Raw genomic sequence first — 56,736 nt, 5'->3', positions numbered from 1 at the left:
TGGCGCTTCATGCCGCGCCGCATCATCCGGCGGCCGGATGCCCTGCCGTTGCGCTGGGCACCCCATATTGACGGCCAATCGCCGAGCCTGCGCATGACCGGCAGCTGGGACGAGGCTGAACACCGGCTGAGCGCATCGACGGCCTGAGGCAGGGCGTTGAGGAGATGAATCTGGCGATATTATCATGCGTAGCGGTCCCGGCAGGAACGTCCATTGCTGCCCGGACTTTAGGACGTGGTGCGATCCGATGGAGGAATGCCATGTCTGAAAAACCCAGTCCCTTTTCAAGATTTTCCGGCGGGGTCCCGCAGCTGACCGGCAAGCACGCGACCTTTGTGATTGCTGGCCGGTATCCTGCTCTGGGCCGTCACCGGTCCCCTCTTCGGTTTTTCCGAAACCTGGCAGCTGGCCGTCAACACCGGAACGACGATCATCACCTTCCTCATGGTTTTCGTGCTGCTGAACTCCCAGAACCGTGACGGCAGGGCAGTTCAGGCCAAGCTCGACGAACTGATCCTGACCAGCGATTCATGGGCATCGACACCTTGACGAGACAGAACTCAAACGTCTGACCGAGCTTCTGCGGGAAGCCGCCGAAAGCGAGCCGGATCACGCCTTGGCCGGAAAGGTCGATGACATCATCCACGATCGGCGCACCAAGCTGAAGAAGAAGGTGTGATCACCGGGTTTTCAAATCCATATCGCACACATTGGGCCACAAATGGACCCGAAAGCGTGCTATGCTTTGATATGGGAGGAGAGACCGATGAGCCGCGCATTCACCAAGGAAATTGATGACGCGCCGCTGCCGCCCGTTCCTGAACGGCCCATCAGCACCGCCCGAAACCTGGTCACACCCAATGGCGCCCGGCAGATCGAGCAGATGGTTGCAGCGCTTACCCAGCAGACTGCGGCGACCAGCGACAGCGACGTGCTCGCCGCTCTCAAGCGTGATCTGCGCTATTGGGAAGCGCGCCGCGCCAGCATGGAGATTATGGACCCCGTCGCGGAACCAGAATCTGTCAGGTTCGGAACGCATGTTTCCATCAGGCGCGGCGGCAGCGTCAAGGATATCCGCATTGTCGGCGAGGACGAGGCTGATCCGTCAGCCGGGGCAATCGCATGGACATCGCCGCTTGCCCGCGCACTGGACGGTGCGGCGCCTGGCGACACGGTCGAGTTCGAAGTGGCGGGCCGCGAAGAGGACATCGTGGTGCTGTCCATCGACGGAACGGGTTTAATCCCGGCTCGGCCAGCCTAGCAAAAAACCATCATTTCATTGATCTCATCGGCAAATCACGGCAAGACGGTGCAGACAATGATATGAGGACATGATTTGGAGACCACGCTTTACCTGCCGATCAAAGGCTTTCTCGAAGCCGCCGGCTATAGCGTCAAAGGTGAAATAGCAGGCTGCGATCTGGTGGGCTTAAGCCCCGACGAGCCACCGGTCATGGTCATCTGTGAACTCAAGCTCAGCTTCAATCTCGAACTGATCCTTCAGGCCGTCGACCGGGCTGCGGCGAGCGATGAAGTTTGGATTGCGGCCCGCGTCTCGGCCAAGGGAAAGGGCCGCGAAAGCGATCGCCGCTACCGCAATCTCTGCCGGCGGCTCGGTTTCGGCATGCTGAGTGTCTCAGACAACGGCACCGTCGATGTCATCGTCAGCCCGGAGGCGTTGATGCCGCGCAAAAACCCGCGCAAGCGGTCACGCCTGGTCAACGAACACAAGAAGCGCAAGGGCGACCCGGCCATCGGCGGCAGCACACGCTCACCAATCATGACCGCATACCGCCAGCAAGCGCTGGCCTGCGCTGCGGCGCTTCAAGCCGGACCTTTGCGGCCAAGGGATCTGAAGACGATCACGCCGTCAGCTGCCAGCATCCTGCGCGGCAATGTCTACGGCTGGTTCGAGCGCATCGACCGCGGCATCTATGGTCTGACGGCCACCGGCGCCGAAGCGCTGATCCGATGGCCCGCCGCCACGAATTGCGAAGACGCTGTCGCCGCAGCCCTGTAATTTCAGGCAGCAGCGCGGGAAACTATACGCAGCATGGAAACGATTGCCTGGTCCAGCTCAGCATCGACCGGCAAGGTCTGCGATGACAGCTTGACGACGACGGTTGACGTTGCCGGATCGACCCAGATCCATTGGCCGTGAATGCCGATGGCGGCAAGCTCGCCCTCGCCGGTCTCGTACCAGTAGTTGCGATAGCTGCCCGATGGAAACAGGCTCGTCTGGTCACCATTCTTCCACGCATCACGGTTGCCACCGGTCCACAGATCGTCAATGAACTTCTCTGCGATCAGGCCGGCGCCTCTTGTCCTCACGAGCTCGCCGGTCAAGGCAAGGTCGCGCGCCGTCGCCGACATGCCGCCCGCAGCGCGCGCCGTGCCGATGCGATCGACGGTGATCATCGCATCGGAGCGGGCGCCCATCGGTTGCCAGAGGTGATCACTCAGCAGGCTTGGCAGCCGCCCGCCGCCGGCGCGCTCAAGCACGATACCGGCAAGATCGGTATTGGGGGAGCGATAGGCGTGTTTTTCGCCGTGTTTCCAGTCGCCTTTTCCGATGCTGCAGATGAAGCTTTTCAAATCCGGTGCGGGACTGTCCGGCCTGTCGGGATTCCAGCCGGTCGCCCGGCGGTAGCAATCGAAGCCGCCTGATGTGTCGAGATAGTCCTCGACGAAATCGACGCTGATCTCCATGTCGAACAGTTGCTGCACGGTCGCATCCGCATAGGCGGAACCGGCGGCCTCCGGCACATAATCGATCACCGGCTTGTCGAAGGAGAGCAAGCCCTTGCCCGCCAGATTTCCGGCAAGCAAAGCCGTCAGGGATTTCGACACGGAAAAGATGATATGCGGCCGGGCGGGGTTGGAATGCTCCGCCGACCATTCGGCAACGACGCGCCCACTGCGCATCACCAACAGTTCGTCTGTCTCGCTTGCCGTCAGAAACTCCTTCAGCGATTGGACCGTGCCATCGATGCCGGGCACCTGCAGGTCTTCGAGACCACCGAGATCGCGGAATGGTGCTTCGCCCTGGCCTTTGGCCTTGATGACGGCTGAGGGAACGACCTCGCTGACATTCTGAAAAGACCATTGCGAGAAAGGGGCCGTCCGCCAATTGGCGAGCGTAACGTCCGAGCGCTTGAAATCCGTCATGTTCTTTCTCCTCCATCCGCTGTCGCCAGCACGCCGTAAAGTTCCGGCCGGCGATCGCGGAACATACCCCAGGCGGCGCGGTCGTCGGCAAGCTGCTGACGGTCGAAACTGGCAACCAGCACGTCTTCTTCGGTACGTCCGGCGCTGGCGACGAGCTGCCCGTCGGGACCGGCGATGAAGGACGACCCGTAATAGGATTGTGATTGGCCGCCAATAGTTTCAGAGCCGATACGGTTCGCTGCCGCGACCGGCATCATGTTGGCGGCGGCATGGCCGCGCATCACCATGCGCCAGTGTTCCATCGTATCCAGTTGGGGGCGGGCCGGTTCCGAGCCGATGGCGGTCGGGTAAAGGACCATTTCGGCGCCCATCAGCGCCATGGCGCGGGCGGCCTCTGGAAACCACTGGTCCCAGCAGATGCCGACGCCGATCGCGCCGAAGCGGGTCGGCCAGACCTTGAAGCCGGTGTCACCGGGGCGGAAATAGAATTTTTCGCTATACCCCGGACCATCTGGAATATGGGATTTCCGGTACACGCCGAGGACTTCTCCTGTGGCATCGATCATCGCCAGGCTGTTGTAGAAGGCCTGGTTCTTTTTCTCGAAGAAGGAAACCGGCAGGACGATACCGAGTTCCCTGGCGAGATCCTGCATCGGTGCGATGACCGGATGATCGGCACGGGCATACGCTCTTGCAAAATGGACGGGGTCCTGCGTCTGGCAGAAGTACAGGCTCTCGAACAACTCCTGCACCAGCACGATATTGGCGCCCTCGCCTGCGGCCTGCCGGATCAGCCGGGAAGCCGTGGCGAGATTTTCAGTGAGATCGTCCGTGCAGGCGAACTGGACGACGCCCAAGGTCATGACGGAGACGGAAGCCACGGTCAGTTGCCCTCGAAACCGGTCAACACGCTGACGGCGTTGACACCGATTTCGGCGACGGCATAGCCGCCTTCCATGACAAACAAAGTGGGGAGGTTCAGCCGGGCGATACGCTCGCCGATCTTCGGGAAATCCTCGGTTTTCAGCTTGAATTTGCTAATCGGGTCCTTTTCGAACGTATCGACGCCGAGCGAAATCACCACCACATCCGGATTGTAGGCTACCAGCTTGCCGCAGGCGTCTTCCAGGGCCTGGCACCAACGTTCCCAATCCGTGCCGAAGCGCATCGGGTAATTGAGATTGTAGCCCTCGCCCTCGCCGGCACCGCGTTCGTCGGCGTGGCCGAGGAAATAGGGATACTCCTGCATCGGATCGGCATGCAGGTTGATCACCTGCACATCGGCGCGGGAAAAGAAGATTTCCTGCGTGCCGTTGCCATGGTGATAGTCGACATCGAGGATCGAGACTCGCTTGGCGCCATTGTCGCGGAACCATTGTGCCGCCACCGCGGCGTTGTTGATGTAGCAATAGCCGCCCATGAATCCGGCGCCGGCATGATGGCCAGGCGGGCGGCAAAGCGCAAAGGCCGAGCGTTCACCATCCTGGACGAGGGCAGCGGCTGTCAGCGCCACATCATGCGAGGATTTGATCGCGTCCCAGGACCCTTCAACAATGCCACAGCCGGCGTCGAAGGAATAATATCCGAGAAGCCCGTCGATAAATTCCGGCGGCACGTCACCGCGCAGCCCGCGCGTCGGCCAGGTGAACGGCAGCGCCGTTCCAGCGCGTCCCTCGGCCGTCCAGCGGTCCCAGATCGTCGGCAGGAAATCGAGATAGTCCTTGCGATGAATGCGCGCCGCCGTCGTCAGGTCATGCTCTTGCGGTGGCAGGATCGGCCCGAGCCCGACTGTCTTGATCCGTCCCGAGACATACTCGGCGCGCGAGGGCAGTTCGAAACCGGGAACGATGGTGCCTGCGACCAGTTCAAGTTGGTTGGCATGACCGAGATGACGGGGCGAGAAGACGGTTTTCATGGGAACATCCAGCGGCGGGAAACAAAAATGCACCCCGCCGGAACCGGCGGGGTGCAATTGGCGAAGACTACTTCTGAAGCTCGGTCCAGATCTTGGTGTAGAGCTCCTGAACTTCCGGCGGGCAGGTCTGCGAGGGAACGCCGAGCGAAGCAAAGTCGGCCGGGATGTTGATTTCAGGCGCGTCCTTCATGTCGGCGGGCATAAACTCGCTCGAGCCGGCAATGCCGTTGGCGTAGCGGTGGAAACCGGAATTCATGCCGGCATTGGCGGGATCCATCACGAAGTTCTGGAAAAGCTTGGCATTCTCGACATTCTTCGCATCCTTCAAAACAGCAAGATTGTCGCTCCAGTTGACGTAGCCTTCTTTCGGATAACCGAATTTGATGGCGGGGTTGGCCAGGCGTTGACGGAACGCAGAGCCGTTCCAATCGCTCGAAGCAGAAAAATCGCCCGATCCCATTTTCTGGATGGTACCGTATTCCATGGCCACCCAGTTCGGCTTGGCCTTGACCAGCGTATCACGCACCTTCTTGAGGATGGTAAGGTCGCCGGTGCATTTCTTGCCGCCATTGTAGAGAACGGCAGCGTCGATAACGTCGGTCATTTCCGGAACAACGTTGACCTTGCCCTTCAGCTCATCCGGTGTGTCGAAGATGATGCCCCAGGTGTTGATGTCACCCTTGTAAACGTCCGTGTTGACAACAGTACCAACGACGCCCATCGCCCATGGGACGGTATATTTGCGGCCGGGGTCGAACTCGGGATTCTGCCATTCCTTGGCAACGTGGCTGAAGTTTTCCATCTTGCCCGGCTCAGTCTCGAGGAAGAGGCCTTCCGAGATCCAGATGGGAATGTAGTTCTGCGATGGCACGACCATGTCGAAGCCCGAACCGCCCTGGCGGACCTTGGCAAGCGCGGTGTCGTTGGAATCATAGTCGGTGATCGTCACCTTGACCTTGTACTGATCCTCGAACTTCTTGATCATTTCGGGGCTGGTATAATTGCCCCAGTTATAGATGTTGAGCTCGCCTTCCGCCCTGGCAAGGCCGGTTGAGGCGAGAAGCGCGGCCGTGACGGCCAAGATCCCTGTCATCCGTTTCATGATGCTGTTCCCTTTTCTTTTGTTAGACACGTTTTCTGTTGACGATGAAGAAGACGGTGACGACACAGACCGACAAGAGCAGGAACAGCGTCGAGATCGCGTTCATTTCTGGCGTGATGGAGCGGCGGATCTGGCCGAGCATATAGGTCGGCAAGGTATCCTGGCCGGCCGACTTGACGAACTCGGTGATGACAACATCGTCGAGCGAAATCACGAAGGCCAGCATGAAACCGGCAAGAATGCCCGGCCAAAGCAGCGGCAAGGTGACGTAACGGAAGGCATTCCATGGCGTCGCATAGAGATCGGCAGCCGCCTTCTCCAGCGTCAGATCCATATTCTCCAGCCGCGCCCGGATCGGCAGATAGGCAAACGGGATGCAGAACGCCGTATGGGCAGCGATGAGGTAGCCAAGGCCGGAATAACCGGTCCAGATCTTGATGCGGGCAAAGAAGATCAGAAGAGCGACGGCCGTGACGATTTCGGGGATCATCAAGGGCTGGTTGATAAAGGCATATTTCAGCGTCAGGCCGCGATAGGGCTCCGTCCGGGTGGTCGCCAGCGCCGCCATGGTGGCTGCAATGGTGGCAACGACAGCGGCAAACGAGGCGATCTGCAGCGAGCGGATGGAAGCGTCGATCACCTGCTGGTTTTGAAAGGCTTTGGTGAACCAGCGCAGCGAAATCCCGTTGAAGGACGCAAGGGATTCGCCCGCATTGAACGAATAGAAGACCAGCACCGCGATTGGCAGATAAAGCGCGAAGAAACAGGCCATCGCAATGGCGGTAAAACCGCGCTGACGCCGGATGGAGAATGTCCTAGCCATGCCGGCTCCCTTGAGATCCCGCATTGCGGACATAGACGAGCAGCGCCGCCATGACGATCAGCATCAGCGTGATCGACAGCGCCGAGCCGAGCGGCCAGTTCCGGCCCTGTCCGAATTGCAGCTCGATCAGATTGCCGAGCATCATGTTCTTGCCGCCACCGAGAATGCTTGGCGTTACATAGGCGCCGAGCGCTGGAATGAAGACGAGGATCGAGCCGGCAATGACGCCGGGCTTGACCAGCGGAAAGATGATTTTTCGCAGCACCCTGAAGGGCGTGGCATAGAGATCATAGGCCGCCTCCACCAGCCGGAAATCCAGCTTTTCCATGCTGGCATAGAGCGGCAGCACCATCAGCGGCAGATAGACATAGACCATGCCCGTCAGGATCGCGCCGTCAGTGAAGAGCATCTGGACGGGCTTCGAAATCAGACCGAACTTCAACATCAAACCATTGATCAGGCCTTCGTTGCGGATGATTTCGAGGATCGCGAACGTGCGGATGAGAAGATTGGTCCAGAAGGGAATGGTAATCAGGAACAGCCAGAGTTCCCGGGTTTTTTCCGGCCGGGTGGCAATGAAATAGGCCGTCGGAAAACCGACCAGCAACGTCAGAACCGTCGTTGCCAACGACAGCATGACAGAGCGCATAAAGATCGACACATGCGCATCGGCAAGCGAGACGGTGCCGTCGAAAATATCCTTCTCCATTACGACGCCGATCCAGCCCTCAAGCGAAGGCAGCCATTGCACGTCGCCATAGGGGCCGGGTATCAGGAAGGAATAGACGAGAACGATCAGCAGCGGGCCGGTCGATGCGAGAAGGATGATCAGGAGGGCGGGAAGCGAGAGCAGCCACCGTTCCCGGATATCCCTGCTCTTTTCCGCTCCGATCGTCCCCGGCATGTCCGTCATCTCAGTTCCTCAACACCCGGGCGGCATTGGCTTCGAGCGCGATGCCAACCGTGTCGCCCTGGTTGAACGGTGCGCTCTGCAGCGGTTTGTTCTGCTCTCGCAGGGTAAACAGCGTCTCGCCGTCGGAAAGGCGGACGTGATAGTGCGTATCCGTGCCGAAATAGACGACGTTTTCGAGCATGCCGGTCATCTGGCTGACGATCGACTGGTCCGGCGCGCAGAGCGTTGCATGTTCCGGCCTCAGAACCACCGTCACCTCGCCTTCGGCATGGAAATCCTGTGGTACCGTTGCCGAGATGCGGCCGGCGACCGGCGTATCGACATCAGCGATGCCGTCTGTCACCGAACTGATCCGGCCTTTCAGGAAATTGGTCTCGCCGATGAAATCGGCGACGAAACGATCCGCCGGAGCGTCATAGATCTCTCTTGGGTTGCCGACCTGCAGGATCTTGCCCGACGACATCACGGCGATGCGGTCCGACATGGTCAGCGCTTCTTCCTGGTCATGGGTGACGAAGATAAAGGTGATGCCGGTTTCCGCCTGCAGTCGCTTCAACTCGATCTGCATGTCCTTGCGCAGCTTGTAGTCGAGCGCCGACAGCGGCTCATCGAGCAGCAGAACCTTCGGCTGGGGGGCAAGGGCACGGGCGAGCGCAACACGCTGCTGCTGGCCACCGGAAATCTGGCTCGTACGGCGACCGGCAAGCGCTTCCATGCGCACAAGCTTCAGCATGGCATCGACGCGGTCCTTGATCTCCTGCTTCGGCTTGCCGAGCATGGTGAGACCAAAGCCGATATTTTCCGCCACCGTCATATGTGGAAACAGCGCGTAGCTCTGGAAAACGGTATTGATCGGCCGCTTGAAGGGCGGCATGGCGGCGATATTCTCGCCGCTCAAAATGATCTCGCCAGAGGTTGGATATTCGAACCCGGCGATTAGCCGCAACAAGGTGGTCTTGCCGCATCCGGATGGCCCCAGAAGCGTAAAGAACTCGTTCTGCTGGATCGATACCGATGTGTTGTCGACGGCGGCGAACGCAAACTCGCCAAAGCCGAATATCTTAGAAACATGGCGGATTTCGACCGCGTTCAATTCCGCCATTTACGGCACACTACCCGTTGCATGAAGCTGCTGTTCCCGCCTTTTCGGCTTTGCGCTAGGTGACCACAGCGGCCTCGCGTTGACAACACGATTCTGTTTGATGAGGAAGAAATCTTTATCAGGAGGAAAAACTTATGCGGCCGCCGCAGATGGTTATGACCGGCCTGATTGTATGGAGCGTGTCGGTCGCAACCGTTTCGACATCGCCGCTGAGGACAACGATATCTGCAAGGTAACCCGTCTTGATCCTGCCCTTGCGGTCCTCCTTGAACTCCGCATAGGCACCCTCGACGCAATAGGCCTTGAGCGCCTCCATCAGCGAAAAGGACTGGTCCGGATCGCTCGGTGACCAGCGCTGGCGGATGATGGCGGCCTCGATGCCGATCAGCGGATCGATCGGCGAAACCGGCCAATCGGAAGCAAAGCAGACATGCGAACCTGCATCCTTCAGCGTTCTCCAGGCATAGCTAACGGGCCAGCGATTGCGGCCGATGCGCGATACCGTTGGTTCCAGAGGCAGGCCTGCGCAGCCCGGCGGATGCGGCGGCTGCATCGAGGCGATGACACCAAGGCTGGCGAAGCGGTTGATATCATCGGGATGCACGACCTCGATATGCTCGATCCGGTGGCGGCTGTCGCGCGCGCCGTTTTCCCGTCTGGCTGCCTCGTACCCATCCAGCACCGCGCGCACCGCACCGTCGCCAATCGCGTGAACTGCGATCTGCAGCCCGCGCCGGTCGGCTTCCACCGCAACGGCGCGGAAGGTCTCGGGGGTAAACAGGCCCTCGCCGCAATCACCGGGTTTGTCGGCATAGGGCTCGACCATCACGGCCGTCCAGCTGTCCAGCACGCCGTCGTAGAAAACCTTGACGATACCGGAAGACAGCCAGTCGCTGTCAAAACGGCGGGCCAGATCGGAAGCCTTTTCAAGCATGTCGAGTGACATGAAGTTCTTGAAGTGGAAGGGAATGATGACACGGCACGGCAGGCCACCATCCTCCTTCTCGATCGCCGCAAGCAATTCCAGCTGATAGAGGTTGCCATCCATATTCTGGACTGTGGTAATGCCATGCCGCGCGCAATAATCCAGTCCGCGCCGCATCACGGCGATATCCTGCGCCCATTCCGCTTCGTTCGGATAGGGATCCGGTTCTCCGCCTGTGGACAGGCCCAGCCGGTATCGGTCGAAACCACCGGCGGCCTGCAGTGGACTGAAAGCCTCCATCTCGCGCAATTCCCCGGTTGCCAGGTCATCGCCGCCCATCATCACCTCGTTGCCCGGGCCAAGTTCGGCACCGTGAAGCATGTCAACCAGTTCAAGCGCTGCCGTATTTGCCCAGGCGGTATGATGATCCGGCGCGAACAGGACAAGAGGCTGATGGGACAGGATTGTATCGAGGTGATGGCGGGTTAGCCGTTCGCTGTCGCCCAGCAGCGTGTAGTCGGCGCCTTGTGCGAACAGGACCTTTTCTGTCGCACGCGTCGCCGCATAAGCCCTGACGGCTTCCGTCAGGGCCGCAATCCCCTTCACCCCAGATAACTGCAGATGATCGAGTTCGGCAGCCCCGGAAAACAGATGCATGTGGTTTTCCGAGAACCCCGGAAGCACAGTGCCTCCAGCCGCATCGATCACTTTTGTGTCCTTGCCGCGAAACGGATCGACTTCGGCTTCGGTGCCGACCGCCACGATCCGGCCGTCTGCAAGCGCAACCGCTTCGGCGCCGGGATTGTCGTCATCCAATGTCAGAATACGCGCGTTGAGGATGATGATATCGGCCGTCTGCGTCATGATGCTACTCGCTGCTTGCCATGAATATGGCGTAAGCTAAGCCAATCCGCGGGCGCAATTCAACAGGGACTGGCCCTTTTCCTACCATCCTTGCGAAAGGACCCGCTCAAGCATATCGGCAAAGAAATCAGCACTTTCCCGCGACAGGCAAAGCGGCGGCTTGATCTTCAGGACGTTCAGATAATCGCCGGTCGGCTGCATGATGACGCCGAGCTGGAGAAGCCGGTCACAGATCGCCGCCGTTTCGCCTGTTGCCGGCATCAGCGTCTCGCGGTCACGGACGAATTCCAGCCCAAGATAAAGGCCCATACCATGCACGGCGCCCACAAGAGGAAAACGCTGGGCCAGAGCTTCAAGGCGCCGCTTCAGGTGATCGCCGACGACACGGGCGTTCTCCTGCAGCTTCTCGTCGCGCATGATATCGAGCACCGCCATGCCGACCACGGAACTGACCGGACTGCCGCCGGCGGATGAGAAGAAATAGCCTTCCTTCTCCAGCGCATCGGCAATCGGCTTTGTGGTGATGACGGCGCCGAGCGGGTGGCCGTTGCCCATGCCCTTGGCGATGGTGATGATATCGGGGACCACGCCCTGCTCGTCGAACCCCCAGAAGTGATGTCCGAGACGGCCATATCCAACCTGCACCTCATCGGCAATGCAGACGCCGCCGCGCGCTCGTACCAGAGCGTAGATGTCCTTGAGGTAACCCGGCGGCAGCGGAATGCCGCCGGCATTGCCATAGACGCATTCGCAGATGAAGCCGGCCAGTCCCTTGCCGTCGCAGTCCAGTTTTTCAAGCGTCGGCATGACGGCGTCAACATAGGCGGCGGTCGAGCCGGCCCCGCGAAACGGGCCGCGATAGGTGTTGGGCGACATCACCGGATGCACCCAGTCCGGCCGTGTGGTCAACGCCTGCGGATTATCGGCAATCGAGGTGGAGACCGCGTCGCTGGCTATCGACCAGCCATGATAGCCTTCCAGCAGGCATAGCATGTTGCGTGCACCGGTGGCTGCCCAGGCCAGCCGGAGAGCCAGGTCATTGGCTTCCGAGCCGCTATTGACCAGGAAAACCGTATCCAGGCCTTCCGGCGCAAGAGCTGCCAGCCGTTCGGAAAAATCAGCGACGGAGGCATAGTGGAACCGGGAGTTGGTGTTCAGCCGCTGCCACTGCCGGTGAACGGCATCGGCAAGGCGCGGATGACCGTGGCCAAGGATGGTAACGTTGTTGACCATGTCGAGATAGGCGCGCCCTTCAACATTGACCATATGCTCGCGCAAGCCGCGCTCGATCTGCGGCGGCGTTTCGTAATAGTTCTTTTGCGGCTTGGCGAAATGGTTCTGGCGGCGAGCGAGAAGCATTGCACTTAGCGGCACTGGTGCATCGCAGTCGAAGCCAAGGAGCTTTGCCGGTGATGGACAAAGAACTTTCCATGCGGCAGCGTGATTGGGCAAGACAAAGAGTGGCGGCACCATGTCCTTGTCGCGGCAGAGCTGCACGCGCAGCACGCCGTTGTCACCGGTTTTGGCGGCAACGACACCAAGCGGTTGACCGGGATGGATGAAGTCATCCGGACCCGGCAAGGCATCGAGGCCGGACAGATGCAGCGCGGCATCCCGCCCCAGCAGTATCAAGCCGCCATCAGTGATTTTCAGAATGCCGCCAAAAGGCGCGGACACGGTGCTGCCCACTGGTAGAAGCAGATCGACATGAAGAGCGCATGTTTCCGCAGGCTGTGGTGAAAGCAATACTGTCCGGGTCAGCCGGTATTCGCCGTACCGCGTCGAGACGGCATTGTTTTCGCCCGATGCCGCCAAAAGCAGCCGGTCGTCGAGGCCGGGCTGCGGCCATGCAATGCCATCGAACAGGTCACTTTGCGTGTCCAGGGCGATCACCGTGATCCCGGACAGGTCGACTTCCGGTAGCAGCTGCTCCCCGGTGATGGTAGCACCCTGATCGCCCGGTTGGCCGACGGACTGAAGGATGGCGATTTCCATCACGGCAGACGGCACCGAAATCGCGACGTCAAAAATCAACCGTTCGAGATCGATATTACCGCTGACATAGCTGTTGTCAGGATCGAGCGCGAGTTGCTGCTCGCTGCTTGCCACAAGCACGGCGGCACGCGCCACGATTAGCGGCCAGAGCGCGCGCAGTTCCGCCTCGTTGAGCGGGAAAACAGTGTGGAACGCCTTGATCGCAGGCACTATAATGAAGGGATCGCCATCGCCATGATGCAGCAGCGAGGCGCAGGTGACGGCGAGATCGGCGACCAGCCAGCCATGGATGACATCGCCGAAATCGATCACGCCATCAGGCATGAGCTGGCCGCTGTCATTCGGCAAGCTGACGACATTGTCGTCGGTGATGTCATGATGGATCGCCTGTTGCCGGAGTTGCGGCTTCAGTCCGTCGAGCTGGCGCATGGCTGCATCCATCGCCTGGCTGATGCGCTGCTTGCGATCCGTATTCTTCACCGCCGACAGGAGATGGCTGACGACCGGTTCGGCGTTTCGCAGATCCCACTGCAGGTCCCGAGACAGTCCGGGATGCGTAAAATCAGCAAGTGCCAGCGCCAGCCGGCCGCCCAGAGTGCCGAGTGCCGCGACTGTCACCGCCGGCAGATGTCTGCGCCGCGTCAGCGGCTGGCCCTCGATATAATCGAGCAGGCGGATCTGGTAATTCTCGCCGCGCACCATGACGAACAGGATGTCGGCGCCATTGCCGGCGGTGACCACTTTCGGCACGCGGGGCAAAGCGGCCTTGCCGGCAATATGGCGCAATGCGGCGTTTTGCGCTTCGAGCTCGACAGTCGCATAGTTGGCGCGGCAAATCTTCAGGACGAAACGGCCGCTTGCCGCGTCGATGCGATAATTGCGGTCCTGCTGGCTGCCGAGTTCGGTGATCGGGCCTGATAGACCATAGTGAGCGACAAAAAGGCCCATGGCATCGTCGGCATTCACATCAGGCCGCGACAACGCCGCCCGCTGTAAAAAAGCATGTTCCAATCTCTCGCCCCCCGGAATCAGATTTCGGGTAGATTGGCACAACCATGTATGAACGCGAATGACAAATTGGAGCGCGCTGTCCCGGAAGTTTCAAGGAGGCGCTGGCGCACCATCCTTCGTCCATGGCGCCAAACGCAGAAACGCCCGCTGCAAGACAACGGGCGTTTCAGGAAACTTCGCTGGAGGCGGTAATTTAAGCGATTAGCGAGCGACCGAGGCGCGGGCGATGCTCTGGATGTCAGCGCGGTCAATGCCGAGGTCGCGCAGTTCGCGAGAGGTCATACGGCCAAGTTCGGTGACCGTCTGACGGTACTTGCGCCAATTGTTGAAAGAGCGTGCTACGTTCATGATGATCCCCTTTCTAGGGCTTTCCGGCCCGGCAGCCATTCGGCGGCGCCGTTGTCGTTGTGATGAGCTGTTTATAGGCCTCCCGATTATGGAGTAACAGCGCCAATACTTCAGGCCACCCATGCATCAGCTGCATGGTCAACTTCCAAGGCAGCAATCCCCGCTGTCAGACGGTGGATTTACCCTTGGATCGCGGCGCCGTTCGTTACCCGGCGCCATCGCATCGTGCAACGCCACGATCCTTTCCACTTCGTGGAACTTTACCATCCCCCTCGCGTTTCCGGGGAGAGGTAGATAGGAGTTACTAATATGCTTGCAAAGTTTTCTTATCTCGCATTTGGCTTTGTTCTCGGCACCGCGCTCTTGCTGACTGTTACAATGGTCAACAACAATAGCATGGTGCTATCGAAAACGAGCCGTCTGAACGGTCCGGCTACGCCTGGATATACCGTCGCGCCCGCAGATTTTGCCATGGAACGCTTTGGGTAGGCACGCAGCAGGGCGTTTTTCTTGGGGCTGATCGCGCTCATAACGTGATCGTGAGAGTAAATCCCTTGTTGATGATTCAGACTGCACTCATCCGCCGAGGGCTCTACAACAGAGCCCGTTGCACCGACAGAAAAAGCTCTTTCAGCTCCGGCTCGCGAACACGCCGGGCCGCCTCGACGCATGACACCCATTCGCTGAGCCGTTGTCCTTTCTCCCGAAAGACGTCGCAACTCTCTTTAACATCAAGCAGATGGACCTGAACGCAGCAAGGCGCACGATGTCCATTGTCGAACACCTTCAGATAGGTGAAATATCCGAACGGCCTTTTCTTCGCCTTTCCGCGCACGCCGGCCTCCTCAAAAGCCTCTATCGCAGCGACCTCATGCGGCTTTTTGCCGGCCATCGGCCAGCCCTTGGGAATGATCCAGCGGCCGCTATCGCGGCTCGTCACCAACAGCACCTCGAAGAGGCCACCATCGGCGCGGATGCGATAACAAAGGGCTGCGAACTGCACGCACATTCGCTCCTTCAACAACATGCCGGTAAAAGGCGCCAGTTCGGATAGAAAAGTCGATGGTTTTTTCGACGATTTTTTCACAGCGCCGCCCATGAGGCTCAACCGCCCCTAATCGACGTTCGCCAAACCAGATCGGCATGCAGGCGCACCGTATGGTTCTCGAATTCGGCCTCTGATACCAGCCACGACACGGCCTCGCGTGCAATCGTGTCCACAGGCTGCGCAAATGTGGTCAGCCCGTAGGATGACCAGCACGCCTGTTCGATATCGTCGAAACCGGCCACACAAATCTGATCTGGAACAGACATCGAAAACTGATGCCGGGCGGCATCCATGAAGCCGCAGGCAAGCAGATCGGTGGCGCAGAACACCGCGTCGGGGCGCTCCTTGCGGGTCAAAAGTTGTTGGGCAACGACGCGGCCGCTTTCATACCCGGTATGGCCGAACCGTTCGACGATCACATCCAGACCCAGCCCCTTGGCGGCAGCAACGAAGCCGCGCTCGCGTGCCATCAGGCTCGGGGTGCCGGCCTGGGAATTGGCAAAGGCAAGCTTACGGCAGCCGGCCCGCACGAACGCCGTGGCAATACGCGCCGCCGCCTCCGCGTCATCCAGGTTGATCTTGAGTGGCCCTTCCCGGTCGTCATCCCTGTTGATCAGCACCAGCCGCTGACCGTTCCTCAGACAGAGATCGGTGATCGACTTGTCCGGCAGGCCGGACAGGATGACCGAGGCATCGGCCCGGTAGCGGATCGCCTGCCGGAGCGCGAGATCGACACTGCCATCCGACCGGTCGGTGTTGATCAGCATCGCGACCTTGCCGGAATTCTGCAACTGTTGCGTCAGCGCACGCAGCAGCGCGGAGCGATAGGGCGTTCCGATTTCTGAGACGATCAGGCAGACGATGCCACTTTCGTTGCGCATGAGGCCACGGGCCAGATGATTGACGTGGTAGCCGAGCGCCTCGGCGGCGTCGAGCACCTTCTGGCGCGTTTTCGGCGATACGCTGGCACCTGACGTGAATGTACGGGAAACCGCAGAGCGCGAAACGCCCGCTTTTTCCGCCACTTCCTGAGCACTGACGAATAGTTTTTGCGACACCGCTGCACTCCACCCTAGATGGATAATCTGCACAATTTTGCAATTGCGTGCAAGTATTAGATTAGCCGAAATGTGACAGTTTTGTGAAGATTCCGTTTGACAGACGTTTTCATCTCATGCAGCATTTGCACACGCTTGCAAAAGCTGATGGCGTGGAGGCGCCGCTTCAACAGGAGGAAAATCCATGGGTTCACGATATATTGCCGCCGCTGCGTTCGCCGCGGGAACGTCACTTTCGGCCTTTTCGGCCCACGCTGCCGGCGATCTCAACCTGATCTGCTCGGCCGATGTGGTCATCTGCGAGCAGATGAAGGGCGACTTCGAGAAGGCGCACGGCGACATCAAGGTCAACATGGTGCGCCTGTCATCGGGCGAGACCTATGCCAAGATACGCGCCGAGGCGCGCAACCCGAAGACCGACATCTGGTGGGCAGGAACCGGCGATCCGCATCTGCAGGCGGCATCTGAAAACCTGACGCTTGAATACAAGTCACCGATGCTCGACCAGTTGCAGGATTGGGCAAAGAAGCAGGCGGAAAGCTCCGGCTACAAGACGGTCGGCGTTTACGCCGGCGCTCTCGGCTGGGGCTACAATATCGAGATTTTCAAGACCAAGGGCTTCAAGGAACCGAAGTGCTGGGCGGACCTTCTCGACCCGGCGTTCAAGGGCGAAATCCAGATCGCCAACCCGAACTCGTCCGGCACCGCCTATACGGCGCTCGCCTCATTGGTCCAGATCATGGGTGAAGACCAGGCCTATGACTATCTAAAGAAGCTCAACGCCAATATTTCGCAATACACCAAGTCCGGCTCTGCCCCGGTCAAGGCGGCTGCACGCGGCGAAACGGCGATCGGCATCGTCTTCATGCATGACGCCGTTGCCCAGACGGCCGAAGGTTTCCCGGTCAAGTCGGTCGCGCCATGCGAAGGTACCGGATACGAGATCGGCTCGATGTCGATCATCAAGGGCGCAAAGAACCTCGACAACGCCAAGACCTGGTACGACTGGGCGCTGAAGCCGGACGTGCAGTCGCGCATGAAGGATGCGAAATCCTTCCAGTTGCCGTCCAACAAGACGGCGGAAATCCCTAAGGAGGCACCGCGCTTCGAGGACATCAAGCTGATCGACTACGACTTCAAGACCTATGGCGATCCGGCCAAGCGCAAGGAACTGCTTGAGCGCTGGGACCGCGAAATCAGCGCCAACGCCAACTGAGAGAAACCAGTCAGGCCGTGGATATCGTCGCCACGGTCTGACGCAAAGTTTCTCCCGGCCGGGGATCGCGCAAACCCTCCACAGATTGCGGCGCGGTCTCCGGCAACTCCTAATTCCATATTTGCATCATGAAAAGGCGCGGGGATCGTCATGGACCATCGCAACCGTAGGCTGGATATTGTCCTCGGATTAGGCATTGCTGCCTTCCTTCTTGTTCCGTGGTACCGGATCGAAGGTGGGTTCCTCGGATTTGGCTGGTTTTCCGGCTTTCCGACAGAGGCCTCCGTCGCACCGGGCATCCTGCAGATCCTCAGCTACGGCCGCTGGTGGCTGGCCGTTGCCGGCCTCATCATGGCAGCCGCAGTGGCAGCACGGTTCATTCGCGATCCGATGCGGCGTGGAACATTGCTTGCCACGGCAGGCGCCGTCGGCGTGCTGTTTCTGACGCTTCAGGGACTGGCGATCGGCTTTTCCGGCTGGTCCTGGACGGTCAGCGAAACGCTATTCGGCGCGCTGGCAGATGGCCAGCCGTCGATGGGCGCCGGCGCGGTGCTTTCAGCATTTGCCTTCGTTCTCATCTTCTCCTTCGGCCTTGCTGAACGTGGTGTCATGAAGGGCGATGCCTTCGTCGTCGCCTCGATCGCCATCCTGGTTTTCCTTGTTGCGATCTTCGTGTTCTACCCGGTCGGCAGCATGCTGGTCGGCGCGTTCCAGGATTTCGACGGCTCGTTCAATCCCGACAGTTTTACCCGCAACATCCAGGACAATTCGATCTGGAGCCTCGGCTGCGTTGTCGGCGGTGAACGATGCGGCGTTGCCTGGCGCACGCTCTGGCTGGCATTGATGACGGCTGGCGGCTCGACCATCATGGGGCTTGCCTTTGCGCTGGTCGCCACCCGCACGCGCTTCCCCTTCAAGAAGGGCCTGCGGCTTTTGACCGTGCTGCCGATCATCACCCCACCCTTCGTCATCGGTCTTGCCCTGACCCTGCTGTTCGGCCGCGCCGGCGTCATTACCGAAAGCCTGTCCAGCCTGTTCGGCATCGAACCCGGCCGCTGGCTCTATGGCCTGACCGGCATCTGGATCGCCCAGGTCCTGTCGTTCACGCCCATTTCCTTCCTCGTGCTCATCGGCGTCGTCGAAGGCGTCAGCCCATCCATGGAAGAAGCGTCCCAGACGCTGCGGGCTGACCGCTGGCGCACCTTCTGGCGCGTATCGCTGCCCTTGATGAAACCGGGCATCGCCAATGCCTTCCTGATCGGCTTTATCGAAAGCATGGCCGATTTCGGCAATCCGCTGGTGCTCGGCGGTAGCCATGGCGTGCTCTCGACCGAAATCTTCTTTGCCGTGGTCGGCTCGCAGAACGATCCCTCGCGCGCCGCGGTGCTTGCCATCATCCTGCTCTGCTTTACGCTGACGGCGTTCCTTGCCCAGCGCTATTGGCTGGCCGGCAAGAATTTCGCCACCGTGACCGGCAAGGGTGACAGCGGCTCGCATATCGCGCTGCCCCGCTCAATTTCGATCGCCGTGCATGCCATGGTCATCCCGTGGATGATCTTCACGATCGTCATCTATGGCATGATCCTGGTCGGCGGCTTCGTGAAGACCTGGGGACTGGACAATTCGCTGACGCTCGATCACTACGCCCGCTCATTCTCCGTCGAAGTCCGAGATGGGGCACTGGCCTGGACCGGTGTGGCCTGGAATTCCTTCTGGACGACGATCGAGATCGCGTTAATTTCGGCACCGCTGACGGCTGCCGTCGGGTTGCTGACGGCCTATCTTATCGTCCGCCAGAAATTCGCCGGTCGCAACGTCTTCGAATTCGCCCTGATGATGAGCTTTGCCATTCCAGGAACGGTCATCGGTATCAGCTACATCATGGCCTTCAACCTGCCGCCGCTGGAAATGACCGGCACGGCACTGATCCTGATTGCCTGCTTCGTCTTCCGCAACATGCCAGTCGGCGTGCGCGGCGGCGTGGCGGCGATGAGCCAGCTCGACAAGAGCCTCGACGAGGCATCTCTGACCCTGCGCGCCAACAGCTTTAGGACGATCCGCAAGGTCATCCTGCCGCTGTTGCGCCCGGCAATCACCGCGGCATTGGTCTACTCTTTCGTGCGGGCCATCACCTCGATCAGCGCCGTCATCTTCCTCGTCAGCGCCGAATACAACATGGCGACGTCCTATATCGTCGGCCTCGTCGAAAACGGCGAGTATGGCGTTGCGATCGCCTATTCCTCGATGCTGATCGTGGTGATGATCGTCGTCATCGCCGGCTTCCAGCTTCTCGTCGGAGAACGGCGGCTGCGGCGCGAAAATCGCGTCGCCGGCGTCACCACAACCCCTTCCCTTTCCCTCGGTCAGGAGAAAACCGTATGATCACCCCTCGCGCCGGCTCGGTCGTCTTTCAAAACATCCAGAAACAGTTTGGCGCCTTCACCGCCATTCACGACCTGTCGCTGACCATCGAGCCCGGCCAACTCGTCACTCTGCTCGGCCCGTCGGGTTGCGGCAAAACCACGACGCTGCGCATGCTGGCCGGCCTCGAACATCCGACCTCCGGCAAGATCATGATCGGCGGCAAGGACGTGACCATGCTGCCCGCCAACGAGCGCGACGTTTCGATGGTGTTCCAGTCCTACGCGCTGTTTCCGCATATGAGCTCGCTCGACAATGTCGCCTATGGCCTGGAATCGTCCGGCCTGAAGAAGAAGGAAGCCCGCGAACGGGCGGAAGAAGGTCTGAAACTCGTCGGCCTCGCCGGCATGGGCGGACGGCTTCCCGCCGAGCTTTCCGGCGGCCAGCAGCAGCGCGTTGCCGTTGCCCGCGCCCTCGTGCTCGAACCGCAGGTGCTGTTGCTCGATGAGCCGCTGTCCAATCTCGACGCCCGCCTGCGCCGTCAGGTGCGCACCGAAATCCGCGACCTGCAGCAGCGCCTCGGCTTCACCGCCGTCTACGTGACCCATGATCAGGACGAAGCGCTCGCCGTCTCCGACCGGATCGTCATCATGAAGGACGGTGTGGTCGCGCAGGAAGGCTCGCCCCGCGATCTCTACGAAGCGCCAGCCTCGGCCTTCATCGCCGACTTCATGGGCGAGGCAAACGTGGTTGCCTGTGACGTCATCAGTGTCGATGGTGCCGACGCCACCATCCGTATCGGTGCGCTCGAACATCGGGTTCCGAGCCGCAACGCGCGGCCCGGACCCGCAAAACTGGCTGTGCGCCCGAATTCGATCACGCTCGAACCGGCGTCAGGCGCCGCGTTTCCCGGCCAGATCACCCATTCCGCCTATCTTGGCGACCATGTCGAATACGAGGTAGAGACAAGCACAGGTAGGCTTTTCGTCGTCGATCCGGCCGTCGAGCGAGCCTTGGCACCGGCGACCGAAGTCGCTATCGGCTTCAAGGGACGCGGTATCGCCATCATCAACGGCTGAGCCATTCAATATTATAGAAGGACTATTTCATGACATCGCAGATCTCCGCGCTCGACGCGCGTTTCGCCCTGGCAAAGGCTATCGCCAAGGAAGCAGGCAGCGTTGCGCTCGACTATTACAACAGGCGCGAGACGCTGGTGATCGAAACCAAACGCGACCTGCAGGACGTCGTTTCCATTGCCGATCGCGAGGTCGAGAACCTCATTCGTGCCCGCGTCGCCGAGGTTAACCCGGGTGACGGGTTCCTGGGCGAGGAATATGGTCTTGCCCCCGGCAATTCCGGCTACACTTGGGTGGTCGATCCGATCGACGGCACCAGCCCTTTCGTCAACGGCATGCCGAACTGGTGCGTCTCGATCGCCGTGCTGCACAACAACGAACCGGTAATCGGCGTCATCTGCGCGCCGTGCCACGACGAACTCTACGCCAGCGCGAGCGGCAAGGGCGCGACGCTCAACGGCCGGGTGCTGACCCTCGACCCTTCCCGCACTATCCGCAATGCCGTCACCGGCATTGGCGCCAACAACCATGTTGCGCCTGCGTTTGTCGGAAAAATGGTCGAGGATCTTTTGGCAGCGGGCGGCAATTTTATCCGCAATGGCTCCGGCGCGCTGATGCTCGCATATGTCGCCGCCGGCCGTCTGGTGGGTTATTATGAGCCCTACATGCACGCCTGGGATTGCCTTGCCGGCTATTGCCTCGTCAAGGAAGCAGGCGGCTGGCATCATCCCTTCCCTGTCGAAGGAGAGCAGTTGACCAAGGGTTCGCCGGTACTGGCGACGGCCCCCGGCGCACGGGAAGACCTGATGAAGATCGCTGGCCTCTGAAAAAACGCTCAGGGGGCGTGCGCCAACGGGCGCTGCCCCCATCAAGGCCAAGCCGTGCCTTACCGTTCAGCCGCTGGCAAAGCGCGTGCTGCCGCGCTCAAAAGATCGGCCTGAGATATCAAGCCGAGTATCCGATGCTCGCTGTCGATGACGATGACGGCATGTGCGTGGCCGTCGGTAAGAACCGGCAACAGTGAAAATGCCGGATCGGTGTCCGAGGCGGTGGCGGCCTTCGACAGGATGTCGCCGACACGATCGGCCTCCTTGGAAAGCTCCCGCAAACCGATCGTCCCGGCCAGACGGCCATACTCATCCATGACCGACAGCGTCCGGATATTGTGCTTCAAAAGCAGCGCGCGTGCATCGGCAGGGCCGGCACCGGCGTCAATCGAGATGACGTCGCGGGACATGATGTCGGCGCAGCGGATATCACCATGCGCGCGGATGGTTGCCTGAAGCTCGACCTGCTGCAACAAACGGCTGAGATCACCCCGGTTTATGTCAAAGGTTTCGTCGAACGCGGCCAGCGCTGCGTCCAGATCCTCTTCGCGGAAGCCGACACGCAGCGATGCGGGTGGGTCTGCGGTCTGGTGTGTGTTGACCGCCGGTATGGCGGCGACATGCGGATAGTTGCGCCGGGCAAGCTTGTGAAACAGCAAACCGAGCGCAACCAGAATGCAGGAATTCAGGCCGACCGGCACAAACGGAAACAACAACCCCCAACTGGCAACGACCGGCCCGCCGAGCACGGCAGTCAGGGCCGCAGCTCCCCCCGGCGGATGCAGGCAGCGCGCCAGCGACATTGCAGCGATGGCAAGTGATACGCCCACGCCGGAGGCAATAATCGGATCGTGGATCAGAGAGGCGGTGATGATACCCACCAGCGCCGAAATCGTATTGCCGCCGATGATCGACCATGGCTGCGCCAATGGGCTGGCCGGAACCGCAAACAACAGCACGGCGGATGCACCCATCGGTGCCACGATCAACGGCAGATGCGGCCCCTGCCCGAGCAGATAACTGCTGATCAGACCCGTCAAGCCGATACCGATCAGCGCACCGACACAGGCAATCAGCCGCTCGCGCAGAGTAGCGCCGGCCAGAATGGGTACGAACATTCGAAAACGGTTGTCCGGTTTTGGTTTATGGGAATGGGACATCGGGAAACCGGACACGCCGAAAGACGGGATCGGGATACCGGCGCGCGCGTCATCCCGTGTCCCGGCTATAGGAAAAACAGGCAAAAAGCGCAACGGCCAAACTGTGGTCGCCCTTTGCCGCTCGAGGGGACGGCCGGTCTCCCGGCCGTCGCTATTCGCCTAGTTTTGTTTGGCGGCTTCGACCAAAAACCCTTCGGGACTATCAACCTCGACCAGCTTCTTCTTTTCGATCAGCCAGAAGCGATTGGCGACCGAGCGGACGAAACTGCGGTCGTGCGAGACGAACAGGCAACTCGCCTGATGCGCCATCAGTTCGCCCTCGAGCGCCTCCTGACCGTCGATATCCAGATGGTTGGTCGGCTCGTCGAGCAGGTAGAAGTTGGGGTTGATCAGCCGCAGGATCAGCATGCCGAGCCGTGCCTTCTGACCACCCGACAGCTGCCCGACCGACCGGGCCTGAAGCTCGATGGACATTCCAGCGCCTGCCAGCAGCGCCCGCGCCCGCTGGTCGCCGATATCGAACCGGCGAATGATCGTCCCCATCGGGGTGTCTTCATTGCGAAGATCGGCGAGCGCCTGATCGCCATAGCCGAGAACCAGCGATGGCGTCGCCTTGATGCCATCCAGCGCCACTTCCGGCTGTTCGACCGCCCTGCGCAGCATCGAGACAAGGCGGGTCTTTCCAGCGCCGTTGGCCCCGAGAAGCACGATCCGGTCACCCTGGCAGACGAACTGCTTGCCGATCTTGAACAACAAGGCGCCATCCGGCGTCTGCACAGTGGCATCCTCCAGCGTGATCAACACCTTGGCATGGGTGCCGCGATTGGCGAGCCTGATCGCCCCGGCTGAGCGCTCCAGATGGGCCGGCTTACCGGCATCTTCGAGCTTGTCCGCCCGCTGCTTCAACTGCTTGGTCTTAACGACCAAGAGATCGCTGCCGGAATTGATGCCGATATTGTTGAGCTTGGCCGCCTGCTTGCGCAATTGATCGGCGACCTTGATATCGCGCTGATAGCGGCGTTCATCGGCAGCGTCGGCCTCATCCAGGGCCACCCGCGCCCGCGTGTAAGACAACGGAAAGATCTGCGATTGTTCGGCGCGGAGAAAGAGCGTGCGGTTGGTGACCGTGTCGAGGAAAGCGCGGTCATGGCTGGCGATGATGACCGGCACGTCCCGCGGCAGTGCATTCAGCCACGCCTCAAGCGTGGCGATCTTGCCGAGATCGAGATGGTTGGTCGGCTCGTCGAGCATCAGCACATCCGGCTCGGTTACCCAGACGCGGGCAAGCATGGCAATACGCTGCCAGCCGCCGCTCAGTTGCTTCAACGGCCGCTGCCGCAGGGCTTCCGGCACATCGAGCTCCTCCAGCACGACATCGACACGCCAGCTTTCGCTCTCCTGCTGGTCGCCGGACAGCGCGTCCAGCACGGCGGCGTAAAAGGGCAGATCGAACAGGCGCGCGGGAACATTCTGCTCGACATAGCCGATGGTCAGGCCGCGTGCCTTGGTGATCTCGCCTTCGTTCGCCTCAAGGGCGCCGGCAAGGCAGCGAAACAGCGTCGATTTTCCCCGGCCGTTGGCGGCGACGAGGCCGATGCGGTCGCCGGCGTTGATGACGAGGCTGAGCCTGGAGAAAAGCGGGCTGCCCAGCACGATGCCGAGATTGCGGATGTTGATAAGGGTCATGATCGGTCTCTGGTCTTGCCGCACAAACATCCATCGAGGGCTCTCAAGCCATCATCGATGCGATGCGCGCGGCGGATCGAAAAATACAGCAGCTCGAACCAACAGGATCAGCGCTGCAGTGCCACAAAGGGCAGACCAGAAGGCGGTTTTCTAAGAGAAACGGACTTTGGTCAGCCCTGCAAACGCATTTGCAGGGCGTTGACGGGGCCACGCTGGCGATGGTGCCAGAAAAATGTGTTCATTGCGCAGCCCTCCTTTCTCGATAGAGCGCACTCATAACATCCGGTTTCGGGATTCGCAATCAGGTCCTATCAACACAGAATGTAGACTTTTTATCTATTATGTACTTTATAGTCTATATTCTCCATGCTAAACCTGCAGCGTAGCCAACAGGGAGATATACTCATGCAGATCGAGGAATTCACGCTCGAACGGATTCAGTCGCTTTATGAAAACCTCGTGGAGTTCAATCTCTCCGACAGCGGCGTCCATCCCTATTCACTGAAGGAACTGCTCACACCCGATCAGCTGCTCGGCCTGCATGAGGTCGAACTCGGTTACGGCTGGACCAATGGCGGCGTCGAGCTGCGCGATACCATCGCCCGGCTCTACAAGCACCGCGACCGTGAAAACGTCATGGTCACCAATGGTTCGGCGGAAGCAAACTTCATCCTTGTCATGACCCTTTTGGAGCCCGGCGACGAGCTGGTGCTGTTCGTCCCGAACTACCTGCAGATCCGTGGCTGGGCAAAGGCACTTGGCGTCACCGTCAAGGAGATCGTGCTGCGCGAGGAGCTGGGATGGCTGCCCGATCTCGACGAGGTTCGCGCCGCCGTGACGCCGAAAACCAAGATGATAAGCCTGTGCAATCCGAACAATCCGACCGGCAGCCTCTTGCCGCGCGAAACGATGGCTGCACTCGTCGATATCGCCCACGAACACGGCGTCTATCTGCATGCCGACGAGATCTACAAGGGTTCAGAACTGGATACCGAAGAGTCCATCAGCTTTGCCGATCTCTACGAAAAAGCCGTCGTGACCGCCGGGCTTTCCAAGGCAATGGCGCTGCCGGGCCTGCGGCTCGGCTGGCTGGTCGGCCCGGCCAAGGAAATCTACGGCACCTGGCAGCGCAAGGACTATACCTCGATCACCACCGGGGCACTCAGCGAGCACATCGCCAATATCGTCTTGCAACCGAACAAGCGCGCCGAAATCCTGTCGCGCAGCCGCCATCTGCTGCGGGAAAACCGGGCGCTGCTGACCTCATGGATCGAGGCGCATAATATCCTATTTTCCTACCTGCCGCCGCGTGCCGGCGGTATGGCTTTCGTCCGCTATAACCGCGACATCAACTCGTCGGTGCTGGTCGATCGCGTGCGGGAGCAAAAGAGCGTCATGCTGGTGCCGGGCGACGTCTACGGTCTCGACGGCTATGTCCGCATCGGCATCGGGGCACAAAAGCATCATCTAGAGGCCGGGCTGGCGCGTCTCGCAGACTTCATGAGGACATGAGGGGATGAAGCCTGAACTCGCCTCCTATGCGGCCGTTTGCGATGGCGTCGCCCAGTTGTTCCAGCCGTTCGTCGAGGTCGTTCTGCACGATCTTGACACGGAGACGGCTGCGCACATCGCCGGGAATTTTTCCAAGCGCGAGATCGGCGAGCCTTCGCTGTTGCACGAAATTGATTTCCGCCCGAGTGAACGGCTTCTCGGCCCCTATGAAAAAGTCAACTGGGACGGCCGCCGGATCAAGTCGATCAGCATCATCCTGCGCGACAGCGCCGAGCGGCCGATTGCCGTAATGTGCATCAATGCCGACGTCTCGCATTTTCATGCGGTGATGCAGACATTGAGTGCATTTGCATCAGTTCCCGTCGACCATGCCAAGCCGGCCAGCCTGTTCAAGGAGGACTGGCACGAGCGCATCAACGAATATATCCAGAACTGGACAGGGTCGCGCGGGCTGATCATCGCTGGGCTGACCCGCGAGCAGAAGCAACAGGTGGTCAAGGACCTCTCCAGCGACGGCGCATTCGGCGGCAAGAATTCCGCCGCCTATATCTCGCGCATCCTCGGCATGGGCCGCGCGACCGTCTACAAGTATCTCAACCAGGACCGATCGGTAGACGAATGATCATCCTGTCGCGATCAGAGATCGAAGCCCTGATAGATCTCGACAGTGCGCATGCGGCCGTCCAGGCCGCCTATATCGCCGCATCTGCTGGCCTGGCGACGATGCCGCCGGTCAGCTATCTCGCCTTTCCGGAAAAGGATGGCGATTGCCATATCAAATACGGTCATATCGCCGGCGATCCGACCTTCGTCGTCAAGATCGCAGCCGGTTTCTACGGCAATCCATCGATCGGCTTGCCGACATCGAACGGCGTGATGCTGGCCTTTTCCGCGCAAACCGGCGTGCTCGAGGCGATCCTGCTTGATGAAGGATTTCTCACAGACCTTCGCACAGGCCTTGGCGGCGCCATCGCAACCCGGGCGCTTTGCCGTCCCGATGCGCGGCGGGTCGCGATCATCGGAACCGGTATTCAGGCACGCTGGCAGGTCCGTTGCCTGCGGCAGGCGATGCCGGAAACACGGTTTGCCTTCACCATCTGGGGGCGTTCACAAGAAAAGGCGCGGGAGACGGCAAACGTGCTCAACGGCGAAGGTATAGACGCGAGCGTGTCTTCCGATCTTGAGCGCCTTTGCCGTGACGCCGAGATTATCATCACAACCACACCCTCCCGCGAACCATTGATCCGCAATGCATGGATCCAACCCGGCACGCACATTACCGCAATCGGCGCAGACGCGCCCGGCAAGCAGGAACTGGACGCAGCACTGGTGGCGCGTGCCGGCCGCCGCATCTGCGACAGTCTGGAACAGTCTCTCGATCACGGCGAGTTTTCCACGGCATTCCGAGCTGGGGATATTTCAGCCGAAAACTGCGGCGAGCTCGGAGCCGTGGTTGGTGGCAAGGTCGTGGGCCGGGGCCATCCCGGCGACATCACCATCGCCGATCTGACAGGCGTCGCTGTTCAGGATATCGCTATCGCCACCGCCGTCCTCAACGCCTACAGGCGCTCGCGGGCCGACTGACAGCCTCCGTCATCCCGTTACTCCTGGTCGAACGCCGTGATGATCGGACACGGGCCTTTTTCGCTGGAGCCGCAGGCATCGGCGAGCCGCAGCAGCGAAGCACGTGCGGCGCTCAGTTCGGCAATTTTCGCATCGAGTGCAATAATGCGCTCCCGCGCCAGGGTATTGGCGCGATGCCGGTCCTCGCCGGCATCCAGCGCCAGCAGTTCACCGATCTCGTCCAGAGTAAAGCCTGCCGTCTGGGCCGTCCGGATGAACCGCAGGCGGCGGATGTCGTCGTCGCCGTAGCGCCGGATGCCGCCGGCCAGGCCCACGCCACCGGTGCGCTGCGGCGTGCCCAGCAGACCGCGCCGCTGATAATAGCGTACCGTTTCGACCCCGACACCGCCCTCGCGCGCCAACCCTGCAATCGTTGTCTCTTTCATCGCTTGACTCCGTACCATGGTACGGATTTTATAGTCTTTGCAATCGACCGAACCAAGCGAAAAGAAAGATTGCGATATGCTCGACAAGACATCAAAAACCGCCACCCTCTACCGGATGGTGATGGATAAACATACCTGCCCCTACGGCCTGAAGGCCAAGGATTTTCTGGAGCGGCAGGGTTATGCGGTAGACGACCGCTGGCTGACCACCCGCGAACAAACGGACGCATTCAAGACCGAACACGGCGTTCAGACGACGCCGCAAACCTTTATCGACGGCGTCCGGATTGGCGGCTACGATGAACTGCGCGGGCATCTAGGCAAGACCGTGCGCAACCCGAAGGCCGTGACATACCGGCCGGTCATCGCCGTTTTCGCCGTCACCGCGCTGATGGCGCTGGCGACCAGCTATGCCGTTCATGGCAGCGTTTTCACGGTCCGCGCAGCCGAATGGTTCATCGCCTTTAGCATGGCCGTGCTGGCGATCCTCAAGCTGCAGAACATCGAGAGTTTTTCGACGATGTTCCTCAACTATGACCTGCTCGCCAAGCGCTGGGTTCGCTACAGCTATATCTATCCCTTCGCGGAAGCGGGCGCTGGTATCCTGATGATTGCCGGCGCACTCAACTGGATCTCGATCCCCGTCGCATTGGTCATCGGTACAATCGGTGCGGTCTCGGTATTCAAGGCCGTCTATATCGACAAGCGCGAGCTGAAATGCGCCTGCGTCGGCGGCGACAGCAATGTGCCGCTCGGCTTCGTCTCGCTGACGGAGAACGTCATGATGGTTGCCATGGCGATCTGGATGCTGGCGATGATCCTGACCTGAACCAACATTGACCATGCCATGTAAACATGCCGGACCGATGCGGTTACTGGCGGGCCTGCCCCATCCGCGACAGCACAATGACCGGCAGTATCCCGATGACAACTATGGCCAGAGCCGCGATGGACGCCTCCTCATAGGTGCCCCTTGCGGCTTCGCCATAGAGATGCGTTGCGAATGTCTCGACGTTGAGCGGCCGCAGCAGCAGCGTGGCGGGCAGTTCCTTGACGCAATCCACGAAGACCAGCAGACCGGCGGCCGTGATCGCCGCCTTCGACAACGGCAGATGGACATGACGGAACGTACCAGCCGCCGATTGGCCAAGGACCCGCGAGGCATGGTCGAAGGACACGGGGATACGCGCCAGACCTGCATCGATGCCGCCTGCCGAGATGGCGAGGAACCGGACGGTATATGCATAGACCAATGCAGCACCCGAACCGATGAACAGCAAGCCCGTCGATACGCCGAACCAGGCGATTGCCGTGCGATCGATGAAACCATCGACTGTGGCGAGCACGATCAGAACGCCAATGGCAACGACCGTGCCAGGCGCCGCATAGCCGAGCGTCGAAAGCCGCTGCAGCCACGTGGTCGTTGCCCCCGGCCGCAGGCGGCTGGCATAGGAGATGAGCAGGCCGAACAGCACCGTGATGACCGTGGCGGCTGAGGCAAGAACGATGGTGTTGAAGGCTTCGTTGAGAAAGCGCGGCGAAAGCCCGGCAAATCCGATCCGCTTCCACGCCGCGCTAACGAGATAGATCGCAGGCGCTCCAAAGCCGATGAGGATCGGCGAGAGCCCGGCAGCGAACAATATCAGACCTTTTGCAGAGGACACCCGGCGCGGCTCGAAGGCGCGGCTGCGTTGCGAGCCGGTTGAGTAGCGTTGCTTGCCCCTCGCCCATTTTTCGAAAGCCACCAGCACTACCACGACCATCAGCAATGACAGGGCAATCTGCGATGCCCCGGGCAGGTCGGTGCGGGTGATCCAGGTCGTGTAGATGGAGACGGTCAGCGTCCGCACGCCGAGGAATTCGGAGGCGCCGATGTCGTTGAGAGTTTCCATCAGCGCGAGGCTGACACCGACGGCGACCGCAGGCCGGGCCAGTGGCAGTGCGACATGCCAGAAGACGGCGCGGCGCGAAATTCCGAGTGTGCGCGACGCATCGATCAGATTGGCCGACTGCGTCAGGAACATCGCCCGCGTTGGAATGTAGACATAGGGATAGAGCACGAAACCCAGAAGCAGGATGCAGCCCGTCATCGAGCGCACATCCGGCAGGCGGAATTCCCTCGGGGTGGAATAGCCAAGCAGCCAGCGGATCGCGCCCTGCACCGAGCCGATCGGGTGCAGGATGTCGAGATAGGCATAGGCGATGATGTAGGTCGGGACCGCAAGCGGCAGCAACAGCGCCCATTCGAGCACGCGGCGACCGGGAAAGGCATAAGCGGTGACCAACCAGGCAGTGGACGTGCCAAGAATAGCGGTGATCAGCCCGACGCCACCGAGCAGAATGGCCGTTTCCACCAAGGCGGTCGGCAATATGGTCGAGACGAGATGAGACCAGAGCCCGGCAGAGCCCTGGATCGCCTGCAGGAACAGGGCAAAGATCGGCAGCATCACCAGACAGGCGATTGTGCCCGCGCCAAGCAACCAGTGGGCTCCAGCGCGGCCTCTGGGCCAACTTCGGGCGGCGCTGATCATCGGTTGAAATCCATTTTTTTGACAGCAAGAAAAGGCGCCCCCGATAACGCGGACGCCTGCCGTCTTTTAGTTGTCGAAGCCAACCTTGTCGACCAGTTCGCTCGCCTGCTTGCGATGGCTGACGATTTCCGTCAGCGGCTTCGGATCGATCTTCAGCTCGCCGAACGAAGCGACGATCGGATCAGCTGCGGCACCGGCCTTGACAGGATATTCGAAATTGGCTTCCGCATAGATCTTCTGGGCTTCGTCGGAGACGAGATATTCCAAGAGCTTGACGGCTTCGGCCTTGTTCGGTGCGTTCTTTGCAACCGCAGCACCGCTGACATTGACCTGCGTGCCGCCATCCTTGAACGTCGGCAGCACGACCTTGATGGCATTGCCCCATGTAACCTGCTCTTCGCCACCCTTGCCCGAGCGCATCAGGCCGACATAGTAGGAGTTGGCGATGGCAATATCGCAAATGCCGCCGAGAATGTCCTTGGCACCGTCACGGTCGCCACCGGCGGCCTTGCGGGCAAGATTGTCCTTGAGACCCGTCAGCCACTTTTCGGTTGCTTCAGCGCCGTAATGGGCGATGTGATCGGCAAACAGAGCTGTGTTGTAGGGATGCTGGCCGGAGCGAATGCAGATCTTGCCCTTCCATTTCGGATCGGCCAGGTCTTCATAGTTGAAGGCCGTCAGGTCGAGATCCTTGGCGGCATAGATGACGCGGGCGCGCATCGACAGCGCGAACCAATGACCCTTCTCATCGCGCAGCTGCGCGGGGATCGATTCTGTCAGAACTGTGGATTCGACCGGCTGGGTGATGCCCTTTTCGACGAGATCGATCAGGTTTCCGGCATCGACCGTCATCAGGATATCGGCCGGCGAGCTCGCGCCTTCGGTCGCGACGCGCTCAGCCAAGCCGTCCTTCATGAAGACCGTGTTGACCTTAGTGCCTGTCGCTGCCGTGAACGAATCGAGCAGCGGCTGAATGAGGCCCGGCTCGCGGGTCGTGTATATGTTGAGTTCGGCAGCCGAGACAGCGCTCGTGCTGAGGAGCAATGACGCCGTAAACAGGGTGGATTTCGCGATGCTTGACGTGTTCATAAGTCTCTCCAGGTGGACGATGCCAAGCTGTCGAGCATTAATTGATGAAAGTAGTCAAGTTTACGTGGGTGACTTTACCGTAAACCGCCTTGCCAAGAGAGCGCGCCCGCTTACACCGCAGGAAACGCCAGCCAGCTATTTGGCGAAACGGACAGGCCGACCGTCTCCGTATCCGGCGGTAAGCGGTGCATGGTGCGCACCTGTAGCGGTTGCTCCAACCCGTCGACGGTGATGGCAAGCTGTTCGACCTCGCCAAGGAATATGCGGCTTTTCAATTGCCCGGACAGATCGCCCGGACCGGGTGAGACCGAAATTCCCTGTGGGCGGATATACAGCGTCGTCGACGTCCCTTCGCGTGCGTCCAGCACGTGTGCAAACCGGCCGATCGCAGTTTCGACATGCCCGTTGCGATAGACGCCTGAAATCCTGTTGAAAGCACAGAAGAATTCTGCCGCATAGGCAGACACCGGGCGATCATGCAAATCGTAACCCGATCCCATCTGAACGATCCGGCCGGCCTTCATCAACACCACCCGGTCGCCGGCTGAAAGCGCCTCTTCCGGATCGTGGGTGACCATGATCACCGTCGTACCGAGGCCTCTCAGGAGCGACAGAGTTTCATCTCGAACCTTTTCCCTCAGCCCCCGGTCAAGATTGGAAAACGGCTCATCCATCAACAGGATACCCGGCTGCGGAGCCAGCGCGCGGGCAAGAGCCACACGCTGCTGCTCGCCACCCGACAGCATATGCGGATAGCGCCCCTTGAGATGCGCAATGCCGATATGCGCAATCACGTCGTCAGTTCTGCCTACGGCCTCCTGTTTCGGACGTCGTTTCAGGCCGAACAGGATATTCTGCTCGACGGTCAAATGCGGAAAAAGAGCAAAGTCCTGGAACACGAAACCGATCTTGCGGTCTTCCGGCTCGACGAAACGGGACGGTCCGGAAACCTCCTGGCCGCTCAACAGAATGCGGCCGGCATCGACGAAATCGACACCGGCGATCATACGCAGCAATGTCGACTTTCCGCAGCCGGACTGGCCAACGAGGCAGATGATTTCGCCAGACGCAATCGTCAGCGACACGTCATCGAGCGCAACGGTTGCGCCGAAACTGCGGCTCACATTGTGGAGCTCAAGCGTCCGATCCTGGGTATGCGGCGTCAAAATCCTATCAAGTCCCTCTATGTGCGGCCGATAGCCTGGCCCGGCAGACAGCAAGGACGACTCATCGTTTGTGCCCGTTTATCGGTATATTTCGTGAAAAAGACAATCACGTCGCCGCGCACTGCGGTCAAATCACGGCAGCGCGGATGGCAGGGCCATGGCCGCAGCGGCCTTGTCCCCCTCATCCGCCAAAGGCTGCCGCCACACGATGCTTGGCGGCAAGCAGCCGATCGATGCAAGTACATTCTGCCCGATGAGGAAATTTTCGGTTTCTGTTGGAGATCGTCTGCGCGGGCGGTCACTGAAAGGCGCCACACTCTGCGTCAAAAGCTCGTCTCGCCGCAGGCCCGTCGTAAACCGACGGGGAGCGGCAATCGGCTTAGACTTCGGTTCCCAGCAAGGCCGATACAGAAATCTGCAGTGCTGCGGCAATCCTTCTCAACTTGGCCGGATCGGCATCGCTGCCATCTTCAATGGCCGAAATCTCAGAATTTGCCAGTCCGCAGGTCACGGCGAGGTCTTCAATGCTGTAACCGGCAGATTCACGATAGGTTTTGACCCTGGATGCAACGGTTCCAGCGGAAACAGCGTCAGGGCCGAGATTGTCGAAGTTATTGACTGCAATAGACATGGAAGTCTCCTGTTGTTCACGAATCGAACGTCTGCGTTTATCGTTCCCCGTTTTATGCCTGACCGCAAAAATACGAATTCCTTCTATTGCTGCGGTGCGGCATCGACAAGCAAATATTGCTGCATCCGCTAGATGAAGCAGCCACAAGGTTTTGGTTTACGCCAAACTAAACTTGCAAAAACCCAATAAAAACAATGGAATTTAACCATTTTCTCATAGATTTAGCTTTGGTTATTTCATGATACAAAATCCCAGTGGCACGCCCTCAATGGGCGCTGATTTTGCCTCGACATCGGCAATGGATGCACCAAGAGGGCCGATCCAACTGCGCTCCAGCATGGTGCTTATCGCTGCTTCAGGTCCGCAGATCAAGGCCGCCACCGACCCATCGGCTTCGTTACGAACCCAGCCAGACAGTCCAAGCCTTAGCGCTTGACCTCGCATCCAAAACCGGAAACCGACACCCTGGACACGCCCGGTTATGCGAACCAACACCGCTTTGGCTTCATCCGTCATGATCGTTTCCGTCAATTTCAGTCAGAACAATCTGGAGCATACATCCAAGATTACAAGCGTGTTTTCCAACGTGGCCTTCCCCTGCTATGGAAAGGGCTCTTTGGTAAAAACTAGGCACTCGACACGCTGGCAACAATGGAAATCGATATGGATACCGTGGAAATCAATGGTCGCAGCGATTTCGCCCTATGGGCAATTCAGCGGGCGCAGGAAATCGTCATGGCCGAAGGCTCGGCGCTCGCGCTCGCAGCCCGCGACATGGACGAGGAGGCGCTGAAGGAACATGGCTCAGCATTGGGCAAGGCCATCGCCGATGCAATGCTTGAGGTCTTTGACGGCTTGATGGCCGAATAGTTTAGAGGGAAGCAGTCCACACAACCGGCACTGGGCGGACCAGCGTCCGGCATTGAACACCACCGAAAACGTGTAGATAATCGAACGGTTGTCAAGAAACTCGACCGAGAGGTGCATTTTGGAAACTGGTCACGACACGAGCCAACTCGAGATGGTCGTCCTAATGACGCCAGACATGGCCAATTTTAGTGGTAAGGTCCATGGTGGTGCGCTGCTCAATCTGCTCGATCGCGTCGCTTACTCCTGCGCCTCGCGCTATTCGCAGCAATATGCAGTGACGCTGTCGGTCGATCAGGTGGTCTTCCGTCAGCCGATCCATGTCGGCGAACTCGTCACCTTCCGCGCGTCGATTAACAATGCCGGCCGAACGTCGATGGAGGTCGGCATCCGGGTCGAGGCAGAGAATATCCGGACCGGCGAGCGCCGGCACACCAATTCCTGTTATTTTACCATGGTGGCGGTCGACGCAGACGGACGCCCGACCGATGTTCCTGCGTATTCAGCGAGCACCGAAATCAGAAAGCGGCGTGAGCGCGCCGCCGAAGTGAGGCGTAGTCTACGGCGCGAATTCGAACAACGTTTCAAGGCGGCCGGTTTGGGCCACGAGGAGCTTTGAACCAAGGGCTCTATCGTTGAGGGTCCTCACATCGCCGGTAGCGACCGTTTTACCAACTGAGCGTTCGGCCGCCCTGCCGGATCGTTGGCCTGCAGGCGTCTGACAGCAAAATCCTGCGCATCCTGAAGTTCGGCGACAGCACCGTGATAATCAAGATGAAGCACCCTGCCGCCTTCGACCACCGGGCGGCCATCCACATAGACCGTTTCGACGGCGCGTTCCGCAGCGCAGTGCAAAAGGTTGCGTAAGGGGTCGTAGACCGGCTGCATGGACGAATGTTTCAGGTCGATCGACAGAAAATCGGCCTTGGCCCCCAGCGCTATCCGGCCGATATCGCGCCGGCCAAGCGCGCGCGCTCCGGCAAGCGTCGCTGCCTCGAACACGTCAGCCGTGCCGACATCGAAAACCGAACGCCCGGCAATCCGCGAGCAGATCAGCGCCTGGCGCATTTCCTCCAGCATGTTGAAGGGATAACTGTCGGTTCCAAGCGCCACATTGACGCCGCGGCGGCGATAGCGGCCGAGCGATTGCAGCACCATACCACTGCGCGAAAAGGTGACGGGGCAGTGCGCCACCGTGGTACCGCGCTCTGCAAGCAGGCCGAGATCGATATCGGTCCGCTGCCGCGTCCAGGAATGGCCATCGACAAAAATGCAGTGGCCGACGATCAGGTCTTCACCAAGTACGCCCAGCTCTTCGAGATACTGGACAGCCGTCAGGCCTGTCCGGCGCATCAGCTCCTCATGCTCGGCCATCGTCTGGGCCGCATGCACGGTGATGGGCACGTTCCGTCCCCGCGCCGCCTCTGCCGCTGCCTGCAATAGTTCGGCGGAGCATGTCTCGACCTGCGAGGGGGAAACGATGCCGCCAAGCCTGCCGGATGAATGCGCGCGTGCTGTGTCGACAACCTCCAACGCCCGGGCGAAAGCCTCGTAACCCCTGCCCTTGTCCCAGACGAGATCGAGACGGCGGCTGTCCTCGACATGCCAGGCCGCTTCTCTGAAACCGGGCGCGACATAGGCGCGAGCGCCGCTCCTTGCCAAGGTTGGCAGCCACTTGTCGTGCGGGCCGGCAATATCGACAAGAGTGGTGACGCCGCTGCGCATCAAATCCCCGAGCATCACCGTCAAGGAGGCTTCAACCGCGCTATCGCTGATTTCGATCAGGTTGGAATATTCGTAGAGTGCATTGCCCCAGAGAGCTGCCGTGCCTTCATCTTCAAACAGACCCTTGGAGATCGGCTCTTCGCCGGAATGGCAATGGACGTTGACGAAACCGGGCAGCACCATCTTGTCCGTGCCGGATATTTCGTGCGCGAACGCACCGTCATACCGGCCGCCGACATGGATGAAGCCACCAGCGTCAAAGGCAATGTCGCCGTCCGAAAGATAGGCATGCCCCTGGCTGTTTTCATCATAGGCGACGATCGTGCTGGCGTTGCGGATGACATGAATTTCGTTAGCCATGGGTGACCCTGAAATGCTGTTCGAGGAAGCGGCTGTACAGGCCCATCAGGGCGCTGAAGGTGAAATAGACGGCGGCGGCGAAGACATAGCCTTCGAGAACGGCGATGCCCTGCCACTCGGGATCCCGCAGCGCAGAGCGCACCGTGTCGAGAAAATCAAGCAGGCCGACAATGGTGACCAGTGTCGTATCCTGGAAGAAGCCGATGAACAGCCCGACCATCGGCGGGATGACTTTCTTCAGTGCCTGCGGCAGGACGATCTTTCGCATGACCTGCCAGTAGGACAGGCCAAGAGAATAGCCGGCCTCGAACTGGCCCTCGGGAACATCCTGCAGGCCGCCGCGAACGATTTCGGCGATATAAGCGGCGGCAAAGATGATGATGGCGACCTGAGCACGCAGGAGCTTGTCGATCGTCACGCCCTCCGGCATGAACAGCGGCAGCATCACCGTCGCCATGAACAGGATGCTGATCAAGGGAACGCCGCGGACAATCTCGATGAAACCGACCGCCAGAATGCGAATGGCCGGCAGGCTTGAGGCGCGGGCAAGCGCAAGCCCGATACCGAGCGGCAGGGCGCAGACCAGCCCGATGAAGGAAAGCATGAATGACAGCGGCAACCCGCCCCAACTCGATGTCGCAACCGCCGAAAGGCCGAAGACCCCGCCCGCCATCAGAACGTAGAGAACCGGCAGAACAACCAGCAGCCACACATACAGCAATGCCCGGCTCCAGACGCGGGGCATCATCGAGATCAGGCAGCTCGCCAGAAACAGCGTTAGCGCCAGCAGCGGCCGCCATTGCTCCTCGAATGGATAGAAACCGAAGATCATGTAGCGGAGTTTCTCGGCAAGAAACGGCCAGCAGGCGCCACTGCTTGCCTTGCAGGCTGCGGCATCGCCGGTGAAGGCGGCATGGACGACCAGCCAGCCAAACGCCAGTTTTCCCAGGAAAAAGATCGCAACCATCGAGACAAGGCTGATCATGGAATTCAGCGGCGTGCCGAAATAGGCCTTGGCCCATCCGGACCGCCGCACGGGCGGCTTGGCAGTGCCGACGGGTAATGGCAGAGCTTGAGTTTCGGCCATCAGCGCTCCTTTAGCGCGACGCGCGCATTGTACCAGTTCATCGTCAGCGAAATGGCTATCGACAGGCCAAGATACACACCCATGAAAATGGCGATGGTCTCGATCGCCTGCCCGGTCTGGTTCATCACTGTGTTGGACACCATCACCAGATCCGGATAGCCGATGGCAATCGCCAGTGAACTGTTCTTGAAGACAGTCAGGTACGTGTTCGTCAAAGGCGGAATGATCAGGCGCAAGGCCTGCGGCAGCACGACCAGCCGCATGACCCGCGAACGATGAAGCCCGAGTGCGGCGGCGGCCTCCCACTGTCCAGGCCCGATAGCCTGGATGCCAGCGCGGACGATTTCGGCAACACTGGCGGACACGCTGAGAAGAAGTCCAAACAGCAAAGCCACGAATTCCGGCCGCACATGCAGACCACCGGTCAGCCGGAACCTGCCGGCCTGCGGAATGTCCCAACCGAAAGAAACAAGGCCCAGCATCCAAAGTAGGAGTGGCGGCACCAATAGGGCGAGACACGCAATGGCCGTGCCGTGATTGGACCTTCCGGTCGTGAGCCGGCGCTGCTGGCTGATACGCTGGATCAGGACCGCTGCGGCGATACCGGCGCAAACGAACAATGCGAAAACTACAGCGCCGTTTTCGACAAACACGGCCGGAAGAACCAGCCCGCTGTTGGAAAGATAGACACCGGGCAGGATGTTGAGCGCCTGTTTGACCGGCGGAAACACCATGATGATCAGCGAATACCAGAGAAAGAGATAGAGGAGCAGCGGGACATTTCGCAGCACCTCGACATAGACAAGCGCCAGCCGCGCCAACAGCGGATTGCGCGACATGCGCGCCACGCCGACGAAAAGCCCCATAACCGTTCCGAGGATTGCCGCAAGCAGCGAAACCTTTACAGTATTGACAATACCGACAAGGATCGCCCGGGCTATGCTGTCGGTCGGCTGGTAGGTGATCGCCGTTTCGCTGATGACGAAACCGGCCTGACGCGCCAGAAAGCCGAAGCCGGTGGCAATGTTCTGTTTTGCCAAGTTGTCACTCGCTGTCGCAAACATCGTCCATGCAACAGCGACAACCAGACCGATCGCGCTGATCTGATAGCAGAACGCGCGGAAACGCATATTATTCAGGAAGCTCATAAAAACTCGCCGCTGTTTTGCCGAACGGGAGAAAGCTCGCGCGCTTCATGCGCGCGAGCGATGTACTCAACGGAACGGCGGTGCGTAAACCAGACCACCGGCATTCCACTGCGCGTTCGGTCCTCGCGTCAGTCCAAGCCGCGTTTTCTCACCCAGGTTGCGCTCGAAGAGCTCGCCATAATTGCCCACGGCCTTGATGACGTTGTAGCCCCACTTGTGATCAAGGCCAAGCATGGCGCCGAGTTCATCGGTCACGCCAAGCATGCGCTGGATATCGGGGTCCTGGCTTTTCAGCATCTCGTCGACATTCGCCTGGGTAATGCCTTTTTCCTCGGCCGCCATCAGCAGCCAAACGGACCACGTCATGATATCGCGCCAGTTGGAATCGTTCTGACGAACGGCCGGTGCGAGCGGCTCCTTTGAGATCGTTTCCGGAAGGACGATGTAGTCGTCCGGATTGTTCGCCACCGCACGGATCGACGCGAGGTCAGAGCGATCCGACGAAATCGCCTCACATCGGCCAGCGAAGAAAGCGGCCCGGTTCTCATCCGGGCTTTCGAAAACGACGAGCTCGAACTTACCGCCGATCGTGCGGAAGAAGTCGCTGAGATTCTGCGCGGTGGTCGTACCCGGCAGCGTGCAGATGGCAGCGTCCGTCAACTCCTTGGCGCTGGAAACACCAAGCGATTTTGCCACCATCAGGCCCTGGCCGTCATAAAAGACGGTCGGGCCGAAATCGAGGCCGAGCGAAGCTTCGCGCGAAAAGGTCTGCGTTGTCTGGCGCGACAGCATGTCGATCTCGCCGGATTGCAGAGCCTGGAAACGGGTATTGATATTGGTTGGAACAAACTCGATCTTGTCACCATCACCGAAGACGGCGGCAGCAACCGAGCGGCAGACATCGGCATCGAAACCCTGCATACGGCCCTTGTCGTCTGGTGCGGCAAACCCTGGCGTGGCGAGCGACACACCGCACACCAGCTTGCCCCGGGCCTTTACCGTATCAAGCGTTCCTGCCTGCGCGACGTTGGCTGCCAGAAGCGCTGTGGCTACTGCGCAGATCTGCAGAAATCCATGTTTCATAGTCCCCTCCCTCATTGTTTTACTTGCTGCTCCCGATCTACAGTCGTTCCCGCCCTCCAGCAGAAACTCCATGATCGGCGATCCTCTCGATCGCGAATATTGTGTACAATAACAAAAACTATTTTGCAACAAATCGAATACAAAGAATGACGGCTTTGTACACTAACTGCGGTTGCAGGCTAGCTCTGCGGCGGAATGCATCTTCGCCCAACAGGCGCAGCGTTTCAGGAGAAAGGCGGCAAGACTTGTGTTAGCGGGAAGTGTTGAAGGCTATTTCAAGGGAAACTTCGGAAATTCGGCTGTCGTGATGCCTCATCGGTATCAACCAGAATGGACTTTGATAACGAAATTTGGGACCCGATGCCGGAATAAATAGTATACAATTTTTTTGCATGAGTCCGTGCGGCCTGTTTCGTCCTCGTTAATGAGAGGATGGCCGTCAGATCCCGTATCTGTGTCTCAGCTCAAGTTTGTGCAAACTCTCTCCCGAGTTTCTTGGTTTTAGCGGCGCTCGCGTGTCGCGTCGAAAGCGCTCGAAATGTTCCTGCGCGGAGGTCTTGGAGCAATCCGGACGGGGTGAATCAATTCGCCGCAGGCGACCAACCTTGTCGCAACGTTGCTGATCCTGTTCTCGGCGGTGTTCGTCGCCACAGTACAATGACCGCAGCGTCGCGCTGAGTGGCAAAAACTGATGCGCACGGATTGACCGTTACGACACCGGAGTAGCTCAGGAATAGACATTCAAGGTTTCAAAACTGGAACGCGGATGGGCCAAGCGGTCGTTTGCGGGGGCTTGGTTTTTGGGCTGGTCGGGTCGCCGTCGATAAGCCCTCCGCATCCGTGCGCGAGCAAACGACAAACATCTTTGCCTGTGTCGATGCCCTGTTAAAGAAAGCAGGATCCCCCCGCCTTGGCGCGCCCGAGGCCCGGATTGCGTCCTCGATTAGAAGGTCGCGTTCGCCTAACGAACGCGCTGATCGTGTTGGCGTAGAATTCGAAAGGCGTTGCCGGGCAACGCCTCCCTCCCGGTCGCCTCACGCCGCCAGATATTCAAACAGCCGCGCCACCGCCTCCGCACCGGGGTCGATGTGGCCTTCGAGTTGTTTCGCATTGATATAGGCGGCGCGGCCGGCCTTGGCCTTGAGCATTGTTGCCGTGAGGTTAGCGCCATCGCGCGCCGCGACTGCCGCCGGCTTGAAACCTTTCTCAAGCGTATCGAGAGCCGGTGAAAGCGCGTCCACCATCGTCCGGTCGCCGAGATGCGCACCGCCGATTTCCTGCATGCGGGCAAGCCCCGCCTTCAGTGAATCGGCCATCGGCAAACCACTTGAGGCTGCGTCTCCAGCGGCCGCAAAGAAGATGGCAAGCAGGACACCGGACGATCCGCCCATCGTCTGGCTCAATTCCTGGCCGATGGCGCGATAGAGCTGGGTGTGGTCCGAGAGCGGCAGGCGGTCGACCGCACTGATGAGCGCGCGGGCAGCCCCTGCAAGCGTGGATCCCGTATCGCCATCGCCCGATTTGGCATCAAGCGCGTTCAGATCCTCCTCGGCCGCGATCAGGACCTTGCAGCAATTGATGAGGAAGTCGCGCGTCTCCTGATGGTTGGACGGCTGTGGCGTGATCGGCGTCAATCCGTCCGGCAACACTGCAATCACGATGGGCTTGACGGTGGACAATCCCGGCCAGGCCGCAATCGAAACCGGCGTGCCCAATGCCTGGATATCCGCCTCATCCGCCGGATAGAGGGAAATAGAAAAGCCCTGCATGTCGAGCGACGTCATCATCGGCGCTGGCCCCACGACATGGGAAATCCGGTTGCCGATCGACGAGGCAATCAGCTCGTGGGTCAGCACCGACATTTCAAGCGCCGAGGTGCCACCCAGATTATTGATCAGTGCAACATGCGGCCTGTCGTCGATGCCGGCGGCCAGTTTGCTGACAACGGCCCCCATGGCCGTTTTTGCATCGACGAATGCGATCTGTTCCACACCGGCTTCCCCGTGGATACCGAGCCCCAGTTCGGCCATGCCGGCGGGAATACGATCCTCCTTCGGCGACCCGGGAACCGTGCACGTATCCAGCGACATGCCGATGCTTTTTACCCCCGCGATCACACGCCGGGCAGCAGCCGTCACCGTTTCGAGATCGGCGCCTGCCTGCGCAAGCGCGCCTGCGATCTTGTGGACGAAGAGTGTTCCAGCCACACCACGCGCCTGTGGCAGGTCGGGCAAGGCGACGTCATCGCCAATGATGACCATATTGACATTGAGGCCGAAGGCACGGGCGCGCTCTGCCGCCAGGCCGAAGTTCAGCCGGTCGCCGGTGTAGTTCTTAACGATCAAAAGGCATCCAGCCGGGCCGGTGACGGCCAGGATGCCGGAGAGAACGGCATCGACACTCGGCGAGGCAAAGACGTCGCCGCACACGGCCGCAGTCAGCATGCCCTTGCCGACGAAACCGGCATGCGCCGGCTCGTGTCCGGATCCGCCGCCGGATACCAGTGCCACTTGCGACTTGTCCCAATCACCGCGCAAAACCACGCGAATATGCGGATAGCCATCAAGGCGCACCAAAGAGCCGCCGCTGACGGCCAGCAGGCCATCGATCGCCTCGGTGACCACGTTTTCCCGCCTGTTGATAAACTGTGCCATATCTGCTCCCTTAACCTAAGCGCATGCCGTCCGCGTCGAAGTAGAGCGGCTTGTCCGGCTGGATTTTGACGATATCTCCGCTCTTCAGCCTGGTATGGGCGTCGGTCACGGTGACGATGTCGTTTTTCTTGAATATCAAATGAAGGCGCGTCTGGTCGCCGAGATGCTCGACGCGTTTGACCAGTGCCTCCTGACCATCGCCCTGGCTGATATGCTCCGGGCGCAGGCCGATGTTCACCGCTCCCGGCGGGGAACCGGGAAACGTATCAGCGGCGAGCACATTGATCCGCGGCTGACCGAGCCGTGTCGCCGTATAGAGGCTCACCGGCCGCTCATAGATTTCGCGCGGTGATCCGAATTGCACCAGCCTACCTTCGTGAAGAACGCCGATATGGGTCGCCATCGTCATCGCCTCGATCTGGTCATGCGTGACGTAAAGTAGGGTGGCGCCTGAATTCGCCTGAATGCTTTTGAGTTCGATCCGCAGGTCGGCCCGCAGCTTGGCGTCGAGCGAGCTGAGCGGCTCATCCATGAGATAGATCTGCGGATTGCGAACCAAGGCCCGGCCGATCGAGACGCGCTGCATCTCGCCGCCCGAAAGATTGGTCGCCTTGTTGTCGAGCTTGTGGGAAATCTGCAGCATCTCCGCGATCGAATTCACCTTGCGGTCGATATCGGCCTTAGGCGTCCTGAGCAGCGGTGACTTCAACGGGAATTCGAGATTCTGCCGCACGGTCAAATGCGGGTAGAGGGAATATTGTTGGAACACCATCGCAACATTGCGCTCGGCGGGTGTGAGGTTCGTGACGGACCGGCCGGCGAAATAGATATTGCCGCTATCCGGTTTATCCAGCCCCGAAACCATGCGCAGCGTCGTGGTCTTTCCCGCACCGGTCGGGCCCAAGAGAACAACGAAGGAACCGCCCGGTATCGTCAGCGACAGCTTGTCGAGCGCCGCGTGGCCGGCAAATATCTTCGTCACGTTTTCAAGAACCACATCAACCATGGCGCAAGACCCTCTCATTGGCTTCAGACAGCAGCGCCTGCCCCTTCATGTCGTCGAAGATGGTTAGCGTTTGCGGATCGAATTCAAGCCCGATGATCTCGCCTGTGTTCACGGATTGCTTAGCCGACGTGCGTGCCTTGATCTCCCCGTTGGGCGTCGCCATCGTGACGATCTGCGTCGTGCCGAGATATTCCGTGGCAAGCACCCGTCCGCGATAGGCCGACGCATCGGAAAAGCGGATGTGCTCAGGCCTAACGCCCATTGTCAGCTTGCCGCTGGCACCCTGCCTGGACACAGGAACATTAACCCGGTGTCCGGAAAGCTCGATGACATCGCTTCCAATGCCGATCATGCCGTCAAAATCGAAGAAGTTCATCGCCGGGGAGCCGATGAATTTGGCAACGAATTTGGTGGCTGGCCAATCATAGATGTCCTGTGGCTTACCGAACTGTTCAACGACACCATGGTTCATGACGACGATCTTGTCGCCCATCTGCATGGCTTCCAGCTGGTCATGGGTGACGTAAACCGTAGTCGCACCGATGCGATCGTGAAGTGCGCGCAGCTCCTCGGCCATATGTTCGCGAAATTCCGCATCGAGCGCACCAAGAGGTTCGTCCATGAAAAAGGCCTTCGGACGGCGCACGATGGCACGACCGAGCGCGACGCGCTGGCGGTCACCGCCCGACAATCCGCCGACCGGCCGGTCAAGAATACCTTCGATCTTGAGGATACGCGCAACCTCTTCAACCCGTACCCTCGCCTCGGCCCGAGGCATTCCCTGGCTTAGCAGCGGATAGGAAATATTCTTGCGCACGTTCATATGCGGGTAGAGCGCGAACATCTGGAAGACGAAGGCGATATCGCGCTGGCTCGCCGGCTTCATGCCGACTTCCTCGCCATCGATGTAGATTTCACCGCTGGTCGGCAGTTCGAGCCCCGCCATCATTCGCAACGTTGTCGTTTTGCCACAACCCGACGGTCCGAGCAGCATGAAGAACTCGCCGTCCTCCACTGTAAACGAGGAGGACTGGACGGCAGTGAATGCTCCGAACTCCTTGCGCACATTCTGAATTCTGATTTGTGCCATGGTTACTCCGGAAAATGACTGACGATGATGAACATCACGGTGCCCACCAGCGTGACAATGAAGGAAGCGGAGTACAGTGACAGCGAGAACGGTTGCATCAGCATGAACACGCCGAGCGCGATGAGGATGGATGCGACCATCTCCCAGGCGCCGCGCCGCAATCCGCGCAGTCCCTTGATGAAATCCGTCATTTGCGGACCGCTCCAAATGTGATGCCGCGCAGCAGATGCTTGCGAAGGACAATCGTGAAAATCATGACGGGTACAAGAAACAGCGTCGCGCCTGCGGCAACCGCCGGCCAATCCTGGCCGCCGACACCAATGATGGTAGGAATGAAGGGCGGCGCGGTCTGGGCCGTGCCCGAGGTCAGGAGAACGGCGAAGGCATACTCGTTCCAGGCAAAGATCAGGCAGAAGATCGCTGTTGATGCAATGCCGGTCATGGCCTGCGGCAGGACGACCTTGTAGAAAGCCTGGAAGCGCGTGTAGCCGTCGATCAACGCCGCCTCTTCATATTCGATCGGTATCTCGTCGATGAACCCCTTGAGGAGCCAGACCGCCAGCGACAGGTTGACGGCGGTATAGAGCAGGATCATGCCGGCATGGGTATCGTTGAGCCCGAGAGACCGGAACATCAGGAAGATCGGGATGGCGACCGCGATCGGCGGCATCATGCGCGTCGACAGGATAAAGAACAGCAGGTCGTCCTTCAGCGGGACCTTGAAGCGCGAGAAGGCATAGGCCGCCGCCGTACCAAGCACGATACACAGAACGGTCGACCCGAAACCGATGATCATCGAATTCGAGAACCGCTCAAGGAACCGCGATGGTCCGGCAATGATGAACCCATCCTTGCGCACGATCCGGTCATACCAGGTGTTCGGCTCGCCGAGCTCCTTCAAATCCTGTTCCGTCGCCCGGGTGCGGGTGGTGAACAGGTTGACATAGCCTTCAAGGGTCGGCTGGAAGAAGGTCTTGGGCGGATAGGCAATGGCATCGGACGGCGACTTGAAGCTCGTCGCGATGATCCAGAGCAGCGGCAGGATGGTGATCAGGGCGTAGATGACGACCAGCGTTCCGGCAGCCCATTTCTGACGAGCCGATGGTTCTGTAACGGAATAGCTGCTCATCTTTGTTTCACCTTGTTGAGAGCCTTGACGTAGATCGACGCAAGGCCGAAGACTGTCACGAAAAGGATGACCGCATAGGCCGACGCATAGCCCGTACGCCACTTTTCAAAGGCTTCCCGCTTGAGGTTGATGGACGTCAACTCGGTGATCGAGCCTGGCCCTCCCCCGGTCAGCTGAACCACGAGGTCGAACATCTTGAAGTTTTCGATGCCCCGGAAAAGCACCGCGAGCATCAGGAACGGCAACACCATGGGAATGGTGATTGTCCAGAACTGCCGCCATTTGCTGGCGCGGTCGCATTCGGCCGCTTCATAGATGCTGCCGGGGATGGAACGCAGACCCGCCAGGCAGATCAGCATGACAAACGGTGTCCACATCCAGGTATCAACGATGATAATCGCCCAGGGCGCGAGCGAGACATCGCCGATCATCGAAAAGGCGGAGGGATCCGTTCCGGTGAGGTAGCCGACCGCGTAGTTGAACAGGCCGATTTGCGGCTGGTAGAGGAATGTCCAGAAGTTTCCGACGACTGCGGGGCTCAACATCATTGGCAGGACGATAATCGTCGTCCACATGTCGTTGCCGCGGAATTTCTTGTTGATCAGATAGGCCAGCGCGAAGCCGATCAGGACCTGAAGGACGATCGTCCAGATCAGGAAATGGGCCGTCGCCTGCATCGTCTGCCAGATATCGCCGTCTGTGAGGACGCTGATGTAATTTTTCAGCCCAACGAACTGGACCTCGGCATTGGGGCGGTTGACGCGGAAGTTGGTAAAGCTCAGCCGGACTGTCCAGATCAAGGGAAAGATGTTGACGGCGAGCAGCAGGAAGATCGATGGCGCGACAAACAGCCAGGCGATCGCTCTGTCCGAGAGCCCTTGACTGCGTTTGGACACGAGAGGCGGCGTTTCGCCCACGGCCCGATCGGCCGGAGAATCGAGCATGGTAGTCCCCTAAATCAGAAGCAGCATAGTTCGCAAGGACCGGCCGGCTATCAGCCGGTCCTGCACAAGCCCCCGAAACCGCGGGGAGGTTACGCGGTCGGTGGCTAGTACTTGCCTTCGTCTTCGAAGATCGCCTTCCAGTCGGCGGCAAGGCCATCCAGCGCTTCCTGGGGGGTGCCCTGCCCAGCAACCACATAGTTGTGGAAGCGTTTCTGCGACGCCTGCAGCAGCGAGGCATAGGACGGCTCAGCCCAGAAATCCTTCACGATTGCCATGGAATCAAGGAAGGTCTGGGCGTAGGGCTGGCTTTTGGCAAAGCCCGGATCCTCGACCACGGCGCGCAACGCCGAATAGCCACCCAACTGCCACCACTTGGCCTGGACCTCAGGCTGGGCAAACCACTTGATGTATTCAAGGGCCGCATCCTGCTTTTCGGAAATGGCGACCACCGAGATGCCCTGACCGCCTAGCTGGGCGAACTGCTTGCCATCCGGTCCCGCCGGGTTGGGGAAGTAGCCGGATTTGTCGCCACCGACATTGGGGTCGGCATTGATCCCAGGCCAGGTAAAGGCGAAGTTCATCTGCAGCGCCACCTGGCCGGATTTGTAGGCGTCGATATTTTCCGACATGTAGGCGTCAGACGATCCGGGAGGAGCGCAGCAATTGTAGAGCTCCTTGTAGAATTCCAGGCCCTTTACCGATTTATCGGAATTGACATATCCCTCGAGCTCATAAGGCTTGTCGGGGTTCTGGTATTCGAAGCCGTAGCTGTAGAGCACGTCCATCGCGCCCATGGTGATGCCTTCGGAGCCGCGTTCGGTATAGATCGCGGCACCATAGACAGTCTTTCCGTCGATCACGCGCCCCTGAAAGAATTCCGCAATATGCTTCAACTCTTCGAAGGTTTTCGGGACGGCAAGATCATGCCCGTATTTCTGCTTGAACTCGGCCTGCAGCTCCGGCCGCGAGAACCAGTCCTTGCGGTAGCTCCAGCCGACGACATCGCCGAAAGCGGGAAGCGCCCAGTAGTTCGGCGTTCCCTTGGGCCATTCGGAATAGCCGGTGACGGTCGCCGGAATGAAATCGCTCATCTTGATGCCTTCTTTGTCGAAGAAGTCATTGAGCTTTACGTACTGGCCATTTTCCGCCGCGCCGCCGATCCATTGGCTGTCGCCGATCATCAGATCGCACAGCTTGCCGCCGGAATTTAGCTCGTTCAGCATGCGGTCTGCGAAGTTTGGCCAGGGCACGAATTCGAAACTCATTTTATGGCCGGACTTGGCCTCGAAATCCTTGCTGAGTGCCACCAAGGCATTGGCAGGATCCCAGGCAGCCCAGCACAAAGTCAAGTCTTCAGCCTGAGCCGATGTTGTCACTCCCAGCGATGCGAGCCCGGTCACGACGCCGGCTGCAAATGCCGATTTCAGATACGAACGTGGCATGAAATCTCCTCCCTAACTAATGACACTCCGACCTCCATCGGCACGTGCCTGAATGCTCTCGTCGAGCACTATTCGAGGCCAGCCAAGAGGCCAAGCCTTTCCTCCGACACCCGGCTTCGTAGTCTGTCGACCGTCTTTGCCGCCGTCGTTGTCATGGTATAACTGAGGTGCGCACCTCAATGCAAGATGATTTTGAGGTGCGCACTTCAAATTCTTGCTTTTTTGCGCAGACTGTTGGAAAACGGCAGTGGACCAAAGCGTAAGAACGGAAGACACTCGATGATACGACCCACCGCGAAGGATCTGGCGGAAGCCGCCGGTGTCAGCCTGGCCACCGTCGACCGGGTGCTGAACGACAGGCCGAATGTCAGTGCCCGGGCCTCGCGTAAGGTTCAGGAGGCTATTGAAAAAATTGGCTTTGTCCGCAATCTCGCTGCCGTGGCTCTTGCCCGCAATAAAATCTACAGGTTCCGCTTCGTTCTGCCGAGCAAGGGGGATCAGTATCTGCTGGAACTGCTGCAACGCGTCGGAGAAGCAAGCCGGACGCTGAAGTCCGATCTGACGGAAATTACCGTCGATCAGATTGCGACCGACGACCCTTATCAACTCTCGCGTCATCTGGCGGCGATCGAAACCGAAGAGGTGGACGGCGTCGCTGTCATGGCACCGGAATCGCCGCAGGTCCGCGACGCTCTAAGTCGCCTGATGACGCGCGGCATCCATCTCGTCCAGTTTCTGTCCGGCCAGGAAAAGTTGAAGACCGCCGATTTTGTCGGCGTCGACAACTTCGCAGCCGGGGCAACCGCCGGCAGGATCATCGGCCGCTTCCTTGGCAACGAACCCGGCAAGATCATGATTGTCGCTGAAACCATGGTGGCACGCGACAGTATCGAACGCCGCCGCGGTTTCGACAGTATCATCAATGAACAGTTCCCACATCTGAGAGCCTTGCCATCGCTCGAGACCTACGGTGACCAGAGCCGGGCAGCGGCGATCATTCAAAATGTCGTCGAACGCCACCACGACATCAGGGCGGCCTATGTGCTCAGCCCGGAAAGCCGCATCCCGGTCTCGGCAATCTCACAACACGCCGACCTGCAAAAAGTGACCGTCGTCGTTCACGAACGTACGCCCTTTAGCGAAGAAGCTCTGCGCACGGGGCGCATCGACGCCATCATTGCACAGGACCCCGGTCACGCCGTCCGCAGCGCCGTCCGCATCATGCGCGCCCGCGCCGACCTACGCGACCCGATTGCAGCCCAGGAAAAGATCAGAATCGAAGTTTTGCTGAAAGAAAACCTTTGAGCCAGCATTATCAACGACGATTCGCTTTCTCAGTGAACGGTAGCAAACAAAATCCGTTCTCCGACACGTCAGGGAACGTGAACTCCTCGAGATCTGACTTCGCGGCGGCGAGATCGGTCAAAGGCTTGACTGTCGCCCTGTTGAATTCCTTTGATGTTCCAAGGTCGTCACTTCCCACCAGCCAACAACAATCCTGCCGTTAGTCGTCAATCATTCCGTCGGGGAAGAAAAAGGGGCCGCAGGTTTACCCGGCAGCCCTTAGATTTGAAGGCTTCAACCTCCAGAGGGGAACAGCTGGCAGCATTCGATACGGGAGGAGGCACGAACAATACTGCAGCTGAGTTCATGATGACGGAAAGCCATCGGGAGTTCAAAGAACAGCGAACCATCAAAAGGCTCTGAGGTAGGATATCTGTCCATAAGCGCATCTGGGGGAGGAATTTCTCAATCAAGCCCGCCCTTCGCGGCATAACCACCGGTGCCCGCTTCTCAGCCAGTCGGCGGCATCCTCGGCATGCTCGCGAGCAGTCTTTGTGTGTAAGGGTGCGCAGGGCGGGCAAGCAGGTCGCGTGTGGCGCCCTTTTCGACGATGAGGCCCTTCTCCAGCACCACCAGCTGCTCACAAAGTAGTGCCACGAGAGCGATGTCGTGCGAGACCACGATAAAGGTCGTGCGGGACGAGAGGGTGCGCATGAGGTCGATGATGCGCGTGCGGGTGGACAGGTCCAGTGCGCTGACGACCTCGTCGGCGATAACGATATCAGGCTTGGCGACGATCGCCCGCGCGATCGCGATGCGTTGGCGTTGGCCGCCGGAAAACTCATGCGGATAGCGTCTAGCCACATCGGCAGGCAGATCGACATCCCGCAGGGCATCAGCCACGGCATTGCCAATATCGGTTTCGATTTTTAGCGAACGCAATGGCTCTGCAATGATATCGAATACCCGCTGGCGCGGATCAAGCGATGAATAGGGGTCCTGGAAGACAGCCTGCACGCTACGGCGGAAACCGCGCATGAAGCTGCGATCGCCGGTGTCGAGGCTCTCGCCACGAAAGGCGACCGTGCCGGCAGAGACACGCTCCAGTCCAAGCAGCAGCTTTAGAAGTGTCGTCTTACCGGAACCGGATTCGCCGACAATGCCCAGATTGCTTCCTGCACGGATGGACAGGTCTATATCCTGAAGAATCGTCTTGCCGCCGCCATAGGCGAAGGAGACTCCAGCGAGATCGAGAAGCGTCATGGCGTCATCTCCAGGGCCGCATCGAACGCACGGGCGGCGGCGACCAGGCTCTCGGTATAGGGGTGCGACGGCCGATCAAAGAGCGTCGCGACCGGCCCCTCCTCGATCAGCCTGCCGTGGCGCATGACCAGCGCGCGGGTGGCAACGCTCGCCACCACCGGCAGATCGTGGCTGATGAAAAGCAGACCCATCGCCTCGTCCCGGACCAATTCTTCCAGCAGCTTCAGAATTTCCATCTGCGTGGTGACATCGAGCGCGGTGGTAGGTTCGTCGGCAATCAGCAGCTTTGGCCGGCAGGCGAGCGCCATGGCGATGGCTGCACGCTGGCGTTGGCCGCCGGAAATCTCGTGTGGGAAGGCGCTGATGATACGATGCGCCTGCGGCAGCGCGACGCGTTCCAAAAGTGCCAAAACCCGCTGCGACACCTCCTCCCTGCCGCAAGCCGTGCCATCGCGCGTGGCCCTGCGCCGCACTACTTCGCCTACTTGGTGACCGATCCGCATCAGCGGATCGAGCGCGGTCATCGGCTCCTGAAACACGACGGCGATGCTCGTTCCGCGTATCGATACGAGATCGCGGTCGCGTGCACCGATGACCTGGTGACCGTCCAGCAAAATTGAGCCGCCGACCCGCATAGCCTCCGGCAGGAGACCCAGCACCGCCAGCGCCGTTAACGACTTGCCGGAACCAGACTCGCCGATAAGTCCTACCCGTTCACCAGCGGCAATCGAAAAGGTAACACCGGAAACCAGCGCTCGCCCGGGCGTGCGGATCTCAAGATTATCAACTGACAGCAAGGTGCTCACCGGTTTGTCCTGCGGGTCGGATCGGCAACCTCACGCAGGCCGTCGGCAAAGAGATTGAGACCAATGACCAGCGACACCAGCGCAAGGCCGGGAGCGATGGCGCCGAAGGGAGCGGTATAGACGGATGCCTGTGCCTCCTGCAGCAGCCGGCCCCACGAGGCATTCGGCGGCGGCGCACCGAGCCCGAGATAGGAGAGCGACGCCTCGGCGATGATGGCCAATCCGAATTGCAACGCGAAATTGACGACGAGGGTCGGCCAGATGTTAGGCAGGACATGGATGCGCACGATGCCCGGCCAGGATGTGCCGGAGATGCGCGCCGCGGTGATGTAATCCATTGTAAGGATGCGCTTTGCAAGTATGCGCGATAGCCGCGCCACGATGGCCGAACCGGCAATGCCGATGGCGAGGATTGCCGTCCACAGACTTGCCCCGTCTCCAGAGGCAACGATCAGCATGGCAAGCAGCAGCGTCGGGAAAGCGATGAGGATATCGAGGGCTGCGGCCAGCACATCATCCAACGTGCGCGTGGCAAAGGCTGAGAGGACCCCAGCCGTTACGCCGATCAGGGCGCCGAGAGCGACCGCCCCGCAGCCGACGACGAGCGCGATGCGTGAGCCGACCATGATCTGGCTCATGAGATCGCGGCCGAGCCGGTCTGTACCGGCCCAGTGCGCAAATGAAGGACTTTCGAGCCGTCCGCCCACCATATCGGCCACGCCATAGGGCGTCCAAACGAGGGAGATGAGCGCGACCGCTACATGCAGGCCGACGAGAAGTCCGCCGATCGCAAGCGGCCAGGGAATGGTCGATTTTTGCGGCACGCTTTCGCCGGCAATCAATGGCTCGGGCACGCTCATGACCCACCTCCCACAATTCGGCTGCGCAGGCGTGGATCGATCAAACGCTGGATGAGATCAGCAGCAAAGCCGACGAGTAGCACCAGCAGCGTCGAAACGAAGAGCACGCCCTGCACGTTGGGATAGTCGCGCTGTTCAATGCCGAGCAGCAGCATGGAGCCGAGGCCCGGCAGGGCAAACACCCGCTCCACCACAACAGCGCCGAGCAGGGTGGATGCCAGCTCGATACCGAGCACGGAAATAACCGGAACGGCGCCATTGCGGATGCCATGGCGTATCAGCGCTTCGCAGAAGGTCGCGCCCAGCGCGCGGGCGGTGCGCAGGTAGTCACTGCCCAGAACATCCTGGGTCGCCGAACGCACATAGCGGATCAGAGATGCCGACATGACGATGGCGATGGTCACAACCGGCAACACCAAGGCCTGAAAGGCGGCGCCGGGCGCCTGCCAGCTGCGCGAGGGAAAACCGCCGGAGGGAAAAAGCCGCAGATTGACCGCAAACACCGTTACCAGAAGGATGCCGATCCAGAACACAGGCACGGCAATTCCGAGCTGGGAAACGACCGAAATCAAAGCGCCATACCACCGGTTCTGCCGCACGACGGAGAGGATTCCGAGAGGTACAGCGATGGCGATGGAAACGACAAAAGCCATCAGTGTCAGCGGCACAGTGACGATCAGACGCTTGCCGATTTCATCGAGTACCGGGGCGCCGCTGACGAAGGAGCTGCCGAGATCGAACCGTGCCAGACTGCCGGCAAAGCGCAGGAATTGTTCGTAGAGCGGTAGGTCAGAGCCAACCTGCTTGCGGGCGGCCTCGATCTGCGCCGCATCGGCGCCGACGGAGACCAGCGCATTGGCGGGGTCGCCCGGCAGGAGGCGCAGCAGCACGAACAGAATAACCGCGGCAATGACAACCGACAGCACCAGAATGGCGGAGCGGCGGAGTATGTAGGAAAGTATGGTCTTGACCTCTCATGCGCGGACGCCGCCCGCGCATACATAAGCCGGGCGGCGCCTTGTGTCGAGTATCCGGCGGTGCGGTTGTTATTCAGCCTTGGTGACGCCGTAGGTGAAGAACTGCGAGTTGAGACCATTCAGCGGATAGCCGCTGACCGAGGCCTTGGACACGACGATCTGCGGATAGAGGTAGAACCAGTTGCTGGCCGCATCCTCTGCGATGGCCGTATTGGCCTCCTTCAGCTTTTCAGTCTGCTCGGCCTCCGTTCCGCTCGATTCCGCCTGCTTGATCAGATCGACGACCTTCGGGTTGTTGTAACCCCAGTAGAAGTCGGGATTGCCATAAAAGACGATATCGCGGTGGTTGACGTGCTCCTGCAAGGTCGCCTGGAAGTCATGCGCCTTGTAGACCTTTGTGTACCACTCATTGGCAGTGATGACGTTGATCTCGACCTTGACGCCAATCTTTGCCAGCTCGCTCTGGATGAACTGCGCAGCGATCGGATGCGGATCATAGTTCGGCGTGTCGATGGTGAAAGTGAAGCCATCGGAATAGCCGGCTTCCTTGAGCAGCGCCTTGGCACTTTCCGGGTCATAGGCATCGACCTTGGTCAGATCGGCATACCAGGCATCCGTGGGCGGCACGAAGGAACCGATCAGCGTGCCGTAATCGCCCCAGACGGCCTTCAAGAGCTTCCCGTCGTCAATAGCGCGGGCAAGCGCCTTGCGAACCTTCACATTGTCAAAGGGCGCAACGCGGTCGTTATAGGCAAGCAGAAGCTTCGTCGTGGACTTGCCTTCGCTGACGGTGAATTCCGGATTGTCCTTGAACTGCGCGAGCGAATCCGGGCTCTGCACGGAGGTGATGATATCGACGGAGCCGGTCAGCAGCGCGTTGTTGAGCGCCGTCGCTTCCGTGAAGTACTGAAACACCACCTCGGAATTCTTCGGCTTTTCACCCCAATACTTGTCGAAACGCGCGATGGCGAGCGACGAGCCACGGCGCCATTCCTGCAGCGCGTAGGGACCAGTGCCGTCTTCCTTAGCTTGAAAGTCTGTTGCCTCGTCGTTGGCGATCCAGACATAGCTCAGATTGTAAGGCAGAGAGATCGAGCGCGCGGCAAGTTTCACCACCACCGTGGAATCGTCCGGCGTCTCGACGCTAGCGATGGTTTTCAAGCTGTTCTTGCGCGAGCTTTTGGAAGCTTCGGCCGTGACGCGCTCGATGGAGAACTTCACGTCCTTTGAAGTCAGCGGTGCGCCAGAATGAAAGGTCACGCCAGGCTGTAGCGTGAACGTATAAGTGAGGCCGTCTTCGCTCACTTTCGTGTCCTTGGCAAGCGACGGCTCGACCGTACCCGCATCCGTCAGACGGAACAGCGCCTCATAGACATTCCCGTTGAAGGCTTCGTTGATGCCCTGGCCGGCGCCGGCCGTGTTGTCGAGATTTTGGGGTTCGTAAAGGGAACCGATGTTGATCGTGGCGTCCGGATCGCTCTCCCCAGCATGCGCCGGGCCGAAGACGCTCATTGCAAGAGCAACGGCAAGTCCCGCGGCCAGTCCGGAGTTGCGGGTTTTGGAAGCGCTCATTCTATTCTCCTGTTTCGCGACACCCTTTCCGGCGTCATGGCGGCGATTGTATCGAACCGCATGCACACAGGGTATTCATATCCACTCTAATTTGCGGAAATTAAAGGGAATTGTCTTTCAACGAACGTCAAATCCATGGATTGTTTTTTGCGTGTACGGCGCGCCCCTACCTTAAGGCAGCAGTAGAGCGACATTCGGCTTGTGCACACGCGGACCGTTTCTGAACCGTTGCGCAGTCTTGAAAGCGTTGAACTGGCACCCCCAGTGGGATGCAATAAAACCTCTTTGAAAAACCGGCGCCCCGATTGCTGTAATGTCATCCTCGGAGGTCTTTCTAGAAACAGCGAAACTCACTTCTTTCGGCAAAGGTCATTCCATCGCCGTCATAAACACCGGCACTTGTTGTTCGAAGAACTTTGAGAATGAGGCAATCCGGGGAGGCAATGACTGGTACGGTGGGTAATAGAGGGTGAGCCACAAGTCAGGCGGCGACCAGTTTTCAAGCACATGGACCAACCTTCCCGTGCGCAGATGCTCGGCGACGTGAAACTTCGGGAGCATCGCCACCCCGGCCCCTCCAGCAGCCATGTCGGCCAGAACGCCGCCGCTGTTGGCACTGAAAGCCCGGCCTGCGGAGATCGTAGCGCTGCCATTTCCGTCCGATAATGACCAAGTTTCCCGCTTACTTTCGCTACTGTAGGCAAGGCAATCATCGGGGTTCAGTTCGTTCGGATGCTGCATGTCCGCAAACCGGCTGCCCGGCGCGGCGACAAGAATCCGGCGCACGACGCTGATCTTCCGCCAGATCGTGAACTTGTCCGACGGTGCGGCAGAGATACGGATCGCCAGATCATAGTCGTCGTCAATGATGTCCACCAGTCCGTCCCCGAGCGCGATTTCAAAGCTGATCTTCGGAAAACGCTCCCTAAAGCCGGACAGGATGGGTGGCAGAACCTGCTGACCGAACCAGGTCGGCGCACTAATCCGCAGCCGGCCGTGATCCGCCTTGTGCGTATTCATCACCTCTTTGCGCGCATTCTCCAGTACGTCCATCGCTGGCTGAACCTGCGCGGCATAGATCGCTCCATCTGTCGTCAAAGATACCTGGCGCGTCGTTCGAACGAAGAGCTGGACTCCGAGATCATCCTCGAGCGCCGCGATCGCTCGCGTGACGGCTGCGGGCGTCATGTCCAGTTCGCGGGCCACCTGGGCAAAGTTTCGCTTTTCGGCAGCCAGCAGAAAGGTTCGGAGGGCCTTGTAATCGTTCATCTATTATTTCATCCTGCGCAACTCACTGACAATTATTATTACAATTCAAGCGGCCGAGCAACTGACGTAAGTTCCCAATCACACCAGATATGACATCTGCACCGAAGGGAAAACGTCATGATCAAGGATATCAAAGGGCTACATCACATCACATCCATGGCGTCGGACGCCCGCCAGAACAACACGTTTTTCACGGACACGCTTGGCCTGCGCCGTGTGAAGAAGACCGTGAACTTCGACGATCCAAACGTCTATCACCTTTATTACGGTGATGAGGCTGGCACACCCGGCACTGTCATGACCTACTTCCCATTCCCTGACGTGATGCGCGGCCGCTCAGGCGTTGGCGAAGTCAGCGAGACACAGTTCGCAGTGCCGAAAGGCTCCCTCTCCTTCTGGCAGGATCGCATGACATCAAAAGGTGCGGACAACGTTCGGGCCGATACGCTTTTCGGCGCCAAGAGCCTGCGGTTCAATGGACCGGACGGTGAAGGATTTGCCCTGATCGAAGCGGGGGATGATGCGCGCAAAGCTTGGACTGGAGCCGGCATCGCCGATAGCGTCGCCATCCGCGGTTTTTCAGGCGCCAAGTTCCGCCTTCATGAGACCGGGGCCACCGCCGAACTGCTCG

General features: G+C 59.7%; 53 protein-coding genes and 1 pseudogene (2 of these 54 cut by a window edge). 17 read left to right on the top strand and 37 right to left on the bottom strand.

Annotated elements, in window-relative coordinates; genetic code table 11:
• The 4 genes and pseudogenes from ACP7E0_RS16175 to ACP7E0_RS16160 all read left to right on the top strand — a co-directional run.
• Positions 1 to 147 carry the end of a pyridoxamine 5'-phosphate oxidase family protein gene (locus ACP7E0_RS16175; protein WP_426126055.1) on the top strand. Its footprint begins 855 nt before the window's first position, so 147 of the gene's 1,002 nt are visible here — the last part of the coding sequence; its start codon lies beyond the left edge, outside the window; it ends in the stop codon at positions 145 to 147.
• Positions 148 to 260: 113 nt separating this feature from the next.
• A pseudogene (locus ACP7E0_RS16170) lies at positions 261 to 679 on the top strand (low affinity iron permease family protein).
• An 87-nt stretch (positions 680 to 766) separates the two neighbouring features.
• Positions 767 to 1,261: a GreA/GreB family elongation factor gene (locus tag ACP7E0_RS16165; protein ID WP_426126054.1), complete on the top strand. Its 495-nt coding sequence runs from the start codon at positions 767 to 769 to the stop codon at positions 1,259 to 1,261.
• 75 nt (positions 1,262 to 1,336) lie between these two features.
• The gene (locus tag ACP7E0_RS16160; RefSeq protein WP_426126053.1) at positions 1,337 to 2,020 is read left to right on the top strand and encodes a DUF2161 domain-containing phosphodiesterase; all 684 of its coding nucleotides are present in this window, start codon (positions 1,337 to 1,339) and stop codon (positions 2,018 to 2,020) included.
• A gap of 2 nt (positions 2,021 to 2,022) precedes the next feature.
• Here the strand turns inward: ACP7E0_RS16160 and ACP7E0_RS16155 are convergent, their stop codons facing one another.
• The 10 genes from ACP7E0_RS16155 to ACP7E0_RS16110 form a co-directional block, all read right to left on the bottom strand.
• Positions 2,023 to 3,168, bottom strand: coding sequence for a serine hydrolase domain-containing protein (locus ACP7E0_RS16155; protein ID WP_426126052.1), 1,146 nt, complete (start codon positions 3,166 to 3,168; stop codon positions 2,023 to 2,025).
• The gene (gene aguB / locus ACP7E0_RS16150) at positions 3,165 to 4,031 is read right to left on the bottom strand and encodes an N-carbamoylputrescine amidase (RefSeq protein WP_426126088.1); all 867 of its coding nucleotides are present in this window, start codon (positions 4,029 to 4,031) and stop codon (positions 3,165 to 3,167) included. Before aguB ends, ACP7E0_RS16155 begins: the two co-directional genes overlap by 4 nt.
• A 20-nt stretch (positions 4,032 to 4,051) precedes the next feature.
• Complete coding sequence (locus ACP7E0_RS16145) at positions 4,052 to 5,083, bottom strand: histone deacetylase family protein (protein WP_426126051.1); 1,032 nt, start codon at positions 5,081 to 5,083, stop codon at positions 4,052 to 4,054.
• Between the two features lie 67 nt (positions 5,084 to 5,150).
• Positions 5,151 to 6,185 carry an extracellular solute-binding protein gene (locus ACP7E0_RS16140; RefSeq protein WP_426126050.1) on the bottom strand — a complete coding sequence of 345 codons (1,035 nt, stop codon included), beginning with the start codon at positions 6,183 to 6,185 and terminating at the stop codon, positions 5,151 to 5,153.
• A 22-nt stretch (positions 6,186 to 6,207) separates the two neighbouring features.
• The gene (locus ACP7E0_RS16135) at positions 6,208 to 7,008 is read right to left on the bottom strand and encodes an ABC transporter permease (protein WP_426126049.1); all 801 of its coding nucleotides are present in this window, start codon (positions 7,006 to 7,008) and stop codon (positions 6,208 to 6,210) included.
• Complete coding sequence (locus ACP7E0_RS16130; protein WP_426126048.1) at positions 7,001 to 7,921, bottom strand: ABC transporter permease; 921 nt, start codon at positions 7,919 to 7,921, stop codon at positions 7,001 to 7,003. Before ACP7E0_RS16130 ends, ACP7E0_RS16135 begins: the two co-directional genes overlap by 8 nt.
• A gap of 1 nt (position 7,922) precedes the next feature.
• The gene (locus ACP7E0_RS16125) at positions 7,923 to 9,023 is read right to left on the bottom strand and encodes an ABC transporter ATP-binding protein (protein ID WP_426126047.1); all 1,101 of its coding nucleotides are present in this window, start codon (positions 9,021 to 9,023) and stop codon (positions 7,923 to 7,925) included.
• A 118-nt stretch (positions 9,024 to 9,141) separates the two neighbouring features.
• Positions 9,142 to 10,812, bottom strand: coding sequence for an amidohydrolase (locus tag ACP7E0_RS16120; protein WP_426126046.1), 1,671 nt, complete (start codon positions 10,810 to 10,812; stop codon positions 9,142 to 9,144).
• An 81-nt stretch (positions 10,813 to 10,893) separates the two neighbouring features.
• On the bottom strand, positions 10,894 to 13,818 hold the full coding sequence (locus ACP7E0_RS16115) for an aminotransferase (protein WP_426126045.1): 2,925 nt from the start codon (positions 13,816 to 13,818) through the stop codon (positions 10,894 to 10,896).
• A gap of 201 nt (positions 13,819 to 14,019) precedes the next feature.
• Positions 14,020 to 14,166 (bottom strand): DUF1127 domain-containing protein, encoded by a 147-nt coding sequence (locus ACP7E0_RS16110; RefSeq protein ID WP_113243755.1) that lies wholly within the window; start codon positions 14,164 to 14,166, stop codon positions 14,020 to 14,022.
• A 309-nt stretch (positions 14,167 to 14,475) separates the two neighbouring features.
• Between ACP7E0_RS16110 and ACP7E0_RS16105 the strand changes: the two genes are divergently transcribed.
• Positions 14,476 to 14,655, top strand: coding sequence for a hypothetical protein (locus ACP7E0_RS16105; protein ID WP_426126044.1), 180 nt, complete (start codon positions 14,476 to 14,478; stop codon positions 14,653 to 14,655).
• A gap of 103 nt (positions 14,656 to 14,758) precedes the next feature.
• On the opposite strand, the gene ACP7E0_RS16100 is transcribed toward ACP7E0_RS16105, so the two are convergent.
• Together ACP7E0_RS16100 and ACP7E0_RS16095 are read right to left on the bottom strand one after the other, a co-directional pair.
• Entirely contained in the window at positions 14,759 to 15,175 is a 417-nt protein-coding gene (locus ACP7E0_RS16100) for an NUDIX hydrolase (RefSeq protein WP_426126043.1), read from the bottom strand.
• A 95-nt stretch (positions 15,176 to 15,270) separates the two neighbouring features.
• The gene (locus ACP7E0_RS16095; RefSeq protein ID WP_426126042.1) at positions 15,271 to 16,272 is read right to left on the bottom strand and encodes a substrate-binding domain-containing protein; all 1,002 of its coding nucleotides are present in this window, start codon (positions 16,270 to 16,272) and stop codon (positions 15,271 to 15,273) included.
• 184 nt (positions 16,273 to 16,456) lie between these two features.
• On the opposite strand from ACP7E0_RS16095, the gene ACP7E0_RS16090 reads away from it, so the two are divergent.
• From ACP7E0_RS16090 to ACP7E0_RS16075, 4 genes are all read left to right on the top strand, one after another.
• Complete coding sequence (locus tag ACP7E0_RS16090; protein WP_426126041.1) at positions 16,457 to 17,488, top strand: ABC transporter substrate-binding protein; 1,032 nt, start codon at positions 16,457 to 16,459, stop codon at positions 17,486 to 17,488.
• 150 nt (positions 17,489 to 17,638) lie between these two features.
• Positions 17,639 to 19,870 (top strand): ABC transporter permease, encoded by a 2,232-nt coding sequence (locus ACP7E0_RS16085; RefSeq protein WP_426126040.1) that lies wholly within the window; start codon positions 17,639 to 17,641, stop codon positions 19,868 to 19,870.
• A complete protein-coding gene (locus ACP7E0_RS16080) occupies positions 19,867 to 20,928 on the top strand; it encodes an ABC transporter ATP-binding protein (RefSeq protein ID WP_426126039.1) in 1,062 nt (353 codons plus the stop codon). Before ACP7E0_RS16085 ends, ACP7E0_RS16080 begins: the two co-directional genes overlap by 4 nt.
• A 29-nt stretch (positions 20,929 to 20,957) precedes the next feature.
• Positions 20,958 to 21,755 (top strand): inositol monophosphatase family protein, encoded by a 798-nt coding sequence (locus ACP7E0_RS16075; RefSeq protein ID WP_426126038.1) that lies wholly within the window; start codon positions 20,958 to 20,960, stop codon positions 21,753 to 21,755.
• A gap of 59 nt (positions 21,756 to 21,814) precedes the next feature.
• On the opposite strand, the gene ACP7E0_RS16070 is transcribed toward ACP7E0_RS16075, so the two are convergent.
• Both ACP7E0_RS16070 and ACP7E0_RS16065 read right to left on the bottom strand, forming a co-directional pair.
• Positions 21,815 to 22,915, bottom strand: coding sequence for an HPP family protein (locus ACP7E0_RS16070; protein ID WP_426126037.1), 1,101 nt, complete (start codon positions 22,913 to 22,915; stop codon positions 21,815 to 21,817).
• A gap of 159 nt (positions 22,916 to 23,074) precedes the next feature.
• A complete protein-coding gene (locus ACP7E0_RS16065; RefSeq protein WP_426126036.1) occupies positions 23,075 to 24,601 on the bottom strand; it encodes an ABC-F family ATP-binding cassette domain-containing protein in 1,527 nt (508 codons plus the stop codon).
• Between the two features lie 405 nt (positions 24,602 to 25,006).
• Between ACP7E0_RS16065 and ACP7E0_RS16060 the strand changes: the two genes are divergently transcribed.
• Genes ACP7E0_RS16060 through ACP7E0_RS16050 form a run of 3 tightly spaced genes read left to right on the top strand, consistent with a single transcriptional unit; the run spans position 25,007 to position 27,697 of the window.
• Positions 25,007 to 26,113, top strand: a complete 1,107-nt coding sequence (locus tag ACP7E0_RS16060) for an aminotransferase class I/II-fold pyridoxal phosphate-dependent enzyme (RefSeq protein ID WP_426126035.1) — start codon at positions 25,007 to 25,009, stop codon at positions 26,111 to 26,113.
• Positions 26,114 to 26,117: 4 nt separating this feature from the next.
• Positions 26,118 to 26,735 carry a helix-turn-helix transcriptional regulator gene (locus ACP7E0_RS16055; protein ID WP_426126034.1) on the top strand — a complete coding sequence of 206 codons (618 nt, stop codon included), beginning with the start codon at positions 26,118 to 26,120 and terminating at the stop codon, positions 26,733 to 26,735.
• Entirely contained in the window at positions 26,732 to 27,697 is a 966-nt protein-coding gene (locus ACP7E0_RS16050) for an ornithine cyclodeaminase family protein (RefSeq protein ID WP_426126033.1), read from the top strand. Before ACP7E0_RS16055 ends, ACP7E0_RS16050 begins: the two co-directional genes overlap by 4 nt.
• Before the next feature lie 17 nt (positions 27,698 to 27,714).
• Here ACP7E0_RS16050 and ACP7E0_RS16045 read toward each other — a convergent pair whose 3' ends face one another.
• Positions 27,715 to 28,140, bottom strand: coding sequence for a MerR family DNA-binding protein (locus tag ACP7E0_RS16045; RefSeq protein WP_426126087.1), 426 nt, complete (start codon positions 28,138 to 28,140; stop codon positions 27,715 to 27,717).
• A gap of 58 nt (positions 28,141 to 28,198) precedes the next feature.
• Between ACP7E0_RS16045 and ACP7E0_RS16040 the strand changes: the two genes are divergently transcribed.
• On the top strand, positions 28,199 to 28,951 hold the full coding sequence (locus tag ACP7E0_RS16040) for a MauE/DoxX family redox-associated membrane protein (protein WP_426126032.1): 753 nt from the start codon (positions 28,199 to 28,201) through the stop codon (positions 28,949 to 28,951).
• A 43-nt stretch (positions 28,952 to 28,994) separates the two neighbouring features.
• Here the strand turns inward: ACP7E0_RS16040 and ACP7E0_RS16035 are convergent, their stop codons facing one another.
• The 5 genes from ACP7E0_RS16035 to ACP7E0_RS16015 form a co-directional block, all read right to left on the bottom strand.
• Positions 28,995 to 30,653, bottom strand: a complete 1,659-nt coding sequence (locus ACP7E0_RS16035; protein ID WP_426126031.1) for an ABC transporter permease — start codon at positions 30,651 to 30,653, stop codon at positions 28,995 to 28,997.
• A 66-nt stretch (positions 30,654 to 30,719) separates the two neighbouring features.
• The gene (locus ACP7E0_RS16030) at positions 30,720 to 31,742 is read right to left on the bottom strand and encodes a Fe(3+) ABC transporter substrate-binding protein (protein ID WP_426126030.1); all 1,023 of its coding nucleotides are present in this window, start codon (positions 31,740 to 31,742) and stop codon (positions 30,720 to 30,722) included.
• 110 nt (positions 31,743 to 31,852) lie between these two features.
• Entirely contained in the window at positions 31,853 to 32,908 is a 1,056-nt protein-coding gene (locus ACP7E0_RS16025; RefSeq protein WP_426126029.1) for an ABC transporter ATP-binding protein, read from the bottom strand.
• A gap of 379 nt (positions 32,909 to 33,287) precedes the next feature.
• Positions 33,288 to 33,539 carry a helix-turn-helix domain-containing protein gene (locus ACP7E0_RS16020; protein WP_426126028.1) on the bottom strand — a complete coding sequence of 84 codons (252 nt, stop codon included), beginning with the start codon at positions 33,537 to 33,539 and terminating at the stop codon, positions 33,288 to 33,290.
• 231 nt (positions 33,540 to 33,770) lie between these two features.
• Complete coding sequence (locus ACP7E0_RS16015) at positions 33,771 to 34,055, bottom strand: acylphosphatase (protein WP_426126027.1); 285 nt, start codon at positions 34,053 to 34,055, stop codon at positions 33,771 to 33,773.
• Between the two features lie 147 nt (positions 34,056 to 34,202).
• On the opposite strand from ACP7E0_RS16015, the gene ACP7E0_RS16010 reads away from it, so the two are divergent.
• Complete coding sequence (locus tag ACP7E0_RS16010; RefSeq protein WP_426126026.1) at positions 34,203 to 34,409, top strand: hypothetical protein; 207 nt, start codon at positions 34,203 to 34,205, stop codon at positions 34,407 to 34,409.
• 175 nt (positions 34,410 to 34,584) lie between these two features.
• Positions 34,585 to 35,025, top strand: coding sequence for an acyl-CoA thioesterase (locus ACP7E0_RS16005; RefSeq protein ID WP_426126025.1), 441 nt, complete (start codon positions 34,585 to 34,587; stop codon positions 35,023 to 35,025).
• Positions 35,026 to 35,051: 26 nt separating this feature from the next.
• Here the strand turns inward: ACP7E0_RS16005 and ACP7E0_RS16000 are convergent, their stop codons facing one another.
• The 11 genes from ACP7E0_RS16000 to ACP7E0_RS15950 form a co-directional block, all read right to left on the bottom strand.
• Positions 35,052 to 36,491, bottom strand: coding sequence for an amidohydrolase family protein (locus ACP7E0_RS16000; RefSeq protein WP_426126024.1), 1,440 nt, complete (start codon positions 36,489 to 36,491; stop codon positions 35,052 to 35,054).
• Positions 36,484 to 37,578, bottom strand: coding sequence for an amino acid ABC transporter permease (locus ACP7E0_RS15995; RefSeq protein WP_426126023.1), 1,095 nt, complete (start codon positions 37,576 to 37,578; stop codon positions 36,484 to 36,486). The genes ACP7E0_RS16000 and ACP7E0_RS15995 overlap by 8 nt, the downstream gene beginning before the upstream one ends.
• Complete coding sequence (locus ACP7E0_RS15990) at positions 37,578 to 38,726, bottom strand: amino acid ABC transporter permease (protein ID WP_426126022.1); 1,149 nt, start codon at positions 38,724 to 38,726, stop codon at positions 37,578 to 37,580. The genes ACP7E0_RS15995 and ACP7E0_RS15990 overlap by 1 nt, the downstream gene beginning before the upstream one ends.
• A 66-nt stretch (positions 38,727 to 38,792) precedes the next feature.
• Entirely contained in the window at positions 38,793 to 39,809 is a 1,017-nt protein-coding gene (locus ACP7E0_RS15985) for an amino acid ABC transporter substrate-binding protein (RefSeq protein ID WP_426126021.1), read from the bottom strand.
• A gap of 1,034 nt (positions 39,810 to 40,843) precedes the next feature.
• Positions 40,844 to 42,463, bottom strand: coding sequence for a dihydroxyacetone kinase subunit DhaK (locus ACP7E0_RS15980; RefSeq protein ID WP_426126020.1), 1,620 nt, complete (start codon positions 42,461 to 42,463; stop codon positions 40,844 to 40,846).
• 10 nt (positions 42,464 to 42,473) lie between these two features.
• Positions 42,474 to 43,469, bottom strand: a complete 996-nt coding sequence (locus ACP7E0_RS15975) for an ABC transporter ATP-binding protein (protein ID WP_426126019.1) — start codon at positions 43,467 to 43,469, stop codon at positions 42,474 to 42,476.
• On the bottom strand, positions 43,462 to 44,559 hold the full coding sequence (locus tag ACP7E0_RS15970) for an ABC transporter ATP-binding protein (protein ID WP_426126018.1): 1,098 nt from the start codon (positions 44,557 to 44,559) through the stop codon (positions 43,462 to 43,464). The genes ACP7E0_RS15975 and ACP7E0_RS15970 overlap by 8 nt, the downstream gene beginning before the upstream one ends.
• A gap of 2 nt (positions 44,560 to 44,561) precedes the next feature.
• Complete coding sequence (locus ACP7E0_RS15965; protein WP_426126017.1) at positions 44,562 to 44,750, bottom strand: hypothetical protein; 189 nt, start codon at positions 44,748 to 44,750, stop codon at positions 44,562 to 44,564.
• Positions 44,747 to 45,688, bottom strand: coding sequence for a carbohydrate ABC transporter permease (locus tag ACP7E0_RS15960; RefSeq protein ID WP_426126016.1), 942 nt, complete (start codon positions 45,686 to 45,688; stop codon positions 44,747 to 44,749). Before ACP7E0_RS15960 ends, ACP7E0_RS15965 begins: the two co-directional genes overlap by 4 nt.
• Positions 45,685 to 46,632: a carbohydrate ABC transporter permease gene (locus ACP7E0_RS15955; RefSeq protein WP_426126015.1), complete on the bottom strand. Its 948-nt coding sequence runs from the start codon at positions 46,630 to 46,632 to the stop codon at positions 45,685 to 45,687. The genes ACP7E0_RS15960 and ACP7E0_RS15955 overlap by 4 nt, the downstream gene beginning before the upstream one ends.
• 104 nt (positions 46,633 to 46,736) lie before the next feature.
• The gene (locus tag ACP7E0_RS15950) at positions 46,737 to 48,074 is read right to left on the bottom strand and encodes an ABC transporter substrate-binding protein (protein WP_426126014.1); all 1,338 of its coding nucleotides are present in this window, start codon (positions 48,072 to 48,074) and stop codon (positions 46,737 to 46,739) included.
• A 282-nt stretch (positions 48,075 to 48,356) separates the two neighbouring features.
• On the opposite strand from ACP7E0_RS15950, the gene ACP7E0_RS15945 reads away from it, so the two are divergent.
• On the top strand, positions 48,357 to 49,379 hold the full coding sequence (locus tag ACP7E0_RS15945) for a LacI family DNA-binding transcriptional regulator (RefSeq protein ID WP_426126086.1): 1,023 nt from the start codon (positions 48,357 to 48,359) through the stop codon (positions 49,377 to 49,379).
• A gap of 489 nt (positions 49,380 to 49,868) precedes the next feature.
• On the opposite strand, the gene ACP7E0_RS15940 is transcribed toward ACP7E0_RS15945, so the two are convergent.
• From ACP7E0_RS15940 to ACP7E0_RS15915, 6 genes are all read right to left on the bottom strand, one after another.
• Positions 49,869 to 50,621: an ABC transporter ATP-binding protein gene (locus ACP7E0_RS15940; protein WP_426126013.1), complete on the bottom strand. Its 753-nt coding sequence runs from the start codon at positions 50,619 to 50,621 to the stop codon at positions 49,869 to 49,871.
• A complete protein-coding gene (locus tag ACP7E0_RS15935) occupies positions 50,618 to 51,427 on the bottom strand; it encodes an ATP-binding cassette domain-containing protein (RefSeq protein ID WP_426126012.1) in 810 nt (269 codons plus the stop codon). Before ACP7E0_RS15935 ends, ACP7E0_RS15940 begins: the two co-directional genes overlap by 4 nt.
• Positions 51,424 to 52,287 (bottom strand): ABC transporter permease, encoded by an 864-nt coding sequence (locus ACP7E0_RS15930; RefSeq protein ID WP_426126011.1) that lies wholly within the window; start codon positions 52,285 to 52,287, stop codon positions 51,424 to 51,426. Before ACP7E0_RS15930 ends, ACP7E0_RS15935 begins: the two co-directional genes overlap by 4 nt.
• The gene (locus ACP7E0_RS15925; RefSeq protein WP_426126085.1) at positions 52,284 to 53,237 is read right to left on the bottom strand and encodes an ABC transporter permease; all 954 of its coding nucleotides are present in this window, start codon (positions 53,235 to 53,237) and stop codon (positions 52,284 to 52,286) included. Before ACP7E0_RS15925 ends, ACP7E0_RS15930 begins: the two co-directional genes overlap by 4 nt.
• Before the next feature lie 96 nt (positions 53,238 to 53,333).
• Complete coding sequence (locus tag ACP7E0_RS15920; RefSeq protein WP_426126010.1) at positions 53,334 to 54,836, bottom strand: ABC transporter substrate-binding protein; 1,503 nt, start codon at positions 54,834 to 54,836, stop codon at positions 53,334 to 53,336.
• A gap of 369 nt (positions 54,837 to 55,205) precedes the next feature.
• A complete protein-coding gene (locus ACP7E0_RS15915; RefSeq protein WP_426126009.1) occupies positions 55,206 to 56,105 on the bottom strand; it encodes a LysR substrate-binding domain-containing protein in 900 nt (299 codons plus the stop codon).
• A 117-nt stretch (positions 56,106 to 56,222) separates the two neighbouring features.
• Between ACP7E0_RS15915 and ACP7E0_RS15910 the strand changes: the two genes are divergently transcribed.
• A protein-coding gene (locus ACP7E0_RS15910) for a ring-cleaving dioxygenase (protein WP_426126008.1) crosses the window boundary here: on the top strand, positions 56,223 to 56,736 show its 5' portion. 419 nt of this gene lie beyond the right edge of the window; 514 of the gene's 933 nt are visible here — the first part of the coding sequence; it begins with the start codon at positions 56,223 to 56,225; the stop codon falls past the right edge of the window.

The sequence above is a fragment of the Pararhizobium sp. PWRC1-1 genome, from assembly GCF_049897905.1.
Lineage (GTDB): Bacteria > Pseudomonadota > Alphaproteobacteria > Rhizobiales > Rhizobiaceae > Pararhizobium.
This window is presented reverse-complemented; position numbering and strand designations above follow the sequence as displayed.

What these genes read in the sequence shown, in the direction of transcription:
- ACP7E0_RS16165 (WP_426126054.1), top strand. Translation starts at nt 767, where the DNA reads ATGAGCCGCGCATTCACCAAGGAAATTGATGACGCGCCGCTGCCGCCC.
- ACP7E0_RS16155 (WP_426126052.1), bottom strand. Translation starts at nt 3,168, where the DNA reads ATGACGGATTTCAAGCGCTCGGACGTTACGCTCGCCAATTGGCGGACG.
- aguB (WP_426126088.1), bottom strand. Translation starts at nt 4,031, where the DNA reads ATGACCTTGGGCGTCGTCCAGTTCGCCTGCACGGACGATCTCACTGAA.
- ACP7E0_RS16145 (WP_426126051.1), bottom strand. Translation starts at nt 5,083, where the DNA reads ATGAAAACCGTCTTCTCGCCCCGTCATCTCGGTCATGCCAACCAACTT.
- ACP7E0_RS16140 (WP_426126050.1), bottom strand. Translation starts at nt 6,185, where the DNA reads ATGAAACGGATGACAGGGATCTTGGCCGTCACGGCCGCGCTTCTCGCC.
- ACP7E0_RS16135 (WP_426126049.1), bottom strand. Translation starts at nt 7,008, where the DNA reads ATGGCTAGGACATTCTCCATCCGGCGTCAGCGCGGTTTTACCGCCATT.
- ACP7E0_RS16130 (WP_426126048.1), bottom strand. Translation starts at nt 7,921, where the DNA reads ATGACGGACATGCCGGGGACGATCGGAGCGGAAAAGAGCAGGGATATC.
- ACP7E0_RS16125 (WP_426126047.1), bottom strand. Translation starts at nt 9,023, where the DNA reads ATGGCGGAATTGAACGCGGTCGAAATCCGCCATGTTTCTAAGATATTC.
- ACP7E0_RS16120 (WP_426126046.1), bottom strand. Translation starts at nt 10,812, where the DNA reads ATGACGCAGACGGCCGATATCATCATCCTCAACGCGCGTATTCTGACA.
- ACP7E0_RS16110 (WP_113243755.1), bottom strand. Translation starts at nt 14,166, where the DNA reads ATGAACGTAGCACGCTCTTTCAACAATTGGCGCAAGTACCGTCAGACG.
- ACP7E0_RS16105 (WP_426126044.1), top strand. Translation starts at nt 14,476, where the DNA reads ATGCTTGCAAAGTTTTCTTATCTCGCATTTGGCTTTGTTCTCGGCACC.
- ACP7E0_RS16100 (WP_426126043.1), bottom strand. Translation starts at nt 15,175, where the DNA reads ATGTGCGTGCAGTTCGCAGCCCTTTGTTATCGCATCCGCGCCGATGGT.
- ACP7E0_RS16090 (WP_426126041.1), top strand. Translation starts at nt 16,457, where the DNA reads ATGGGTTCACGATATATTGCCGCCGCTGCGTTCGCCGCGGGAACGTCA.
- ACP7E0_RS16085 (WP_426126040.1), top strand. Translation starts at nt 17,639, where the DNA reads ATGGACCATCGCAACCGTAGGCTGGATATTGTCCTCGGATTAGGCATT.
- ACP7E0_RS16080 (WP_426126039.1), top strand. Translation starts at nt 19,867, where the DNA reads ATGATCACCCCTCGCGCCGGCTCGGTCGTCTTTCAAAACATCCAGAAA.
- ACP7E0_RS16075 (WP_426126038.1), top strand. Translation starts at nt 20,958, where the DNA reads ATGACATCGCAGATCTCCGCGCTCGACGCGCGTTTCGCCCTGGCAAAG.
- ACP7E0_RS16070 (WP_426126037.1), bottom strand. Translation starts at nt 22,915, where the DNA reads ATGTCCCATTCCCATAAACCAAAACCGGACAACCGTTTTCGAATGTTC.
- ACP7E0_RS16065 (WP_426126036.1), bottom strand. Translation starts at nt 24,601, where the DNA reads ATGACCCTTATCAACATCCGCAATCTCGGCATCGTGCTGGGCAGCCCG.
- ACP7E0_RS16060 (WP_426126035.1), top strand. Translation starts at nt 25,007, where the DNA reads ATGCAGATCGAGGAATTCACGCTCGAACGGATTCAGTCGCTTTATGAA.
- ACP7E0_RS16055 (WP_426126034.1), top strand. Translation starts at nt 26,118, where the DNA reads ATGAAGCCTGAACTCGCCTCCTATGCGGCCGTTTGCGATGGCGTCGCC.
- ACP7E0_RS16050 (WP_426126033.1), top strand. Translation starts at nt 26,732, where the DNA reads ATGATCATCCTGTCGCGATCAGAGATCGAAGCCCTGATAGATCTCGAC.
- ACP7E0_RS16045 (WP_426126087.1), bottom strand. Translation starts at nt 28,140, where the DNA reads ATGGTACGGAGTCAAGCGATGAAAGAGACAACGATTGCAGGGTTGGCG.
- ACP7E0_RS16040 (WP_426126032.1), top strand. Translation starts at nt 28,199, where the DNA reads ATGCTCGACAAGACATCAAAAACCGCCACCCTCTACCGGATGGTGATG.
- ACP7E0_RS16035 (WP_426126031.1), bottom strand. Translation starts at nt 30,653, where the DNA reads ATGATCAGCGCCGCCCGAAGTTGGCCCAGAGGCCGCGCTGGAGCCCAC.
- ACP7E0_RS16030 (WP_426126030.1), bottom strand. Translation starts at nt 31,742, where the DNA reads ATGAACACGTCAAGCATCGCGAAATCCACCCTGTTTACGGCGTCATTG.
- ACP7E0_RS16020 (WP_426126028.1), bottom strand. Translation starts at nt 33,539, where the DNA reads ATGTCTATTGCAGTCAATAACTTCGACAATCTCGGCCCTGACGCTGTT.
- ACP7E0_RS16015 (WP_426126027.1), bottom strand. Translation starts at nt 34,055, where the DNA reads ATGACGGATGAAGCCAAAGCGGTGTTGGTTCGCATAACCGGGCGTGTC.
- ACP7E0_RS16010 (WP_426126026.1), top strand. Translation starts at nt 34,203, where the DNA reads ATGGATACCGTGGAAATCAATGGTCGCAGCGATTTCGCCCTATGGGCA.
- ACP7E0_RS16005 (WP_426126025.1), top strand. Translation starts at nt 34,585, where the DNA reads ATGGCCAATTTTAGTGGTAAGGTCCATGGTGGTGCGCTGCTCAATCTG.
- ACP7E0_RS16000 (WP_426126024.1), bottom strand. Translation starts at nt 36,491, where the DNA reads ATGGCTAACGAAATTCATGTCATCCGCAACGCCAGCACGATCGTCGCC.
- ACP7E0_RS15995 (WP_426126023.1), bottom strand. Translation starts at nt 37,578, where the DNA reads ATGGCCGAAACTCAAGCTCTGCCATTACCCGTCGGCACTGCCAAGCCG.
- ACP7E0_RS15990 (WP_426126022.1), bottom strand. Translation starts at nt 38,726, where the DNA reads ATGAGCTTCCTGAATAATATGCGTTTCCGCGCGTTCTGCTATCAGATC.
- ACP7E0_RS15985 (WP_426126021.1), bottom strand. Translation starts at nt 39,809, where the DNA reads ATGAAACATGGATTTCTGCAGATCTGCGCAGTAGCCACAGCGCTTCTG.
- ACP7E0_RS15980 (WP_426126020.1), bottom strand. Translation starts at nt 42,463, where the DNA reads ATGGCACAGTTTATCAACAGGCGGGAAAACGTGGTCACCGAGGCGATC.
- ACP7E0_RS15975 (WP_426126019.1), bottom strand. Translation starts at nt 43,469, where the DNA reads ATGGTTGATGTGGTTCTTGAAAACGTGACGAAGATATTTGCCGGCCAC.
- ACP7E0_RS15970 (WP_426126018.1), bottom strand. Translation starts at nt 44,559, where the DNA reads ATGGCACAAATCAGAATTCAGAATGTGCGCAAGGAGTTCGGAGCATTC.
- ACP7E0_RS15965 (WP_426126017.1), bottom strand. Translation starts at nt 44,750, where the DNA reads ATGACGGATTTCATCAAGGGACTGCGCGGATTGCGGCGCGGCGCCTGG.
- ACP7E0_RS15960 (WP_426126016.1), bottom strand. Translation starts at nt 45,688, where the DNA reads ATGAGCAGCTATTCCGTTACAGAACCATCGGCTCGTCAGAAATGGGCT.
- ACP7E0_RS15955 (WP_426126015.1), bottom strand. Translation starts at nt 46,632, where the DNA reads ATGCTCGATTCTCCGGCCGATCGGGCCGTGGGCGAAACGCCGCCTCTC.
- ACP7E0_RS15950 (WP_426126014.1), bottom strand. Translation starts at nt 48,074, where the DNA reads ATGCCACGTTCGTATCTGAAATCGGCATTTGCAGCCGGCGTCGTGACC.
- ACP7E0_RS15940 (WP_426126013.1), bottom strand. Translation starts at nt 50,621, where the DNA reads ATGACGCTTCTCGATCTCGCTGGAGTCTCCTTCGCCTATGGCGGCGGC.
- ACP7E0_RS15930 (WP_426126011.1), bottom strand. Translation starts at nt 52,287, where the DNA reads ATGAGCGTGCCCGAGCCATTGATTGCCGGCGAAAGCGTGCCGCAAAAA.
- ACP7E0_RS15920 (WP_426126010.1), bottom strand. Translation starts at nt 54,836, where the DNA reads ATGAGCGCTTCCAAAACCCGCAACTCCGGACTGGCCGCGGGACTTGCC.
- ACP7E0_RS15915 (WP_426126009.1), bottom strand. Translation starts at nt 56,105, where the DNA reads ATGAACGATTACAAGGCCCTCCGAACCTTTCTGCTGGCTGCCGAAAAG.